Annotated in this window: 47 protein-coding genes, 1 tRNA gene and 1 pseudogene (2 of these 49 running past the window's edge); 15 read left to right on the top strand and 34 right to left on the bottom strand. The window is 56.9% G+C overall.

The window, feature by feature from the left end:
• Positions 1 to 1,097 carry the 5' portion of a TonB-dependent receptor gene (locus RBB77_RS17420; protein WP_353063006.1) on the bottom strand. It extends 2,353 nt beyond the left edge of the window, so only the first 1,097 of its 3,450 coding nucleotides appear in the window; it begins with the start codon at positions 1,095 to 1,097; the stop codon falls past the left edge of the window.
• Between the two features lie 159 nt (positions 1,098 to 1,256).
• Between RBB77_RS17420 and RBB77_RS17415 the strand changes: the two genes are divergently transcribed.
• The 4 genes from RBB77_RS17415 to RBB77_RS17400 all read left to right on the top strand — a co-directional run bounded on the left by RBB77_RS17415 (position 1,257) and on the right by RBB77_RS17400 (position 5,579).
• Entirely contained in the window at positions 1,257 to 1,868 is a 612-nt protein-coding gene (locus RBB77_RS17415; protein ID WP_353063005.1) for a TetR/AcrR family transcriptional regulator, read from the top strand.
• Positions 1,869 to 1,892: 24 nt separating this feature from the next.
• Positions 1,893 to 2,948: an alcohol dehydrogenase catalytic domain-containing protein gene (locus tag RBB77_RS17410; protein ID WP_353063004.1), complete on the top strand. Its 1,056-nt coding sequence runs from the start codon at positions 1,893 to 1,895 to the stop codon at positions 2,946 to 2,948.
• Between the two features lie 87 nt (positions 2,949 to 3,035).
• Positions 3,036 to 4,745: an acetolactate synthase catalytic subunit gene (locus RBB77_RS17405; protein ID WP_353063003.1), complete on the top strand. Its 1,710-nt coding sequence runs from the start codon at positions 3,036 to 3,038 to the stop codon at positions 4,743 to 4,745.
• Between the two features lie 66 nt (positions 4,746 to 4,811).
• Positions 4,812 to 5,579, top strand: a complete 768-nt coding sequence (locus tag RBB77_RS17400; protein WP_353063002.1) for an SDR family NAD(P)-dependent oxidoreductase — start codon at positions 4,812 to 4,814, stop codon at positions 5,577 to 5,579.
• 86 nt (positions 5,580 to 5,665) lie between these two features.
• Here RBB77_RS17400 and RBB77_RS17395 read toward each other — a convergent pair whose 3' ends face one another.
• The 3 genes from RBB77_RS17395 to RBB77_RS17385 form a co-directional block, all read right to left on the bottom strand.
• Positions 5,666 to 6,742, bottom strand: a complete 1,077-nt coding sequence (locus RBB77_RS17395; RefSeq protein ID WP_353063001.1) for an alpha/beta hydrolase — start codon at positions 6,740 to 6,742, stop codon at positions 5,666 to 5,668.
• Between the two features lie 279 nt (positions 6,743 to 7,021).
• Positions 7,022 to 8,488, bottom strand: coding sequence for an aldehyde dehydrogenase family protein (locus RBB77_RS17390; protein ID WP_353063000.1), 1,467 nt, complete (start codon positions 8,486 to 8,488; stop codon positions 7,022 to 7,024).
• Positions 8,489 to 8,658: 170 nt separating this feature from the next.
• Complete coding sequence (locus tag RBB77_RS17385) at positions 8,659 to 9,846, bottom strand: hydroxymethylglutaryl-CoA reductase (protein ID WP_353062999.1); 1,188 nt, start codon at positions 9,844 to 9,846, stop codon at positions 8,659 to 8,661.
• A 58-nt stretch (positions 9,847 to 9,904) separates the two neighbouring features.
• Here RBB77_RS17385 and RBB77_RS17380 point away from each other — a divergent pair, with 58 nt between their 5' ends.
• The 3 genes from RBB77_RS17380 to RBB77_RS17370 are packed head-to-tail and all read left to right on the top strand — an operon-like array spanning position 9,905 to position 12,536.
• Positions 9,905 to 10,336, top strand: a complete 432-nt coding sequence (locus RBB77_RS17380) for an acyl-CoA thioesterase (protein ID WP_353062998.1) — start codon at positions 9,905 to 9,907, stop codon at positions 10,334 to 10,336.
• Entirely contained in the window at positions 10,333 to 11,490 is a 1,158-nt protein-coding gene (locus RBB77_RS17375; RefSeq protein ID WP_434557070.1) for a zinc-dependent alcohol dehydrogenase family protein, read from the top strand. Before RBB77_RS17380 ends, RBB77_RS17375 begins: the two co-directional genes overlap by 4 nt.
• The gene (locus tag RBB77_RS17370; RefSeq protein ID WP_353062996.1) at positions 11,487 to 12,536 is read left to right on the top strand and encodes an enoyl-CoA hydratase/isomerase family protein; all 1,050 of its coding nucleotides are present in this window, start codon (positions 11,487 to 11,489) and stop codon (positions 12,534 to 12,536) included. Before RBB77_RS17375 ends, RBB77_RS17370 begins: the two co-directional genes overlap by 4 nt.
• Positions 12,537 to 12,607: 71 nt before the next feature.
• Here RBB77_RS17370 and RBB77_RS17365 read toward each other — a convergent pair whose 3' ends face one another.
• From RBB77_RS17365 to RBB77_RS17350, 4 genes are all read right to left on the bottom strand, one after another.
• Positions 12,608 to 13,108: a CocE/NonD family hydrolase C-terminal non-catalytic domain-containing protein gene (locus RBB77_RS17365; protein ID WP_353062995.1), complete on the bottom strand. Its 501-nt coding sequence runs from the start codon at positions 13,106 to 13,108 to the stop codon at positions 12,608 to 12,610.
• On the bottom strand, positions 13,059 to 14,015 hold the full coding sequence (locus tag RBB77_RS17360) for a CocE/NonD family hydrolase (RefSeq protein WP_353067657.1): 957 nt from the start codon (positions 14,013 to 14,015) through the stop codon (positions 13,059 to 13,061). Before RBB77_RS17360 ends, RBB77_RS17365 begins: the two co-directional genes overlap by 50 nt.
• Positions 13,912 to 14,163, bottom strand: coding sequence for a hypothetical protein (locus tag RBB77_RS17355; protein ID WP_353067656.1), 252 nt, complete (start codon positions 14,161 to 14,163; stop codon positions 13,912 to 13,914). The genes RBB77_RS17360 and RBB77_RS17355 overlap by 104 nt, the downstream gene beginning before the upstream one ends.
• A gap of 583 nt (positions 14,164 to 14,746) precedes the next feature.
• Positions 14,747 to 14,821 (bottom strand) — tRNA-Val (locus RBB77_RS17350).
• 150 nt (positions 14,822 to 14,971) lie between these two features.
• Here RBB77_RS17350 and RBB77_RS17345 point away from each other — a divergent pair.
• The 4 genes from RBB77_RS17345 (at position 14,972) to RBB77_RS17330 (ending at position 18,803) form a co-directional block, all read left to right on the top strand.
• A complete protein-coding gene (locus RBB77_RS17345) occupies positions 14,972 to 15,754 on the top strand; it encodes an RNA polymerase sigma factor (RefSeq protein ID WP_353062994.1) in 783 nt (260 codons plus the stop codon).
• A gap of 61 nt (positions 15,755 to 15,815) precedes the next feature.
• Positions 15,816 to 16,319: an anti-sigma factor family protein gene (locus RBB77_RS17340; RefSeq protein ID WP_353062993.1), complete on the top strand. Its 504-nt coding sequence runs from the start codon at positions 15,816 to 15,818 to the stop codon at positions 16,317 to 16,319.
• Positions 16,320 to 16,433: 114 nt separating this feature from the next.
• Positions 16,434 to 17,087, top strand: a complete 654-nt coding sequence (locus tag RBB77_RS17335; protein WP_353062992.1) for a DUF3106 domain-containing protein — start codon at positions 16,434 to 16,436, stop codon at positions 17,085 to 17,087.
• A gap of 468 nt (positions 17,088 to 17,555) precedes the next feature.
• Complete coding sequence (locus tag RBB77_RS17330) at positions 17,556 to 18,803, top strand: peroxiredoxin family protein (protein WP_353062991.1); 1,248 nt, start codon at positions 17,556 to 17,558, stop codon at positions 18,801 to 18,803.
• Positions 18,804 to 19,155: 352 nt separating this feature from the next.
• Here the strand turns inward: RBB77_RS17330 and RBB77_RS17325 are convergent, their stop codons facing one another.
• From RBB77_RS17325 to mtnA, 11 genes and pseudogenes are all read right to left on the bottom strand, one after another.
• Positions 19,156 to 20,091 (bottom strand): proline dehydrogenase family protein, encoded by a 936-nt coding sequence (locus tag RBB77_RS17325; RefSeq protein WP_353062990.1) that lies wholly within the window; start codon positions 20,089 to 20,091, stop codon positions 19,156 to 19,158.
• Between the two features lie 85 nt (positions 20,092 to 20,176).
• On the bottom strand, positions 20,177 to 20,719 hold the full coding sequence (locus tag RBB77_RS17320; protein WP_353062989.1) for a hypothetical protein: 543 nt from the start codon (positions 20,717 to 20,719) through the stop codon (positions 20,177 to 20,179).
• A gap of 178 nt (positions 20,720 to 20,897) precedes the next feature.
• Positions 20,898 to 24,116: a DNA polymerase III subunit alpha gene (locus RBB77_RS17315; RefSeq protein WP_353062988.1), complete on the bottom strand. Its 3,219-nt coding sequence runs from the start codon at positions 24,114 to 24,116 to the stop codon at positions 20,898 to 20,900.
• The gene (locus RBB77_RS17310; RefSeq protein ID WP_353062987.1) at positions 24,109 to 25,623 is read right to left on the bottom strand and encodes a DNA polymerase Y family protein; all 1,515 of its coding nucleotides are present in this window, start codon (positions 25,621 to 25,623) and stop codon (positions 24,109 to 24,111) included. Before RBB77_RS17310 ends, RBB77_RS17315 begins: the two co-directional genes overlap by 8 nt.
• Positions 25,620 to 26,000: a hypothetical protein gene (locus RBB77_RS17305; protein WP_353067716.1), complete on the bottom strand. Its 381-nt coding sequence runs from the start codon at positions 25,998 to 26,000 to the stop codon at positions 25,620 to 25,622. The genes RBB77_RS17310 and RBB77_RS17305 overlap by 4 nt, the downstream gene beginning before the upstream one ends.
• A 351-nt stretch (positions 26,001 to 26,351) precedes the next feature.
• Positions 26,352 to 26,663: pseudogene (locus RBB77_RS17300) on the bottom strand (ATPase domain-containing protein); the annotation flags it as partial.
• Between the two features lie 202 nt (positions 26,664 to 26,865).
• A complete protein-coding gene (gene mscL / locus RBB77_RS17295; RefSeq protein WP_353062986.1) occupies positions 26,866 to 27,264 on the bottom strand; it encodes a large conductance mechanosensitive channel protein MscL in 399 nt (132 codons plus the stop codon).
• Positions 27,265 to 27,416: 152 nt separating this feature from the next.
• Positions 27,417 to 27,722, bottom strand: a complete 306-nt coding sequence (locus RBB77_RS17290; RefSeq protein ID WP_353062985.1) for a permease — start codon at positions 27,720 to 27,722, stop codon at positions 27,417 to 27,419.
• Between the two features lie 68 nt (positions 27,723 to 27,790).
• The gene (locus RBB77_RS17285; protein WP_353062983.1) at positions 27,791 to 28,162 is read right to left on the bottom strand and encodes an ion channel; all 372 of its coding nucleotides are present in this window, start codon (positions 28,160 to 28,162) and stop codon (positions 27,791 to 27,793) included.
• A gap of 210 nt (positions 28,163 to 28,372) precedes the next feature.
• On the bottom strand, positions 28,373 to 30,319 hold the full coding sequence (locus RBB77_RS17280; protein WP_353062982.1) for a VWA domain-containing protein: 1,947 nt from the start codon (positions 30,317 to 30,319) through the stop codon (positions 28,373 to 28,375).
• 91 nt (positions 30,320 to 30,410) lie between these two features.
• Positions 30,411 to 31,478 (bottom strand): S-methyl-5-thioribose-1-phosphate isomerase, encoded by a 1,068-nt coding sequence (mtnA, locus tag RBB77_RS17275; RefSeq protein WP_353062981.1) that lies wholly within the window; start codon positions 31,476 to 31,478, stop codon positions 30,411 to 30,413.
• A 363-nt stretch (positions 31,479 to 31,841) separates the two neighbouring features.
• On the opposite strand from mtnA, the gene RBB77_RS17270 reads away from it, so the two are divergent.
• Together RBB77_RS17270 and RBB77_RS17265 are read left to right on the top strand one after the other, a co-directional pair.
• On the top strand, positions 31,842 to 32,177 hold the full coding sequence (locus tag RBB77_RS17270; protein ID WP_353062980.1) for a hypothetical protein: 336 nt from the start codon (positions 31,842 to 31,844) through the stop codon (positions 32,175 to 32,177).
• Between the two features lie 32 nt (positions 32,178 to 32,209).
• Complete coding sequence (locus RBB77_RS17265; RefSeq protein ID WP_353062979.1) at positions 32,210 to 33,670, top strand: RNB domain-containing ribonuclease; 1,461 nt, start codon at positions 32,210 to 32,212, stop codon at positions 33,668 to 33,670.
• A gap of 42 nt (positions 33,671 to 33,712) precedes the next feature.
• Here the strand turns inward: RBB77_RS17265 and RBB77_RS17260 are convergent, their stop codons facing one another.
• The 13 genes from RBB77_RS17260 to RBB77_RS17200 form a co-directional block, all read right to left on the bottom strand.
• Entirely contained in the window at positions 33,713 to 34,381 is a 669-nt protein-coding gene (locus RBB77_RS17260; RefSeq protein WP_353062978.1) for a class II aldolase/adducin family protein, read from the bottom strand.
• 61 nt (positions 34,382 to 34,442) lie between these two features.
• Entirely contained in the window at positions 34,443 to 35,468 is a 1,026-nt protein-coding gene (locus tag RBB77_RS17255; protein ID WP_353062977.1) for a radical SAM protein, read from the bottom strand.
• A 679-nt stretch (positions 35,469 to 36,147) separates the two neighbouring features.
• Positions 36,148 to 37,671 (bottom strand): GH39 family glycosyl hydrolase, encoded by a 1,524-nt coding sequence (locus RBB77_RS17250; protein WP_353062976.1) that lies wholly within the window; start codon positions 37,669 to 37,671, stop codon positions 36,148 to 36,150.
• A 133-nt stretch (positions 37,672 to 37,804) separates the two neighbouring features.
• Positions 37,805 to 39,382, bottom strand: a complete 1,578-nt coding sequence (locus RBB77_RS17245) for a GH39 family glycosyl hydrolase (protein WP_353062975.1) — start codon at positions 39,380 to 39,382, stop codon at positions 37,805 to 37,807.
• 325 nt (positions 39,383 to 39,707) lie between these two features.
• Positions 39,708 to 43,199 carry a TonB-dependent receptor gene (locus RBB77_RS17240; RefSeq protein WP_353062974.1) on the bottom strand — a complete coding sequence of 1,164 codons (3,492 nt, stop codon included), beginning with the start codon at positions 43,197 to 43,199 and terminating at the stop codon, positions 39,708 to 39,710.
• A gap of 211 nt (positions 43,200 to 43,410) precedes the next feature.
• The gene (locus RBB77_RS17235) at positions 43,411 to 43,764 is read right to left on the bottom strand and encodes an STAS domain-containing protein (RefSeq protein WP_353062973.1); all 354 of its coding nucleotides are present in this window, start codon (positions 43,762 to 43,764) and stop codon (positions 43,411 to 43,413) included.
• Positions 43,765 to 43,922: 158 nt separating this feature from the next.
• Positions 43,923 to 44,801 (bottom strand): sugar phosphate isomerase/epimerase family protein, encoded by an 879-nt coding sequence (locus RBB77_RS17230; RefSeq protein ID WP_353062972.1) that lies wholly within the window; start codon positions 44,799 to 44,801, stop codon positions 43,923 to 43,925.
• 161 nt (positions 44,802 to 44,962) lie between these two features.
• On the bottom strand, positions 44,963 to 46,285 hold the full coding sequence (locus tag RBB77_RS17225) for a Gfo/Idh/MocA family protein (protein ID WP_353062971.1): 1,323 nt from the start codon (positions 46,283 to 46,285) through the stop codon (positions 44,963 to 44,965).
• A gap of 53 nt (positions 46,286 to 46,338) precedes the next feature.
• Positions 46,339 to 47,313, bottom strand: coding sequence for a sugar phosphate isomerase/epimerase family protein (locus tag RBB77_RS17220; protein ID WP_353062970.1), 975 nt, complete (start codon positions 47,311 to 47,313; stop codon positions 46,339 to 46,341).
• A gap of 99 nt (positions 47,314 to 47,412) precedes the next feature.
• The gene (locus tag RBB77_RS17215; protein WP_353062969.1) at positions 47,413 to 50,901 is read right to left on the bottom strand and encodes a TonB-dependent receptor; all 3,489 of its coding nucleotides are present in this window, start codon (positions 50,899 to 50,901) and stop codon (positions 47,413 to 47,415) included.
• A 186-nt stretch (positions 50,902 to 51,087) separates the two neighbouring features.
• Entirely contained in the window at positions 51,088 to 51,555 is a 468-nt protein-coding gene (locus RBB77_RS17210; protein ID WP_353062968.1) for a DoxX family protein, read from the bottom strand.
• Positions 51,552 to 52,226: an orotate phosphoribosyltransferase gene (locus RBB77_RS17205; RefSeq protein ID WP_353062967.1), complete on the bottom strand. Its 675-nt coding sequence runs from the start codon at positions 52,224 to 52,226 to the stop codon at positions 51,552 to 51,554. The genes RBB77_RS17210 and RBB77_RS17205 overlap by 4 nt, the downstream gene beginning before the upstream one ends.
• Positions 52,227 to 52,564: 338 nt before the next feature.
• On the bottom strand, positions 52,565 to 53,230 hold the full coding sequence (locus tag RBB77_RS17200; protein WP_353062966.1) for a TetR/AcrR family transcriptional regulator: 666 nt from the start codon (positions 53,228 to 53,230) through the stop codon (positions 52,565 to 52,567).
• 58 nt (positions 53,231 to 53,288) lie between these two features.
• On the opposite strand from RBB77_RS17200, the gene RBB77_RS17195 reads away from it, so the two are divergent.
• The gene (locus RBB77_RS17195) at positions 53,289 to 53,855 is read left to right on the top strand and encodes an ester cyclase (RefSeq protein WP_353062964.1); all 567 of its coding nucleotides are present in this window, start codon (positions 53,289 to 53,291) and stop codon (positions 53,853 to 53,855) included.
• Positions 53,856 to 53,905: 50 nt separating this feature from the next.
• Positions 53,906 to 54,520 (top strand): NAD(P)-dependent oxidoreductase, encoded by a 615-nt coding sequence (locus RBB77_RS17190; RefSeq protein WP_353062963.1) that lies wholly within the window; start codon positions 53,906 to 53,908, stop codon positions 54,518 to 54,520.
• A 19-nt stretch (positions 54,521 to 54,539) separates the two neighbouring features.
• On the opposite strand, the gene RBB77_RS17185 is transcribed toward RBB77_RS17190, so the two are convergent.
• Positions 54,540 to 55,577 (bottom strand): CPBP family intramembrane glutamic endopeptidase, encoded by a 1,038-nt coding sequence (locus RBB77_RS17185; protein WP_353062962.1) that lies wholly within the window; start codon positions 55,575 to 55,577, stop codon positions 54,540 to 54,542.
• Positions 55,574 to 57,671: the 3' portion of an excinuclease ABC subunit UvrA gene (gene uvrA / locus RBB77_RS17180; RefSeq protein WP_353062961.1), read on the bottom strand. The gene runs 1,013 nt beyond the window's last position; the window shows 2,098 of its 3,111 coding nt (coding positions 1,014-3,111); the start codon falls outside the window, past its right edge; its stop codon occupies positions 55,574 to 55,576. The genes RBB77_RS17185 and uvrA overlap by 4 nt, the downstream gene beginning before the upstream one ends.

Below are 57,671 nucleotides of genomic sequence, written 5' to 3'. Positions count from 1 at the left end.
AAACCGTTTGTCTGTCCGGCGACCCCTTGCGCAGCGGCGGTATCTACCAGGTTGACAGTCACATTGCTGTCAAGCTTCTGCCGCTCGTAGGATGTAAAGAAAAATAGTTTATCTCTCTTGATCGGCCCCCCGAACGACCCTCCGTAGATGACGCTTTGCTCAAACGGTTTCGTGCCAGCCGACGGACCGAAACTGTTGAAGTAATTTGCCGCATCCGTATTCTCGTCGTGAATGTAGCCGAAAGCGTTGCCATGAAATTTGTTGGTGCCGCTTTTGGTGATCACGTTGATGGCCGATCCCACCGTGTATCCGAACTCCGCGCCAAAGGAGTTGCGGTTCACTTGAAACTCCTGAACCGAATCCTGTGGCACATGGGCTACCCGGGGTGCGCCGGAGCCGTAGTCATTCTGGCCGCCATCGATGGTGAAGAGATTGGAGCGTCCATTGCTGCCGCCGATTGAAAAGCCAGATGTCTGATAGCCTGTGCCGATGTTAGGGTCTTGAATCGATGGTGCTGTCGAATCGACTATTCCAGGTAGGGTGTAGATGGTTTGAGCGAAGTTGCGAGAAATGTTAGGAAGGTTGACCTCCTGACGATCATTGATTGTGTTTGCCTGCTGGGTCTGAGCCGTATCAATCAGCGGTGCTGAGTTGCCCGTCACTTCAACGGTTGCGTTGGCCGTTCCGATGCTCAGGTGGGCGTCGATAACCACGGTTTGCCCGACCGTGACCACGACCTGATCGGCAATCTCTTTCTTGAATCCTGGCGCATGAACCTCAACGGCGTACGTCCCCGGATTCAGCGACAAGACTTGATAGGTTCCGTCCGGCGAAGTCACGGTGCCCCTCGTTGTACCAGTCTCTGGGTTTTTCACCATTACTGTTGCGTTTGGAACTACGGCGCCCTGCGCGTCGAAGACGATTCCCCGCACAGTTCCAGTGGCATAGCCGGACTGTCCCCAGGCCGGAGGAACTGACCACAAACCTATCGCGAACAACGCTAGAAATAATCGGCAAAAAATGCTGCAAATTTGACCGCTCGCCACTTGCTTTTTGTCGTTCTTGTCGAACTTCACCGCAGACCTGACTAAGCTCATACTTGGTATCTCCGCGTGTCAATTCCTAACTTCCCCAACACGGCGGACAATCTAGTCCAAACTTGATACTCTAGTCAACATTAGTTTTTCTAATGTTCACTAAATGTGGCAGAATGCATGGTGCGCCTAGGTAATTAAGGACGGCGCTATACAAACTCTATGGTTATTTCGAAAACGAAGACCCCAAAGACCCTATCGAACAGCCGCAAGTCGGATAAGAAGCGCGAAGAGATCATTCGCGTAGCGATTGAGATCATCAATGCCAAGAGCTATGCGCAAGCCACGATGGTCGATATCGCGGCTGCGCTGGATCTGAGGGACGCTACGCTCTATCACTACTTCCACGACAAACGGACGCTTGCCTACGCCTGCCATCGCTCTTCCCTTGAGCGAGCCCAAAAACTGCTTGAGACCTCCGACGAGACGGGTGGCACAGGTGCAGAGAAGCTGCGGCACTTCATCCGCAACCTACTCGTCGAATCTAAACAAAATGGCTCCCTGCTCTATCTCGGTGATTACTCCTACCTCGACAGTGCTCAACGCAAGACAGTCAAACAGTGGGCCGACCGACTCCAGGCCGTCCTGGTGAGATTTCTGAATGAAGGCATGTCAGACGGCTCCATTGTTGAGTGCGAGCCGGAACTGGTAGTTCAACTGCTGTTGGGAATGCTGATCTGGCTCGGGAAATGGGCACGTTCGATCAACGGCTTGACGATCGACCGGCTCATGAACGCGATCGAAATATTCAGCTTTCGAGGACTTGAACGCTAATCGACGGTTCTTATCAACGTTACTTTGAGACTGGCTATCAGAAGTGTCGAGGAATTTATTATGAAAGTATTGCAGTTTGCCAAAGTCGGTCAGCCCTTACAACTTGCAGACGTTCCAAGACCCAGTGCCTTTCCAGGTGGGTTGGTGTTCAAGGTCAAAGCCTGCGGTATCTGTGGGTCTGACTTGCATGCGGTTGAAGTATCCGGCTTGTTGCAGTCAGGCAACGTCCTCGGGCATGAATACTCGGGCGAAGTCGTTGAGGTCGGCCCTGGAAGCAATGGCTGGAAGATCGGTGATCGCCTCGTCGCGCTTCCCGCGAGACCGTGCGGAACATGTCCCCAGTGCCAGTCTGGCCGCTATGCGGAATGCAGTCAGATCATCATGCAGGGATTCGATACACGGATGCCTGGCGCCTACGCCGAATACTCCACTTGTATGGCAGGATTAGCGATCAAGATCTCTGATGTGCTCAGCGACAACGACGCAGCCATGATCGAGCCTCTTGCGGTCGGCTTGAACGCCTGGAGAACCGCCAATGTCGAAGCGGGCGCAAGCATATTGATCGTCGGTGCCGGTGTTATAGGGATCGCAATTGCCAAGTGGGCTAGATTTTTCGGTGCAGGTGACATCGGCATCAGTGAGATGGTGCCCGCCCGTTTGGCGCGGGCACACAATCTAGGATTCGATCTTGTCATCGATGCAGCGCAACATGTCAATCCTGTCGCAGAGTACGAGCGTCAGACCGGCCGTAAACCATCGGTAATCTTCGAGTGCGTCGGCCGTCCGATGATCGCCAAATTGATCGAGATGGCACCGACAAATACGCATCTGGTACTCGTAGGCACTGGCATGCAACCGGAAAACTTTACGGTAGTCTCTGCGGCTTTGAAGCGCCTGCGCATGACATTTCCGGTTGCATATGTGTCGAGCGATTTTCACTTCGTTCAACGCATGCTTACCGCGCGCCGAGTGACTGTCGATGGTCTTGTAACGGCTACAGTCAACCTTCACGAGGCATCCGCAATGTTCGAGAAGCTCGGCAAACCAAACGACCATTGCAAGGTGCTAATTGTGCCCTGAGTTCGTTATAGCGGTGAGATGGCTGTCGGCGTCTGTGATGCGCTGAAGTCGGCATAAGACAGTCAATACGAGAAAAGTTGAGGGATCATGAGTGACAAGCCATTGCTGCTGCGGCCACCGCAACGATTCGCCAACGCGCTGAAGCGACATGGGGTCGAGTATCTGTTTGGGCAAAGCAATCCACCCGCACTGACAATGGCTGCAGACGATTTGGGCATTCGGCAGATAGGCTATCGGCAGGAAAATTCGGGCACCTACATGGCCGATGGCTACGCACGGGCCACAGGTAAGGTTCCGGTCGTCACGGCCCAGAATGGCCCAGCGGCAACCCTGTTGGTGCCCGGGCTGGCGGAGTGCCTTTCCGCATCTACTCCCATCATCGCCCTGGTACAGGATGTCGGCCCTAGCACTCAGGATCGCAATGCGTTTCAGGAATTGGACCAGCTGGAATTGTTTAAGGGAGTGTCGAAGTGGATTCGACGAGTGACGACTGCTGACCGTATTGAAGACTACGTGGATATGGCCTTCACCGCTGCTGCCAGTGGACGCCCTGGTCCTGCAGTTCTGCTGGTATCCATGGAGTTACTGGCCGAGAGGGAAGAAAGACCCGTCGCAACACGAAAGGCGCATCTGGGCCGCTATCCGATGGACCGTAGTCAACCTGAGCAAGCACAAATTGCGCTCGCAGCAGAGCTGTTGGCCAATGCAAACGCGCCAATCGTCTATGCGGGAGGCGGTGTAATCGGCTCAGGAGCGCAAGAAGAATTACGTGAGTTGCAGGAGATCGCCCACCTGCCTGTTGCAACCAGCACCATGGGCAAGGGCGCTGTAGACGAAACACACCCACTATCGATGGGTGTCATTGGCTACTTCATGGCGACGCGGGGTATGGCCAAATTTGTTAAACCAATGGTGACCGACGCGGATGTTGTCCTGTTGATTGGCAATCGAACCAACCAAAATGGTACTGACTCCTGGAAGCTGCTTCCCCGGGAAGCTACGTACATTCACATCGATATTGACTCTATGGAGATCGGTCGAAACTATGAGGCATTGAGGCTGAATGGCGACGCTAAGCTGACTCTGAGCGCGTTGAATTCGGCCATGGCCGCGCAAGACCTGAGCAAACGACAGTCAGCGCGTGATGCGATCGTAAGCACTATCGCAACGGCGAGGCTTCGCCATAAGGAAGAGATCGCTGGTGTGGCGCAATCAGAGGCAGCGCCGATTCGGCCTGAACGCTTTATGGCCGAGCTCGAAAAGCAACTCGCAGAAGATCACATCGTGGTGGCAGATGCTAGCTTCTCGTCAATATGGATTGCCAACTTCCTTACCGCCAAATTCAATCGCCGCTTCATCACACCGCGAGGGCAGGCCGGTCTAGGATGGGGATTCCCACTGGCGATGGGGGCCAAGATAGGAAATCCGGATAAGCCTGTCTTCTGCATAGTCGGCGACGGTGGCTTTGGCCATGTCTGGTCGGAGTTGGAAACGGCGTGTCGCCACGGAATCAAGGTCGTGGTTGCGGTCATGAACAATGGCGTTCTTGGCTACCAAAAGCACGCTGAAGATGCTGGTCTCGGACGTCATACCAATGTTTGCGATTTCACACCCGTTGACCATGCAGCCATCGCTGAAGCGTGTGGGGTAAGGGGAATTCGACTTGAGCGCGCTCAGGATATAGCAGCGACAATCAGAGAAGCGCTGGCGGCTGACACAACCGTATTGATCGACATTCTGGCTGATCCGAACGCTATGCCACCCGTTACCGCCTTCGCCAGTTTGCCTAATTATTAGCAAGGATGCACCAGCGAAACAATTTGCTCAAACCCAAGCGTGCAGGCCTCGACATAGGAGAAAATCGTGAACACCTCAGCCCCCTTCAGCCTTCATGGCAAGTCGATCTTCATCACCGGTGGTTCGTCAGGTATAGGTCTCGGAACGTCCTACCGGTGCGTGCAGGAGGGTGCGCGCGTAATCATCGCCGACATTCAGGCGCCTCCGCAATCTGTGTTGGATGCGGGCGGAATTTTCATTGAGGTGGACGTGACCGATCGCGACAAGGTGATCGACGCCTTCCGGCAAGCGGAGACATCTATTGGCAAGCTCGACGTCATCATTCACAATGCCGGAAAACCCGGGAACGGCAAGCACCTGACCGACTCTGACGAAGAGGTGCTTGACAGCGTGGTAAATCTAAATCTCTACGGAACGTATTACATTTTGAAGTATGGACCTGCGCACATGCGCGACGGCGGTTCGATCATCAATACCGCCTCGGTCGCCGGTCTGCAGCAAAATGAGGGCTTCTTTGACTACAGCGCGACGAAGGCGGCAATCATTAGCATGACCAAGACCGCTGCGGTGGAGTTAGGTGCCCGCGGCATCCGTTGCAACGCGGTCGCACCAGGTCCTGTTAAAACGCCCATGTTGCCTCCGGGACACATCTTGAACGCGCTCGCAAAAAATCTTTCGGCTCTCGGGCGAATCGCCGAAATTGATGATCTGGTCGGTGTGTATCACTTCCTCGCCAGCGATCAAAGCAGGTACATCACTGGCCACACCCTGGTCGTTGATGGCGGACGCTTGGCCGGCTTTCGCACCGAAGTGTTGGGTCGTTTGGCCGGCTAAGGTTTGCCCGGCGCTCAATATGGAGTCCAAATATCGGTGCCGAGGGATTCGCCTCCTGATTGCTATCGCTCTTACGACAGCAGACCTTACACTTTCGAGAAGGCTCGCTTGAGAGCTGATTTCCAGCCTTCCGCAAATCGTTTCGACACCGCCGCTTCTGGCGCAAGTAAGTCGAAACCATGGTACCCCCCTTGGAAGACCGCCAGTTCCGTAGGTACCCCAGCACCAATAAGCCGACGGGCAAATGTAATATCTTCATCGGCAAACAGGTCGATCGAACCCGTCCCGATCCACGCCGGAGGCAGCCCGGATAGATCGTCCACCCGTGCGGGAACTGAACCAGGCGTTAGATCTGGCGATCCGGCGGGTACCCCAAGAAATGCCGTCCACGCAAACCGGTTTGAAGCTTCTGTCCAAATATGGCGCCCCACGCAGTCGGGAACAGCCTGTGTGCTTCCAGTTCGATCGTCGAGCATGGGGTAAATCAGGAGCTGAAACATGACGGGAATCTGTTTGCGATCTCTCGCCCGCAATGCGAGCGCAACTGCATGACCGCCGCCCGCGCTTTCACCTCCGACTGCTATGCGTCTGCGGTCAATCCCGAGCATCTCTGCGTTGTCATACACCCACTGTAAGGCTGCGTAGTTGTCGTCGAGCGATCCAGGGTAGGGTGTCTCCGGGGCCAAACGGTAATCGACCGATACGACAACACAATGACAGTCGTGTGCAATGGTTTGGATGAGCGGATATATCATCGTATTTTCCGTGACATAACCGCCGCCATGAGTATGGACAAAGACTGGACGGCCCACTGCACCTGGATTCGGATCTACGATGATGACGCGGACGTCAGGTGCGCCCGGCGTTCCGGGTACGTGGCGGATCACCGGTTGGGGGAATGGTGTTGGCAGCGGTGCCACGAGAGGACGTTTTCGGGCCTCCATCAGTAACTCTGTCGAAAATTCCTGTTGTGGCCGCGTCTGGAGAACGGAGATGAGCTCTGGATCTACGAGGTAGTAGATGTCCTTTTCCAATCCGTCAGCTGGCGAAGAAAGCCCGCTCGAAGGCACGTGACTCTGCGTCCCAAACGTCTCTGACGAATTGCTATTCCCAGGACTGTGGGTCGTATCCATCTGATTAGCAGTTAGTAATTTCTTCATCATCCGGTGCTGATTTCTTCATTTTTACCAACTGCTACATTGATACAAAACAGGAGAGGGCCAGTGCTGCTTGTTCTGCCTGATTATTTGCGGTGAGCGATGAGATGCTCTTTTCGTCACGATTCAGCTCTGACGATAGAGAGGCCAAGCGAGAGAATTTAGAGCCAAGACGTTGAATTGTCTGGCCAGCCGCTGTGTTCCGATCCGGGCATCGGGAGAAGGCCAGAGTTCAGAAATGAGCACCGTGCCCTCGCCACAAGCGGTCTTCGCACCATCACGAGTTCAGCTTCGCTTAGCCGCCGGAAACTTTTCTGCCGAATTCTGAGAAGGCGAGACGAATGCGTCGAAGAGTGGGCCTTCGCCACGAACAACAATTCCACGCTGGTTTGAGAACTCGCGAAATCCTTCTTCGCCGTGGTGGCGACCCATCCCGCTCATACCCACACCGCCGAAGGCCAAAGCCTTAAGACCCGCCTGGATGGCGCATGCATTGACAGCACCTCCGCCCGACGATGTTTCGTTGAGAATGTGGTCGATGGTGGCAACATCATCGCCGTAGACATAGACCCCAAGCGGACTGTCGCTCGCGTTTATGCGTTCGATGACCTGCTCAACCTCGTCATAGGGAATCACGGGCATGATCGGTCCGAAGATCTCCTCCTGCATCATGCGCAGGTCGGGCGCGGGATCCATCACGAGTGAGAGCGGCATCCGTCGAGTTTCACGATCTACCAGCCCATCCTGCTCGAGCATCACAATGCGAGTTCCACGGTTCTCGGCCTCCGCCAGGAGGTCCGTCATTCGGTCTAAGTGGCGCTGCGAGATGATGCCGGTACACGCGGCCGAGCGGGAATAATCGGGCGCGGCTTTCGCCATAAACTGCGTCGCAATCCGGGCAAACGTGTCCAGGTCCGATCTTGGCACAAAGCAATGATCGACCGTGACGCACATCTGCCCGTTCTTGATCATCTTGACGCCGATCACGCTACCGACCGACTCAGGCGTAACGCTACCGGGCAACAGCACAGCAGGACATTTGCCTCCAAGTTCAAGCGTTACGGGCGTGAGGTTTTGCGCTGCAGCCGCCATTACCTGACGGCCGACGTTGGAGCTGCCGGTATAAAGCAGGTGATCGAACGGCAGAGCAGTAAAAGCGCGCGCGAGATCCAGACCACCCACCGCAACGTAGACAAGGTCGGGAGCAAAGGTTGCAGATACCATCTCCCGCATCAGCGTGGCAGAGGCGGGGGTAAGCTCCGAAGGCTTCAGCATCACACGATTGCCAGCCGCGAGCATGTCGACTATAGGACCGAGACCGATCTCAAAGGGGAAGTTCCACGGGGCAATGTTGCCGACCACTCCCTTTGGCTGGCTCTTAACCACGGCTCCCAAAACCCCTTTGTAAGCGGGGTCTACTTCACGTGGCATCGGCTGCATCCATTCTTCGAGATGCGCGAGCGCATACTCGGCCCGCGCAGTCACCGCGAGCACTTCAAGCACTTCGGCCATCGGAGCCGGGTGCACGCCGAAGTCCGCGCTCAGAGCTTCATAAATCCGCTCACGGTTCGTCAACATCATGGAGATGATCTGTTCCAGGCGTTTCCGCCGCTCGCCCAGGCTCGGCTGCCGGTCCAAGGCAAAGGCGCGGCGCTGGGCTTCGAACGCCGCGCGCAACTCCCCGATGGCCGCCGAATCTTCAGTCTCGGTAGCAACTGCGTGTGTTGTCTCTTCCGTTTGCAGCAATGACATGGGCTCTCCCTTAGCAGCCGCATCAATCTAGTCCACACTTGATACTCTAGTCAATACTAGTTTTTTACGATTCTTACAGGGTCTGGATTCTGGTTCGCAAAAGGCCGTGAACCAGCCGATCAAACTGTCCAATTCGGAGAAGCTGCGGCACTTCGTTCCAAGATCCTCGTCTATGGACGGTTTCTTCCGAGGCGGTCGTGGCTTGATACCCAGTCCCCGCGTACGATCGCGCTGCTAAGCGAGATCTCACCGGCGAGCACTGTCGCCGCGCATATCTCGGCGAACTTGTTTATGTGTCCTGCTCCGTAACAGCCGACCAGATCGAGGCACTCTCGTTGCGTGGGGAGAGCAGTACCACCACCATAGGTTGCGACGACCAATGAAGGGATCGTGATCGACCAGTAGTAATCACCATTGGTGAGAAGCTGAGCATAGACAATAGCGGCTTGAGACTCCGCTACGTTGGCGACGTCCTGCCCCGTCGCAATGAAGAGAGCAGTCAAGCCGTTCGCTGAGTGCGCTCCGTTATTCGAAGAACCCGCCATGAAGGCGCCTGCCTGGGAGATCTGACGCACATGAAATAGCGTCTCCGCGTCTACGCCCATGATGCGCTTAAGGACATCGCCGGAGATGGTTGCTTCCGCGATCACGCGCTTCCCGCGTGTCTCGATCGTGTTCATCTGCGAGTGTTTCTTATCGGTATCGATGTTTCCCGATAAGACAAAGTGGGGGCGATGCGGATGATTGGTCTGAATCCAAATGCAGGCAGCCAAGGTAGCTTTGCCAACCATGTTCTGACCGGCTGCATCGCCGGTGGTGTAGTTGAAACGCAGATAAAGCAGCGGCCCAATGATGTAGTTTCTAATCTCGACGAGCTTTCCGGCGGAGGTTGTAGCCTCGGCCGCCTCTCTGATTTTGTTAAAGTGAGAGTCAATCCACTCGCCTAGTGTGCGAGCTTCCAGGGCATTATTCAACTCAAACACGGGAGATCGCTGCATACTGTGCTTGACGACCGTTGTCCTAACACCGCCGCACTCCGTGAGCAACCGCATGCCGCGGTTGTAGCTTGCAACTAAGGTGCCTTCGGTCGTCGCCATGGGGATGTAGAAGTCGCCTCGCGCATGCTCCCCGGCAATTCGGAGAGGACCTGCAAGCCCGAGAGGAACCTGTGCCACGCCAGTGAAATTTTCAACGTTTCCAGGGAGCAGCGAAGGATCGAAGGAGTATTGACCAACGTGCTCGAGAACGGTGCCAGTCCGTTCTTCTGCGAACGCCCGCCGCAAAGCAGCAGCGTCACGAGTGTAGTCATCGTTCTTGTCGCGCGGTATAGGTATGCGTTCGAGGTCTTTCGTCGTCATGGTTTGCTAGGCTACCATGGCAGGCGTCCAAACTTTCCGTCCAGCGTGGGAATCGTTAATGGCAGAACGCAACGAATACCGGCATTTCTTATCCATCGGAACGCGATGGAGAGACAACGATATCTATGGTCACGTAAATAACATTGAGTACTACAGCTACTTTGACACGGCCATCAACACATACCTGATCACTTTTGGAGAGCTCGATATTTATTCAGGGACGTTGATAGGTGTGTGTGCGGAGTCGCACTGCAAGTTTGTGGCAGAACTATCGTTTCCAGAGATCGTTGAGGCTGGTTTACGCGTGGAACACCTGGGTACAAGCAGTGTTAGGTACGGTATCGGGCTATTTCGCAAAGGAGACGTCGCAGCGGCTGCGGAGGGTTGGTTTGTGCACGTCTTTGTCGATCGCTCCAACCGCCGGCCTTCCCCGCTGACGCCGGCCTTACGCGCGGCGCTGGAAGCTCTACAAGTGACGGTGCGGTCATGAAGGTTAGAGCGGCAGTGTTGCGCAGCAGCGGAAGGCCACACCCGTACGCAGAATCGCGACCACTTGGGATCGAAGAAGTGGAACTAGGGCCCCCAGGCCGAGGAGAGGTGCTTGTGCGCACCCTTGCCGCAGGCCTTTGCCATTCCGACCTCTCGGTGATTGATGGATCGCGTCCGCGTCCCCTCCCGATGGTGTTGGGGCATGAAGCTGTCGGTGAGATCGTGGAACTCGGAGAGGGCGTCGCGGGCTTTGCGATCGGGGACCGCGTTGTGTTTTCGTTTGTGCCGATATGCGGCCACTGCGAACCGTGTGCAACGGGGAGACCAGCCCTATGTGAACCCGGGGCTTCCGCAAATGCAGCGGGAGAGCTAATGGAAGGAGGTAGCCGCTGGAAGGATGCGTCTGGCCAGCCTCTGCAACATCATTTAGGCGTATCCGCGTTTGCAGAGTTCGTTGTGGCATCCTCAAGATCTGTGGTGAAGGTGGATAATGACCTCCCGCCAGAGATTGCGGCGCTGTTTGGCTGCGCCGTTCTTACAGGGGTGGGCGCAGTTGTAAATACTGCGAAGGTTTCACCGGGAGAGAGTATCGCCATCTTTGGGCTGGGAGGAGTTGGCCTCGCTTCCTTGCTGGGGTCTCGCTGCTCCGGAGCCTACCCCGTGATTGCCGTGGACGTAAACCAGGAAAAGCTTGCGCTTGCGCTTGAGCTGGGAGCACACTACGCCTTCGATGCAAGATCTGAAAGCCTCGTAAAAGATTTACGCCAGATCACACAAGACGGAGTGCAATACGCAATCGAATCGGTTGGGAACGAAGCTGTCCTTGCGCAAGCGTACTCGGCAACCCGTCGCGGCGGCACTACCGTGAGTGTTGGACTGCCCGCCCCCGATAAACGGCTAAACATTCCATCGGTTAGTTTGGTCGCCGAAGAGCGCACCATTAGAGGTTCGTATATGGGTTCGTCTGTGCCCTCGCGGGATCTGCCTCGCTTCATTGCCCTGTATCGCGCCGGTTTGCTTCCGGTTGATCGTCTGCTCACACATCGTCTGAGTTTTGAAGACCTCAACGATGGCTTCGACCGATTGGCGCGAGGAGAGGCAATTCGACAAGTTGTAATATTCGATTCTCCTTCCGCCGCGAGGTCTACTCGATGAGTGATGTATTGGTGCGAGTCTCAGGGTCTTGCGGCAGAATCACCCTGAACCGGCCGCGAGCGTTGAATGCCTTGACGCTCGAGATGGTCAACATCATGCACACCGCGCTGATGACATGGGCCAACGACGTATCAATTCAATTTGTTTTAGTCGATGGCGCCGGGGAGCGAGGGCTTTGTGCAGGCGGGGATATACGTGCTATGTACAACGCCGTCATCGCCGACAGGCGAGAGCTAGCGACTGATTTTTTTCGAAACGAGTATCGACTCAACTACCTCATCTCTCGCTATACGAAACCCTATGTGGTCCTGATGGATGGCATCGTTATGGGAGGAGGCATCGGTATCTCAGCACATGCGTCGCATCGTATCGTTACAGAACGTTCAGAACTTGCAATGCCTGAGACCGCAATAGGCTTCGTGCCCGACGTAGGTGGGACCCACCTTCTGGGGACCGCGCCGGACGAGCTCGGCACCTATCTTGCGCTAACCGGCAGTCGGATCGGAGCGGCAGACGCAATTTTTTGCCGTTTGGCCGACACTGTGGTTCTTAGCGGAGATTTATTGATCCTGACGAGTCATCTAGAGAAGTGCGAAAACCTGATCGCAGTAGATGAGGCCATACGCGCATACACTACCCAGCTTCCCCGAGGGATGACAGTAGAGCAGCGAGCTTGGATCAGCAAATGCTTTGCGGCTGATACCGTCGAAGAGATCCTCCTTGCACTAGCCCAGGGTGCGAATCCTGAAGCAAAAGATGCACTTCGGGAGCTCGAGAAGAAGTCGCCGACCGCGCTCAAGGTCACCCTCGCGGCTTTGAGGAACGCACGTAGTTTCAATGATCTCGCCTCATGCCTTCAGCAAGAATATCGCCTTGCGCAAGCCTGTCTGAGGGAGCACGATTTTCTGGAAGGCGTTCGGTCTGCAATCATTGATAGGGATCGCAGACCTAGGTGGCGTCCAGACCGGGTTGACGGAGTTACCGAGGAAGCTGTTCAGCGATACTTTGCGGAATCAGGAATGGGGGACCTGGATCTGACTTTTTAGATTCAGTTCAACCCAACGAAGAAGTTGATGGCGACAATTTTAAGTTCGCCAGAGTGCCATGGCGAAGCCTGCTAACGCTCCTGAATTGGAAGCTGCAAGTAAGACGGGTGTGCGCCGCCCGTGTGGATGACGTGCTGCCCGCTGTTGGCGCCAACGTACTCTTCGATCGCAGGCATTAGCGTCCCCAAAAGGTTTCTTGAGCTGATTACAAAACGGAGTTGCTCGCCAGGGTGAAACACAAGACCGATCGGGAGCAGCTCGATTTCGATTTCGGCGATCTCGCCCGGCGATAGCTTCTCGACGCGGTCGAAGCTATGAGCGGGCACTTCATCGGTCGACAGCGCTTCATCGAGGCGGCGGGCGGATACGCGCAACCGGCCATCTGAGCCCTTGTAGCGGAGGATGGTCGCCGCATGATCAGTGAGGTCGTGATTCACGGTACTCTGGTTGGGCACCGTGAACTGCTGGAGAGGCGTCCCGTAGGCATCAAGTTTCTGCACGAGAACAAACAAATCCATGTCATCAGCGTCGCGTGCTTCGACCCAGAGCCGAGCCTTTGGGTAGCCGACCATCACCGTCTTCTGGTCGAATCGCTTGACGAAGGACACCGCGTTTGGATTGGATTTTACGACGTAGGACGCTGCGACCCTCGTCTGACGCCGCTTCAGTAGTCAGGGTTCGCGCACGACCGTCGAGGTACAACTTCGTCAAAGCGACACCGCTTGGGGGAAAGTGATCCGCAGCGATGTTGACCATGTCGCCGCCTTCAAGATCGAGCAGAGAGTACCGAACGCGAGGAGTCTGTTCCCACCCGTTATTTTCGTCCTTCAGGTAGCGGTCGAAGAAACGACGCAAGTCCTCGCGATTCTGCTCGTCGTAATAGTCGGGCCATTCCTGGCTATTGTGGATGCGCAGCCACTTCTTGTCCGAAGCGATCCGGCGCCATGCCCGGAAAGTACCAGCGGTGTGCAATGTGTTCGAGTAACTCGCTACAACATACGCCGGCACGGTGATCTTGTCGAAGTCCGGAATCTTGTTCTCCCACAGGTCGTTCATGAGCGGGTAGCGCTCAGCCTCCGACAGGATGTCCTCCTTCTGGTTTTTGCCGAAGAAGCTGCCGTCCTGGAGTTGGCGGGCAAATCCCATGTCAGGCATACCGCCACGCATCACAAGATCGCGGTAGACGTCACTCACACCCTCCCACGTACTGATGGCGGTGAGGTGCGGAGGCTGTTCGGCAGCGGTGAACCACTGCGAGACCGCGAGATAGGAGGTTCCACTCATCGCGACCTTTCCGGTGCACCACTCCTGCTCGGTGAGCCACTCGATGAGGTCGTGGCAATCGCGGCCATCCTGGCGGTCCCACAGCACGCTGTCACCTTCGGAATCCACCACACCACGGATATCCGGATTGCAGATCGCGTAGCCCTGAGCGCACCAGTAGGCGGGGTCTGGGCCCCTCGAACTTTTCCAAACCAGAGACGATCCAGTTGGACAGGCCCACCAGGCCGAACACACCCATCACGCTCAGCGAGGTTCCTTGGCCTTTGCCGTACGGACTCCACGCCACGATGACGGGCACCTTCTCGGCTCCCGCTGGACGTAACACGTCGACGTAGATCGTCACTCCGTCACGCAACTTGACGGCGACATCCTTCTCGAAAACGATGTCGACCGGCAGCGATAGAAACTGAGGGGCAATCTTGAAGCCCGCCTCCAGCGTTCGGGCGCCTGGACCGAACGCTGTTAGCGCTCCAGACCTGGGACCTGGCAGCGGGTGCGATGGCGTGTAGATCCTTTGTCGTCGTTCACAGGAAGCTCCTTCCGTCTTTTGATCCGCAGACCGATTCTCGTGTCACCGCGAGCGTGCGTTCCTCCAGACTGAGTATGGGCGACATGGCAAGGTTTGTCAGTTGATCTGAAACAGGTTTTCAGCCCATTTCCTCGAAACAAGCTAGCACGGCTATCCATAGCACTCGGCCTAGTCGTTAAAACGCATTGTCGTTCTGGCCGTCCGTCATTGCGTGACGCTCGAATAACTTCATCTCCGACGAACGATCAGAAGAGAGACTGTAGGAAAAAGAAAATTGTGGGGAGGCACGCTCGGCCAGATACCACCGCGAACGGAGAGGACAAAAAACCACGACTCGTGGATTTGCCACAAATGCCACAAACTTGTCGCAGCCTGTGGTTGTAAGTTGTTGATTTTATGGTGGGCACAGCAGGATTCGAACCTACGACTTCCACCGTGTGAAGGTGGCACTCTACCGCTGAGTTATGCGCCCGGAATGGCTTGGATAACCGTACGCCATTTGCCTAAGCTTTTGTAGAGGATATCATTCCTCTCTCTTCAAGACCAGACTCCCGTCAAGCTATCCAGCAGTGTCCAAATACTTGGGAACACGCTTACGAGGGCGATACAATCGAGCAGCAGAATGTCCGCGCCAACTCCACAATTTCGCCATCGAGATCCCCAGGATCCCCTCTCGCAAGAGGCCCCGGAGGCGATTCCGCTGAAATTTGATGAAAAAGCGCAACCCAGGGCAGAAGACGGGGTTGAGGATGATATGGCTACGCTCGCGATCAACCCGAGACTCCTTGAAAACCTTCAAGCTGCCGAGACCCATCATTCGGCCAGTGACTTCGGCCAGATGGACGACGCTGCCATCATGTTGGAGTTGCGCACTGGCAACATGGCCGGGTTCGACTTTCTCATCCAGAAGTACCGGAAGCCCATTATTCACTTCATGTATCGCATGGTTCACAATCAGGCGGTCGCAGAAGAGCTCGCCCAGGAGGTCTTCCTCCGGGTCTACCGTTCTCGCGAGACCTATCGTGCCGAAGCTCGGTTTAGCACCTGGCTTTACAGGATCGCTACCAATTTGGGAGTCAACTATGCGCGCGACAACCGTCACGAACGCACTGCCTCTACCGTCTATCTCGATGAGGCCGATTCTGAGACTGGGACAACGCCGGATGTTGCGGACTCTACCCCGGATGTCGAAGCCAAGCTGTTGAGGCAGGAACGTCTCAATGCGATTCGCGAGCATGTGCTTGCGCTTCCGGAACGGCAACGCATGGCCGTACTCATGCACAAGTATGAAGGCATGGATTACAAGCAAATAGGGGACGTTCTCAAATTGAGTGAGTCTGCCACGAAATCGCTGCTCTTCCGCGCATACCAGACACTGCGCGAAAAGTTGAAGGCTTTTGTCTAAGTTCGTTGAAGTTTACGCGCGCATCTTTATGCGCCCTGGTAAGGAAATTGGAAGGGTCAAAATGATCTGCAAAGACTGCCAACCCGCTATCCTCGATCTGCTTCTGGATCCGGCTGCGCCCGCCAACGCGGACGTTCGAGCCCATATTGAATCGTGCCCCGCCTGCGCCGAGGAGTTCAAATCCATGCAGGCAACGTTCGCCCTCCTCGACACATGGCAGGCTCCCGATCCGTCGCCCTACTTCGATCAAAAGCTCGCTGTGCGACTTCGAGAAGAACAGACGCTGGCACCCGCGGGCTGGTTTGAGCAGCTGAAGTCCCGCCTCGTTTTCAACACGGGACGTCAGTTTCGCCCAGCACTCGCCGGAGGCCTTGCACTGATTCTTTTGGTGGGCGGTGGAACTTATGCTAATCTCACCGGCTTTCCCCATTCGGCGCCTGAGACTTCGGCGGCGGTTCAAGATCTGCAGATTCTCGATAAGAACGATCAAGCTCTTCAGACGATGGATCAACTCTTGCAGGACGACGCTCCAGCCGATGATTCCACAACACAACCCAGTAGCTAGTTTCCTGAGAGGAAGTCCGACTTCAAGAAAATTGATTGAAGGGAGATGGAACACGATAAGCTGCTCTAAACAAAAAGTTTTTATGGAACTGCAGTTCTTCTACACGCTGAAAACATGCCATCTTCCTTTCAGTTACGGCGTTTTGCTCGACTAGCTTTTGCCGGGATGCTTTTGGCATCCGCGGCGACGATTGTCTTGGCCCAGTCTGCGTATGCGCATAGAGGTGGGTCGGCTTTACGTGCACCCGTCTCCCAGGTGAGACCGGCACCTGGTCCGGGGCCCAGTCCAGCAGCACCGAAAAATAATCAGGAACACCTGGCGCAGTGGATGGACCGTCATAGCAACCTTCCTCCTGCCGAACAACAGCGCGCTCTGGAGAATGAGCCTGGCTTTCGCGATCTCCCCCCAACGACTCAGCAGAGAATGCGCGACCGCCTGACGCAGCTGAACAACATGTCGCCCGAGCAGCGTCGCCGCATTCTTGACCGTACCGAAGCCATGGAACGTCTTACGCCACCGCAACGACAGCAGGTTCGCGGTGCCATGCAGCAGCTTGGGGGGCTCCCGGAAGACCGCCGTCGCCTTGTTGCCCGAGCCTTCCGTGATCTTCGCGAGATGCCGCAACCGCAACGGCAGGCTATCCTCAACTCTGATCGTTTTCGCGGCCAGTTTTCAGATCAGGAGCGAAACACACTCTCCAGTCTTCTTGCTGTCGAACCGTATCTTCCGGTTCAACGGCCAAATGACGGGCCCTCCTACGGGAAATAAACCGCGAAAGCTCCATGCGAAGAATAGCCGCCCGAAGGCGGCTATTTTTTTATTGCGGAAAGGGGATAGGACTATGGGTGAGGAACACCGTCTGCTTTATGGCCCAGCGTCTAGAGAACATTTCTGGAAGCATACGATCAAGCCAATCAGGATTTCGGCGAGGTGATCGCTAAGTAGAGACAGATCCGAAATGTTTCCGGAACGGTCTTCCTCCCCATAGTGGATACAGTCTGCGCCCGTGCAGGTTTGCTATCCATACAACTTTGGAAGAGGGGATATGGTTCCTTTGCGCGAGGCGACGGAGCCCTTGACCTGGCTACCCCACTGGCCTAACCTAACATCATGCACCTGCAACACAATTACTGTTGTTGTCGCCGCTCTCTGCTGGCCTAACGCGCGTGCCCGGGTCTGCTGATCAAGGCGGATTCCGAATTTAGACTCCACATCACATAAGAATCGAGATCTTCGATGAAGCTCTTCGCCAGCCTCTTCTTGGTTGCCCTCTCTGCCGCTGCCCAGGGATCCAAACAAAATAAGATTGTCGGCCCTTGGACCGGCGATGCCACGGTACATGGACAGCAGGTTCCTGTTCACCTCGAGATTAACGGTAGCGGCAGTTCACTTCAGGCAGCTTTGCTCAACGGTCCCGAGAGAAGCCCAGCCTCGAGTGTGAGCTTTGCAGGCAATCACCTCGTGATTACTTTTAACTACTTCGCCAGAACAATCGATGCGACGGTCGCCGACGGCCATTTGACTGGAACCTTCGGTACGGCGAAGACGCGCTATCCCGTCAACTTGAATCTCCGTGGATCGGCTGCCACTGGCTCGGAAGCAGCGGCTCCTCAGGACATCAGCGGCGATTGGGAGGTCGCAGTCAAGTCGGCCAAGGGAGAGTCAGCGTGGCAGCTTCGCGTAGAACCCGCGAAGCATTCGAGCGAAGTCAAGGCGGTGATTCAGCGCATTGATGGCGATACTGGCTCGCTCTACGGGAGATGGACCGGGAATGAATATCTGATCGGTCATTTCACTGCCGCCGGGCCGGCCCTTTACAGCGTCAAGCCGCAGACGGATGGGACGTTGCTGGTTTCTAATCTGCTGCGCGCGGATGTGAACGAACAACAGAACCTCGTTGCGCGCAGGCCTGCACAGGCGCGGGCGGCCTCTCTCCCTGGCATGGCGGATCCGACGCAACAGACCACTGTGAAAGATCCTTCTGCACGGTTTGCCTTCAGCTTCCCGGACCTGAATGGAAAGGTGGTCTCCAATACCGATCCGCAGTTCGATGGAAAAGTTGTGATCGTAGCGATTGGAGGGTCTTGGTGCCCCAACTGCCACGACGAAGCCCCTCTGCTCGAGAGTCTCTACAAACAGTTTCATGGTCAGGGACTGGAGGTTGTGAACCTCTCCTTTGAAGAGGCGGATCAACTGAAAGATCCCACGAGATTGCACGCTTTTATTGAAAAATATGGGCTAACTTACACGGTTCTGGTAGCGGGAGAGACCGAGCAGCTGAATGAAAAGATCCCGCAGGGGGTGAACTTGAACTGCTGGCCTACTTCGTTCTTTCTGGGGCGCGATGGGCGGGTGAGGGAAGTCCATGCTGGCTTTGCCGGGCCCGCGAATCCGCCCGCACACGAGGCTCTGGTGAAGGAGACTACGGAGCTGGTGGAGAAGCTGCTTGCGGAACCGGTTCCCACCCAGACCGCATCGCGCTGAGCCAAAAATAAAGTTCAAAAACGTGGCGTGTTTTTCGTCGTTGAAAAACGACCTTCAACGCGCCACGTTTCACCACCAATCCACCACATTCTCACCACCCAAAAACCACCGCCAGCCACCCACTTTTTCCAAAACACCCCTCAAAAATCCCGCAAAACAACAAAATCCCAAGCCCGAACCACGCACTATTTTTTTCTAACCAAAAAACGTTTCTCAAAGTTAAAGCATCGCCATTTTCGGCATAGCGACCCTCGGCAGACGGGTCTTGCCGGACGGGCTCCCTGCGCGGGAGGCGGTCACTTCGTGACTCGTATACCCTGTCCGGGCCCTCCCGTTGGTCGGGACGAAGAAGTTAGTTCTTGAAGAAGTTCTTGGCCAAAAAGATGACGTTCGCAGGACGCTCGGCAAGACGGCGCATGAAGTAGGGGTACCACTCAGGCCCAAAAGGAAGATAGACGCGGACACCGAAGCCCTCGGCAGCCAGGCGGCGCTGGAGGTCGCGACGGACGCCGTAGAGCATCTGAAACTCGAAGGCCGACTTGTCCACGTTATGCTCGCGAACGAAGGTGCGCATCTGCTCAACGATCACCTCATCGTGAGTGGCGATGCCGCAGAAGACGCCTTTGCCAGTTGCTTGATTGACGAAGGTGACTACACGCTTCATGAGTTTGACGTAGTTGGCGTCGACGTCAGACTTCGCCGGGAAGGCGATGGCGGGGCCTTCCTTGTAGGCTCCTTTGCAGAGACGAATGCGGATGTTTTCGTTGAGGAGCCGCTCGGTGTCGGCTTCAGTACGGAAGAGATAGGCTTGAAGGACGGTGCCGACGGCGCCGGGAAACTTTTGGGCGAGGCGCTCTGTCATAGCGATAGTGGCTTCCGTATAGGGAGAGCCTTCCATGTCGATGCGGACGAAGGACTGGACGTGGGCGGCGTGCTCGACCATCTCGCCTACGATGCGTTCGGCGAGGGCTGGATCGAAGTCCATGCCGACCTGGGAGAGCTTGACGCTGACGTTGGCGTTGAGGCCACGGGTGTGGATGGCGTCGAGAAGCTCGTGATAGATGTCGGCCGATTTCCGGCTTGCGGCTTCGGTGGTGACAGATTCGCCGAGGGAGTCGAGGGTGACAGCGATGCCTTCTTTGTTGACGCGCTGGCAGGCGGCTAACGCCTCTTCTACAGACATGCCGGCGACGAAGCGTCCGGACATCTTCTTGCCCATTGCGGATCGCTCTGAAAAGGAGCGCAGAGACTTGTTTTGAGAGAGAGCAATAAAGGCAGATCGCAGCAAACTTGATTCCCCTGATTCGCCAAAAAGGCGCGAGTTCCATTGTTTCACGGGAAGAGCGTAAGGGCGAGGCAGCGCCTGCGAAGACTCAGTTGTCCGTTCTTATAAGGTATCTGCTGTCCTGCAGATGTTGATGGAGGTTGGCCAGGTGGAGGAGGTATTGACTGAAGCCATCTGCCATCAGCTGCATCATCCTTGCTCTTTTGCCTACTGCGGCCATTAGGTAGCACTCCTGGCCCATGGCGGAGTAGAACGCGATGTTGTGACGGTGCTTGTTCTGGGCTTGAAAAAATCCGGCGTAGAGGAGGATATGGGCGCCGGCTGATTCCATCCATAGAGGGTTCTTGGCGCTGGTGAGCTGGCGCATCATCATCTCGGCGATCTGCGTGAGGTCTGCAAACTGCCGGAACTCCTGATCGTCCGGGTGGTAGTCGGGGGAGAGAACCTCATTTCGATCTATGGATTGCAGGCAGAAGTGGCCCAGGACGCTTGCCAGGTAGACACCAGTTGAGTCGCAGATCTTGGACCAAAACTGGCTTCCCATTGCTTCATGAAGATTTGAGGCCCAGAAGTTGAGAGCTTGCTCTTCCGTGACACCGTACAGCTCATCGAAGTAGTTCGCAGATGGCATATCGCACCTCGACCCTTGATTTCCGACCGATAGGGCATTGTTATCCATCTATCGGCCGAGCCGAAAATAGTTTTAGTGAGATGCGTAACTAACTGAGTACCCCTGGTGATGTTGTTTTTATTTTTATGCTGCGGCCTTCTCGATGGGGGTGTTGACGGCAGTAGGGGTGGAGAAAATTTTAGTGGAAGTCGTGGGATCGAAGTTCGAGAGCACTGTCAGAAAGAGCCATGAGACGCAGGGCTTTTACGTGAATGACTCCGTCTTGATTCTGTAGCGGCCCTTCGGCCATGAGGAATTTACTGCGCGTGACTAAAAGGCGCTCGCGCTCGTAGAGGTCTGGAGTGATGATGACGTTGGCTATTCCGGTCTCGTCTTCCATGGAGAGGAAGATGAATCCCTTGGCTGTACCGGGACGTTGGCGGGCTATGATGCAACCGGCAGTGCGGACGTGTTCGCCGTCGTTGCGGGACTTTAGTTCGGCGGCGGAGAGGATGTGTTGATGGCGTAGCTCGTCGCGGCGGTAGTGCATTGGATGTCTGCCTATGGTGAGACCTGTGCCGGCGTAGTCAGCGATCAGGCGGTCTTCTGTGTTCATTTGTTGCAAGGGGAGAGTCTCAGAGTCTTCCTGCAGCGATGCGCGGTCTTGTCGAAGGAGGGGACCCTCGAGCTTGCCGGCACGCTCTACCTGCCAGAGGGCGTCGCGGCGATGATTGATTCCGTCGAGTTTGTTGAGTGCTCCGATGCGGGCGAGGATGGTTAGCTCTTTTCGGTTGAGCGTTGGAATGCGCAGGGCGAGATCTTCGGCGGAGAGGAATGGACCGTCCTGGGCTCGGGCTGACGCGATGGCTTCGCCTGCTTGCTTTCGCAGGCCTCTTGCGTAGCCCAGACCCATTCGTAGAGTGAGTATGCCATCGGATTCGTGTTCGATGGTGCAGGGCCAGTTTGATATTTGTACGTCGATCGGCTTTATGCGCAGGCCGTGGCGTTGTGCGTCCTTTACTAAGACTGCTGGCATGTAGAAGCCCATTGGTTGATTGTTGAGGATGGCGCAGGTGAAGGCGGCGAGGTATTTCACTTTGAAGTAGGCCGAGGCGTAGACGATGAGGGCGAAGCTGGCTGCGTGCGACTCGGGAAAGCCGTAGAGCGCGAACGAGCTGATGTTTTCGATGATAGTGGTTTGGGTCTTTACGTCGATGTTGTTGGCAGTCATCCCTGCGCGTAGGTTGGCTTCGAGTTTATTCATGCGCTCCCAGGAGCGACGCATGCCTACGGCGCGGCGGAGTTCTTCTGCTTCAGCGCCGGTGAAGTTGGCGACTGTCATGGCCATGCGGAGGAGCTGCTCCTGAAAGAGGGGAACGCCTAAGGTTCGCTTCAGGACTTCTTCTAGCGACGGATGTGGATAGGTGACTGGCTCTTTTTTTTGGCGGCGGCGCATGTAGGGATGCATCATTTTGCCGACGATGGGGCCGGGGCGGATGATGGCTACCTGTACGACGACGTCGTAAAATTTGTCGGGTTTGTTTCTAGGGAGTGAGGCCATCTGGGCGCGGCTTTCGACTTGAAACATGCCGACGGTGTCTGCTTGCTGGAGGATCTTGTAGACGTCTTCGTCTTCGGGGAGTTGGGCGAGGTCTACTTTGTCTCCGTAGTGTTGTGGGATGAGTTCGAGGCAGTCTTTGATGACGGCCATCATGCCGAGTCCGAGTAGATCGACTTTGATGATGTGGAGGTCGGCGCAGTCTTCTTTGTCCCACTGAACGACGGTTCGGCCGGGCATGGAGGCGCGTTCGAGTGGGACAACGCGGTTGAGCTGGCCCTGGCAGATAACCATGCCACCTGAGTGCTGGCCTAGATGGCGAGGCAGGTTTTGAATGCGCATGGAGAGCTCGAGATATTTGGCGATGCGCGGGTGCTTGAGATCGAAGCCGGCGTGATGGAAGGAGTGGGCCATGGTGTCGGTTTTGCCGCGCCACTCCCACTGACTGACGAGGCTGGTGAGGCGACTAAGTGAGTCCTGATCGAAGCCCATGGCTTTGCCGACTTCGCGGGCTGCGGATTTCCCTCGGTAAGTGATGACGTTGGCGGTCATGGCGGCGCCTAGTTCGCCGTAGCGTTGATAGACGTATTGGATTGCCTGTTCGCGCTTATCTTCCGAGGGAAGGTCTAGATCGATGTCGGGCCACTCGCCGCGGTTTTCGCTGAGGAAGCGCTCAAAGAGGAGCTCCATTCCGACGGGGTCGATGGCTGTGATTTCGAGGGCGTAGCAGACGGCTGAGTTTGCGGCGCTGCCTCGTCCCTGGATGAGGATGCCATTGCGTTTGCAGAAATTTACTATGTCCCAGACGATGAGGAAGTATCCGGCGAAGCCTAACTTTGCGATGAGAGCCAGTTCGTGTTCGACTTGTTTTTTTGCTCGCTCGAGCAGGTCGGGATTATTTTTGGGGTTGTAACGGCGGAAGACTCCTTCTGCGACACGCTTCTTTAGGAAGCTGTCCATGGTGTCGCCTTCGGGGACTGAGTATTCGGGGAATTTGTAACCTAGATCGTCCAGCTCGAAGTTGAGGCGGGAGGAGAGCTCTGCTGTGTTGTCGGTTGCATGGGGAATGTCGCGGAAGAGTGCGGTCATCTCGCGGGCGGTGTGGAGATGGCGTTGGCTGTTGAGCGAGAGAAGACGGCCTGCGTGGTCGAGGTCGGTGTGATGGCGGACGGCGGTGAAGAGGTCCAGAATCTCCCGGTCGCAGGCTGTGGCGTAGCGGACGCCGTTGGTTGCCAGCACGGGCAGGCTGAGAGAGTTTGCGATGCGTACTGCGGCTTGATTGCGCCACTCGGCTTCGCGCTCGTGGTGGCGTTGCAGTTCGACGTAGACGTTTTTTTTGCCGAAGACCCTTGCGAGTTTCTCTACGATTATGCGACCGGCCTCTTCGCCTCCTGTGGCGAGGGCTGCGGCGAGCGGACCTTCGTCTCCACCGGTGAGGCAGATGAGGCCGGAGGCGTATTGTTGGAGGTCTTGATCTGTGGCTGCACCTTCGCACTTGGTGCTCTCCCGCATTTTGAAGTGCGTGATGAGCTGACAGAGGTTCTGGTACCCGGTGCGAGATTCGCACAGCAGAGGCAAGCGTGAGGGCTCTGCGAGGTGCTGGTGCGGGAGCCATACGGGAGGTGTGAGGCGGGAGGGGAAGCCTGAGACGGCGATCTCTGCGCCGATGTGGGCCTGAACTCCGTTTCGTTTTGCGCTGGTGTGGAAGCGGGCGGAGCCGTAGACTCCATTGCGATCGAGGAGCGCCATTGCGGGCATCTCGAGTTCGACGGCACGCTTGATGAGTTGTTCGGGATCGGAGGCGCCTTCGAGGAAGCTGAAAGCGCTGGCTGCATGCAGCTCAATGTAGCGGTCAGTCATAGAGCGCCGCTATCTGCCATAAGTTTTGAGTGAGGTCGCGCAGGAGGCAGCATCCTAGTAGTTCGCCATCGCGGGAACGTGCGATGAGATCCCATTGTTCGTGGCCCCAGAGCGTGGGTGCCCACCAGTCGCCGCTGGTAAGCCAGGGACCGTATGCTCGTTCTACCGTGTACTGCTTTTCGCGAAAGAAGAATGCTTTGGGTTGGTGGCCGATCAAAGTGAGGGAGATGTTCTCTGGGGGGCGAAGCTGGCGGATGGCAACGCGTGGCTGGGTGGAGATGACTTCTGCGCTTGATTCTGAAGGGATCGTGAAGGGCTCGATGGTGAATCCGTCTCGCTGATGTGTGTCTTTGAGCACGGCGCGGCCTACGCAATCTTCTCCGACGATGGCCCGAATGCGAGCCAGGGTTACATCGAGACGCATTGGTTCAGGGAGTTGTGGCGAGAAGAGGCCGCGCTGGACTTTGCTTGTGCTGCCGGGTTCGGCAGTGAGTGTGAGCGCGAGGATTGCGGCTTGTGGAGGATGCGCTTCGAGGTCGAGATGAAGGAGTTTGATCCAGAGCTGGCGGTTGTTTGTAGGTAGAGCTGGCCTGACGGTGCGGGTATGCGGGGTGGCGCCTTCGAGTGAGAGGGTGATGGTGACAGAGGCGAGGGCTAGTACGCGTGTGGTTGCTCTCAGGATCAGTTGCTCCAGTAAAACGCCTACGACAAAGAGAAGGGAATCGAGTAGTTCTACGGGCGTATCAAGTTCCATATGCTCTTCGAGTGTGAAGTCAGCTTCGAGTGGAACGAAGAGGTGTTTGAGCTCTCCACGTGCCAGGAGGCGAAGGCGTCGGCCTTCCTGTCCCATTCGTGAAACGAGTGCTTTTTCTGGCAACGCCGCGAGCATCCCGAGGGTGTGAATGCCCCAGAGGGAAAGTGTTTCGGCATATTTTTCAGGAAGATCCAGGACCGTGAGGGACAGTCGGGCGAGGGCCACGCTCTCTTGTCCAGATGCAGCAATGGCTACCTGGTTTGACGGTGACATGCCGCGTGCGAGGCAGATGGCAACATGAAAGTTACCGGCTATCGCGAGGCACGCAGTGATGCCTAATGATTTCACCTGGTGCAGAAGAGTCTTTCCCATCTTCGAGGGAGAGCCCAGAAGTCTCTCGGTTCCGGTGATGTCGATCACGAGGAGAAGAGAGGTGTCATCGCTGCAATCTTCGAGGCGAGGCGAAAATGTGCCTGCGCATTCGATCAAAGCTGACTTTGCTGCTTTTTCTTCGGCCTGCGAGTGGGGCAGCACTGTGACTGATGGGAATGTATCGATCTCGACGTTTGTCATGCCGTGAGCTACGCCGAGAGTGCGTGCCTTCGTGTTGAGAGAACAGACTTGCTGCAGTGGCGCTTCGCCTTGCATCACCACGAATGGCCTTTCACGTAGTTGGGGACGCAGACGCACCATGGCCTGGGCAGGAAACTCTTTTGCGTAGAGACACGCGTATAGTTCCGCTGGTCTGGTCATCGTTGACCTGCCCATGTGGTTCTGCTGTGCCAAGAGGCGCTTCTGTCGTTTTGCGGCTGCTTTCGCATGGGAACGACGTTGGTTGGGGCGAAGCGTTCTCGTACTACTTCGACACAATGCTCGATGCCGGTGAAGACGGTGGGTTCGTTGTGTCGGGCAATGGCAGGTTGCAGGCGGAGGACGAGGCCAGCACTGCTCTTCGCGCACGCATGCTGGGTGAGGAGAAGGATGCTTGCCTGGCTTCGCTCTGCAGCGGCGCGGTAACGGAACCATGTTGCTAGGGGGATGCGCGAGGCGAACTCCGGAGCAACGCTGCCGAGATCCAGTATGATCGCGCTGAATCCGCCAGCTTGAAGGAGCAGGTCGGTTACGCGCAATGCCTGATCGATCCTTGACCAGGGTTTGAACCATGGCTTTCGTGGAGTGAGTGTTTTTTGTATGCTCCTAATCGACTGTGATGGATTCGGTTCGAAGATTTCCTTTTCGACCTTTATTTTGCATTGTGGCTCGGCACATCTTGGCGCAATTGCTTCTGGCCGCAAGAGACGACTGACAGCGGTGGAGAGTCCTTTGACTTCGGCGCGTGGGTGAGGGCCAAAACCTCCGCCGTGGAGACCTTTCTTCCCTGGTGGAGCGATCAGATATTTCGGGGGGAGGGAAAAGCATATTTGCGAAGATGGTGGGGTGATTGGATTTGTAACTCCACAACGCACCCATAGGAGTCTTTTCAAATCGATTCCTATGGCGGATGCGGATTCGGGAAATAGTGCGTTTGAGACATCGATCCAGGCGCAAACTTTGTCTGCCTGTGTGATTTGAGCTGCAAAGGAGAACGCGAAAGATGTGCGGCCTGAACACTCGGAGCCGACGATCTCTGTGATGGCACCGACAGGTAGGCCACCTTGCAAGAGCTCGTCGATAGTGCAGATACCGGTAGGCACAAGAGGGCGAATGGTCCGAGGTGCCGGCAATAGCGAGGAAGGAATTCGGTGGGCCAGTGCGGTTTCGATTTGGAGTCGTAAGGCGGCAGCGGTCTGCATGTCTTCGCTTTATATTCGCCTAAGAGCTACATGAGATGTCAACTGCGGCCTGCACTGGTTTTGGTTCAAGGAGGTGTTTGATCCTTGTTTATCGTTGATTCACTGAGGTTTATAAGCCCATCTATTTTTTTATATGGGCATGGTTATGCTTAGCGAGCCACGTTGAAGTAGCGTTCGACGACGGCGCCCATGGTTTCGAGAGCTATACGGGTTGGGTGCAGAACTTGCAGCGGGTTGCAGCTACGGGGATGTCGCCGAGGCACTGCGGGCACGGTTTGGTGGCCGGTGGGGTGGCAACTGCGGGGTGGAATTTCTTTAGCAGGTATTGGGTCGGGATAACGAGGAAAAAGTAGACGACTGCGGCGATGAGGATGAAGTTGACGATGGCGGTGAGGAAGTCGCCGTAGCGGATCTCTCCGCCGTTGATGTGACCGATGAGATAGCCGAAGTTTGGCTTACCGATGACGGCTCCGAGGAGCGGATTGATGATCTTTTCAGTGAGTGAGGTGACGATGGCCGTAAATGCGGCTCCGATAATGACGGCGACGGCAAGATCGATGACGTTGCCACGCAGTATGAAATCGCGGAATCCTTTGAACATGTGGTCAGTCTCCTAGGTCAATCGTGCCGGTAGTCACGGCTTCCGGTGCGGCGAGTATATCGCAGAGGGTTTTAGGAGATGGGGCGGTTGGTTGATGAGGTGAACAGAGCGGTTGCGATTCTTTGGGGGCTGGTTATTGGGAAAACGCGGGCTTATTGGGAGGATGCGATCCAGCGTGCGTAGGGGTAGAGGAGGAAGAAGAGAATCATGCAGAGGGCCATGAGGTCCATGTAGATGCAAAGGATGACGCCGGCGTGATAGAAGCTCCAGCGGCGTTGCATGCAGCGGACGGTGTCGGCTGTGCCTACGACAGCGAAGAGAGCGGGGAAGATCAGGAGGGGGGTGGCGTGATTGTGGGGGAAGTCGGAGAGGAGGAGAGCGACGGCGAGACTAGAGAGAACCAGGAGATTGCCGCGCAGAAGAGAGTGGGTACGCGGATTGAGGAGGGGATGTTTCACGCGGGTACTACTTCAAGGATAAGTGCGCAACTGGTTTGGTGCCAGTTTGGAGGAGGACGGGGCATCGCTCAATCTTTGAGATCCACAAACCTGGCAAGAATTAACCGTGTGGCGACAGCAAAGATCATCGCAGTGGAAACACCGAACATAAGTGCTCCATCGGCTGCTTCCAACGGCCCGAGCAACTTCCATGCTGGGCTCATAATCAGATCGCCGTAACCCAGGGTTGTGTAGTTGACCGCTGAGTGGTAGTAAGCCATTCCAAAATCTTGAAATTCACCGCAGCGTAGGAGCAAGACTGCCCAGAAGGCGATCTCAATCAGGTGTGCAGTGAACGCGATTGAAATCGTCAGCACCATGATTGCAAGATCGACGCGGAACGCCAGGCCCGCGCGACCGAGTCTTCTTTCACGGCGAAAGAAGGTTACCGTCGCGCCCATAGCCAACGAGTGGATTAAGATCGTACATAAGACGGCGCCAGTGCCAACTGCCAACGGAATCAGTATCACGACTCGATGGGCTTGCATCATCCTTCTGTGACTGCATCTTATCAGCCGCAGTCAGGGGTGCGTAGCCACTCCGTTCGCACGGCTGCCCGTTTGGGCTGCCTGAGTCCATTGATTGCGGCAAAGCGATTTGTGAAAGGTGAGCTATTTCTGGATGGGGTGCGGTGTGGCCGATTCCGTGAGTGCGGAGGCAGTGATGGGGGATAGCTTTTTTACGGAGTCGACGGGGACTTCGACGGCTCCGATGTGGTTGGTAGCGAGGTCGTGAAGACCTATGCGGAGGAAGTAGGCGCCTTTGAGGGGAACACTGATCTCCTCGTGGTAGGGGATACCTGTGTGGAGGATTTGACGATAGACAGTGGGTGAGTAGGTGGCGCGGACTGGGTTGCTTACAACGTTGATGAGGTTGTCGTTCTGATCGTAGACGTAGGTGAGGAACTGGAGAAGGGCGTGGTAGTTGCCGTCGGGGGCGCGCTGGATGTTGATAGAGGAGGGGTCAGCGGCGATGTCGATGGCATAGCGGCGGTACGGGCCCTTTGTGTCGGAGGAGGGATTGAGGGTGTTGTCTTTGGCTAACTCAGTTTCTGGTTCGGTGCCGGCGGGAAGGACTCGGGCTTTAAGGGTGATCTCGGTGGGATTGGGAGCGCCATGCATCATGGCGACGCGCATGGGGTCGGTGCGGGGAGCTGCCGTGGCGGAGTCTTTTCTGGTTTTGTTGGTGAGGTGTGTGACTATGGGCACGTTGGGGTCGTTAGCGTAGTAGCCTCGGCGGTAGGCGAGGGTGACGCCTGATTGCTGGAGTTTGACCTGGATTTTGCGGAAGTTGCCGTTCCAGTTTGTGTCGGTGGGGGAGTAGGTGAGGGTGTAGTAGTGCGAGCCGGCAGCGACGGCTTTGCTGACCGCGCCGACTAGATCGTTGTTGTTGATGAATGCGTAGCCTCCGCTGTCTTCGGCCATGCGAATCATAGTGAGATTTTCGCTGCCGTTCTCCAGATGAAATTTGATCTGGTCGGAGGCGAAACGTTTGTCGGCACCGATTTGTAGGACGTCATCCTGATAGATCGCTGTGGACTGAGAGACGTCCATGTTTGGAGAGGTCATGGCTCCGCGCACGTCGATGGGATAGACGGCGACTTGTGCTCGCGTGAGGAGATTGGTCGTTTCGCGATACTCGTCCTCGGAGCTTGCAACTGCCATGAACGGATCGTCGACGGTGCTGTCAGGCAGGATGTCGAGTGGGAAAGAACCTGAGAACCAGATGAGATTTTTTCTGCCGGGGATTCCTTCAAGGTAGCGGGCGAGCTGATTGATGGCGTCGAGGGTGTATTTGGCGCGTAGCTGTAGCTGAAAGGAGTTTTGTTGAGACTCAAATTGTTGTATGTCCTGAATGATCCGTTGCTGGAAGCCACCAGGGGTGCCAAGGGGAGCGTCACTTGAAGCGTTGGCTCCCTGGATAATGGCTGCGAAGCCGACCGCCTGATCGGAGAGCAGTGTGGAGTTGCCGCCTGAGACCCGGTCGATGAGCGGTGAGTTTTTGATGTTCTTGTTGTTGATGGCGGCCTTCAGGAGCTCTGGATCTGAGGTGAAGCTTTGCAGCAGCAGGAGCTTGGTGGTGAGTCCGAAGATGGCCATGGGGGCGCCGGGTTTTGCAGTCTTCAGGTACTTGTGGAATTGGTCGTGAAGATAAATCTGGTCGAGGACCGGCGTGTTGAGAGTGTCTACAAGCAAAACGTTGACTGCGCCACCCGTGGGAACCGGGGTGTAGTTGGAGAAGATGCCGGGAGGAAATGCCGGTATGGGTGGAAGGCCCGGTTTGGCGGTGGGGGCTGTGTGCTCTTCGAAGGATTTGATCTGCTGCTGCTTGCCGCCCTCAAGGAGAGCGAAGGCGCTGGCCTTTAGATTGAGAATCGGGTTCTGGCTTTTGTCAGTGACGACCACGTCTACAACGACGAGCTGAGTACCTGCGCGAAGGGTCGTTACTTCGGACTTTGCGGGTTGAGGAGTTTGTGCTGGCTGAGGGGCTTGTGCGAAGGATGGCGGGAGGAGAGTTGCCAGGAAGAAGAAAAACAACAGGGAAGTATTGCTCAGCATGGGGCCCTCCGGTTGTGCCAACTTAGTTGAACACAACCGGATGAGACTTGCCAGAAAAGATCTGTCGGCTAAGTTGAAGGAGGAAAGGCGGCTAGACCGTTGTGAGCTCGGACTCGGTCTGGGTGGCCATGGCCTTGATGGATTGGTTGTAGGGAGCGGTGAGGACGCCACGCTCGGTGATGATGGCGGTGACGTACTTGGCCGGGGTGACGTCGAAGGCGGGGTTTTCTATGGCTACTCCGTGCGGGGTCATCTGCTTGCCGTTGGAGTGAGTGACCTCAGTAGCTGCGCGCTGTTCGATGGGGATGAGATCGCCGTGTGCAGTGGCGAGGTCGAGGGTGGACCAGGGGGCGGCGACGTAGAAGGGGATGTTGTGTTCTTTGGCGAGGATGGCTACGCCGTAGGTGCCGATCTTGTTGGCGACGTCGCCGTTGGCGGCGATGCGGTCGGCTCCGACGATGACGGCCTGGATGCGGCCCTGTCGCATGAGGGAGGCGGCCATGTTGTCGCAGAGTACGGTGGTGGGGATATTGTCCTTCATGAGCTCCCAGGCGGTGAGGCGGGCACCCTGGAGGAAGGGACGGGTTTCGTCGGCGAAGACGTCGATCTTGTGGCCGCGCTCGATGGCGGCACGAATGACGCCGAGGGCTGAGCCATAGCCGCACGTGGCGAGGGCGCCGGCGTTGCAATGGGTGAGGACGGTGCCTTCTTTGGGGAGGAGCGATGCGCCGTGGGCGCCCATCTGCTTGCAGGCGGCGATGTCTTCGTCGTACATGCGGCGTGCCTTGGCGACGACGGAGGCTTTGATCTCTGGGATGGTGGTATCTTTGGCGACGAGCTCGACGTAGAGACTGCGGATCTCTTCGATGCCCCAGAAGAGGTTGACGGCGGTGGGGCGGGTCTCAGCGAGGGTCTTTGCGATGAGGGCGACCTCTTCGGTGAGGACAGGGAGGGTGGTCGCGGTGCTGCGGTCGATGCCGATGGCCATGCCCATGGCGGCCGAGACGCCGATGGCGGGGGCTCCGCGGACGATCATGTCGCGGATGACGGTTGCGACCTGTTTGTAGTCGGTGGCGAGGACGTAGGTCTCCTCGAGGGGGAGTTTGGTCTGGTCGAGGAAGTTAACGCCGGTAGGGAGCCATTCGAGTGTGGGAATCATGTCCCTTCTAGTTTAGACGACTTGGGTCTGCAATGGGGCGGATGTGTGGGCCGTGGGCAGCTCGTGGGGCATAGAAGCGCTGGCAGCAGCAAGTGCAGCGAACGGGGCGCAGGGCGAGGAGATTGAAGAACCGATCCCTAATGCCGCGACGGTGTGAGCGGTGGAGGGATTCCGTGTTGCAGTGGGGGCAGGATCTTCCGTCGGCGAACATCGGTTTTGAGAACATGAGGGCTCTATCGGCGACGTCGTCTCGATTATTAGGCGCGTGAAATTGTTTCTCGCAATTTGAGGCTTTTTGCGCCGGTTCTCGTCCAGAATGGGAATAGGGATTCGATCGGATTTGTGATTGTTGCGGAGGTATTTGTGAAGAAAGATGCGCTGACCAATGCTCTTCTGGGCGTGATTGCGATAGCGTTGATTGTGATTGCTGCGAGACCGTATGTGTCGCCTGCACCCGTTGCGGCTGACTCGTCCCCGGCTCATGCGTTCTACATTGAGCCGGGGGTGCAGAATCTGCGGTATCCGGATGGTACGGGGCAGGTCTACGGGAAGGTCGTCGTCGATCTGCGGAGTGGGAAGATCTGGGGCTTTCCGACTGGGACTGTGGATCCTTATCCGTCGTATCCGCTGGATAGCAAGCCGTCGGTTTCGAAGCCTTTTGCGCTCGGGCGTTATGCGTTTGAAGACACGGAGAAATAAGAGTTATTAGTCGCGTGGTAGGCTTCCCTTGCATGTCTACCCTTACTTTTGACCTGGTTGCTGCCGCCGCTGCTGAGATGGTTCGCGAAGGCTTTCATACGGAGTTTCCTGACGGCAGCGAGGCGCAGGTGGCGGCGATTCGCGCGGCTGAGGGAGCGAAGCCTGATGCGGAGGTACGTGATCTGCGCGGGTTGCTGTGGTCTTCGATCGATAACGATACATCGCGGGATCTGGATCAGATCGAAGTGGCTGAGAGTGTGGGCGATGGCGTACGCGTGAGGGTGGGAGTCGCGGATGTGTCGGGATCGGTGGGGAAGGATACTCCGCTCGATCGGCATGCTGCGGACCAGACGCAGACGGTGTACACAGCAGTGAGAAACTTTTCGATGCTGCCGACGGAGCTTTCGACGGATTTGACTTCGTTGAATGAAGAGGAAGACCGGGCGGCGATGGTGGTTGAGTTTGTGGTTGATGTTGAGGGAAAGGTGCAGGCAACGAGCATCTACAAGGCAGAGGTGCGGAACAGGGCACAGCTTGCGTACAGCCATGTGGGGCCATGGCTGGAAGGGAAGGCGGGGCCGGATGCGAAGGTGGCTGCTTCTACGGAGTTGCAGGGGCAGCTGCGACTGCAGGATGAGGCGGCGGTGAAGCTGCGGGCGCAGCGGGTGAAGATGGGGGCGCTGGAGTTCAACCGTGTGGAGGCTGATCCGGTGGTGGTGGATGGGAAGGTGCAGTCGATCGGTACGGCGTTTCATAACCGGGCGAGCGATTTGATTGAAGAGTTGATGATTGCTGCGAATGAGACAATGGCCCGGACGCTGCGGGCGGCGAAGCGGTCGTCAATTCGCAGGGTGGTGAAGTCGCCGGAGCGATGGGCACGGATTGTGGAGTTGGTCGGGCGGTATGGGACTGTGCTGCCGGCTCAGCCTGACTCTGGTGCGCTGAATGCGTTTTTGCAGGCGCAGCGTCAGGTGGATGCGGTGCATTATCCGGACCTGTCGCTGGCCATTATTAAGCTGATGGGGCCGGGCGAGTATGTGCTGGCTCGGGGCGATGAGGAAGAGCAGCAGGGACACTTCGGACTGGCGGCGCAGGATTATTCGCACTCGACGGCGCCGAACCGGCGGTTTGTTGATTTAGTGACGCAACGGGTGGTGAAGGCGATGTTGAGTGGGGAGGCTGCTCCCTATAGTGACGAGGAGCTTGAGACGATTGCGAAGCATTGCAACGAACGAGAATCTGCTGCGCGCAAGGTGGAGCGGGCGATGTTGAAGCGAGTGGCCGCGGTGGCGCTGGCGGGGAGCGTGGGGAAGAGCTTCCATGGCGTGATCACCGGGGCGAATGATAAGGGGACCTATGTGCGGGTGTTCGATCCGCCGGTGGAGGGGAAGGTGGTGCGGGGAGAGCAGGGGCTAGATGTGGGGGATACGGTCGAGGTGACGCTGCTGCATACCGACCCGCAACATGCGTTTATCGACTTTGCGCATGGGTGAGTCTGGACCGAAAGTTGCTTTCGCCTTGATGGGATTTGGTTGCTAGGTTGCGTTGCGAATGTACTTTTGTTTTGCTCGAAAGAGATCTTCGAGTTGGGTATCGTTGAGGGTTTGCGAGGAGCCCAGTTGGTGAGCGACGAGGCGTATGTGGGCGAGGTGTTCGACGGTCTCCATCTTGAGGAAGGCGTCGAGAAGGGTGGGACCATAGGCTACTGCGCCGTGATTGGCCATGAGGATGGCGGTGTGATGGGGGATGAAGGGCCTTAGGCTGGCTGCGACCTCGTCGGTTCCGGTGGTGGCGTACTGGGCCAGGGGGACCGAGCCGAGGGTCATGACGGCTTCCTGGCATAGCATCTCGTCGAGGGCGCGGCCGGCACAGGCGAAGGCGGTCGCGATAGGAGGATGGGAGTGGACGACGGCCTCCACGTCGGCTCTCATCTGGTAGACGGCGAGGTGCATGCTGAGTTCGCTGGTGACCTTTCTTGAACCTGCGAGCTGCCTCCCCTCAAGGTCAACGATGACCATGTCGGCCGCGCGCATGAGGTACTTGCTCATGCCGGTGGGCGTGACCAGCAGGCGCTCCTGATCGAGCCGGACAGAGAGGTTTCCCGAGGTCCCGGGCATAAAGCCGAGTCGAGAGAGCCATCTTCCGAACTGGACGAGTTCACGCCTTAGTTCAACTTCTGGTCGGCCGATACATTCTTCGATCATCGTTCCTCTTTCGTTGCCATGAAGTGTAATCCCATTACGGTTTTCAAAGTGCATGTTTTCCTCACAGGATTTCGAATGGAGATGGTTTTATTTGGATGATCGGAATGGAAGGCGCGGGAGTCTGCAGATTTTTCCAGGCTCTGCCGATTTTGGCGGAGGCCAGGAAGATGTGACCGGCGGTGAGCGAGCCAATAACGCGGTGGTGGCCGACCGCAGCCAGTCCCATGGAGGCGATGCAGCCACACTGTTCGCAGTCTGGGTTGCCGCCAAACTGGCAGGGTGTGATCTTGGTTGAGAGATCCGCAGAGACGGTCATAGTTGTTCGAGCGAAGATACACTCTTCAGGGCTCTTTGGTGGAGAGGAGATTTCATTTATTACAATTTCCGGCATATCGAGGACCGGATACTTCTTTCGAAGCTTGTGCAATTCGACGATGGTTGCGGCTCGTTGTGCTGGGCTGAGAATTTCGGGATCGGTGGCACCCCGCTGCGGAGTGAATAAGCTAAACCAGACCTTCACCACGGCGGGCTGGCTGCTCCAAAACTGGAGGAACTGGTCGAGGTATCCGTGGCGATCGGCGATCTGCGCGGTGACGGTGCAGTGGACGGTGATTCTGGTGTCCTGGATATTTTTGAGGATGCGCTCGTAGGTGGCGGGTTTGCGGCGTTCGTCGTGCTCTGGTTGAAGACCATCGATGGATACGACGATGTTGAGCTTTCGGAATCGCTTCCATTCGGGAGGGATGACGCGGAAGGCGCTGGTGACGATCTGGGTGTGGATGCCTCGGGCTTCGATCTGCGGCAGGAGGAGTTCGAGCTCTCGATAGCGGACCAGCGGGTCGCCGCCGACGAGCGAGACGTGCAAGGGCTTTTCTTTGTCCAGGAGATCAAGTACACGCTGGACGAGCTGGTCTCCCTTAAAGTCAGAGAGGTCGCGTAGCCGGGTACCTCCGTTGAGGTGCGCGGCGTCGAAAGCGTAACAACCGGGGCAGCGCAAAGGGCATTCTTTGGTAATTTCTATGGACAATGACGGGGCCCGACCGACGAGAATTCTGGCCCATGCTTGGATGACTTCCGATTTCTTCATTGCTTCTCCATGATCGACTGAACGGGGAGTAGGTCAGTTTCGATAAGAGCCGTAGTGACTCAAAAAAGAGACGAGCGCACGAAGACTTATCAGATTTGGAGGGGGAGGTTGGCGATGAGAAGAGAGGTTTCAGGAAGCAGACAGGATCGCATCGCCGCGATCAAATGGGACACTAATGTCGAGGCTGGCTCGACTGGTTTAAAGAGGGAAGACAGCGCGTGTCGAAGCGAGAGCAGAAGGCTAAGAACTTCTCTGCGCTGATGTGAGAGCAGGAGGATGAGACAGAAGATCGCGGCAAGAGCCAGAAGGCCGAACTCGCAGTCCTGTCCCCCGCGGAGAAACTTGTCAAAGCTCCAGAGGTACTCCGTTATAGGCATAACGGCAACAAGAATTGCAGTGAGAAATATGAGGACTCGACCTAGCAGAACGCAGGTTTGAGACGCAGGGGAGTATGTTCTTTCAACGGGCCCGTTCGTGATGGGTGTTAGTTTCAAGAACCCTCTCGTCTGCTGCGATTCTACCTTGATCCTTTGAAATAGGGTTAGCAGTAGAGAAGCGATTCTGCCATAACCTGACTACTTCTTTGCTGTTCTGCTTTATGATGCATAAATTTGGGTTGATTCTTCTGTCATCAGAAACTTTTTACTTCTTATCGACAAATTCCAAACCTCTCAGCTTTTCAATGCTTTGAGTTTTCGATCTGGATCAGGACCAGGGCATTCTGAGTGAGATTAATGTGGAGTGTTCCGTTGCGAAGCGCGGTCTGGTCTGGAGCGGGGAGTGCAGTCTCCCGATTTAGTTGCTCGGCCTGTGCGGGAGTCGGGTTTTTGGGCTTGCCCATGGAGGCCCATTGTGGCAGTACATTTCCGTGGGTGTCGTCGACTCGTTGAATCTCTACCTTCGCGTCTTGTGGGACACCGGTCAGGTGAAGGTCTAGTTCATGAGATGCTCCGTGCTTATCGGGATCTACCAGATTCCAGGCGGCGATAGCGAGGTTTGCGTTGGCCATTCTGGTGACGAGGACATTGTTGGAGGAGTTGGCAAGGCGTTGATCGCCAAGTTGGTGTAGTAGGCCGTAGGCGTAGTAGCTGGGTTTGTTGATGCCATCGAAGGCGCGGAGACCGAAGTCTCCGCGGAAAGGAGTGCTGGTGGGACCGCCTTCTTCGAAGACGTCGGAGAAGGTCCAGAAGGAGAGCATGTTTACGTTGCCGTCGCACTCACGTACGGTATTGGCCAGCGCCGGGCCGACGTAGATGGTGTCGCGTGCTTCCATCATGCCGGGAACGTTCCACTCGGTCCAGAAGAGTGGGAGATGACGCATGGGGGAGTGGTTGATTTCGTCGCGGACTTTTGCGACTGCTCGGCCTACGCGGTCGTCCATGGCGATGTCTTCGTTAGTGCCGAACATGTTGTGGACTGTGTCGTCGGCGTAGCCATGGGTTGAGACGAAGTCGACCGGGACGTGGTTTTCGGCGGTGTGCTGGAGGAACTCCGGGACCCACTGGGCGGCGGCTGTTGATGGGCCGCCGACTCTGAGTCGAGGGCTGACGGATTTGAGCGCGCGTGCGGTGTGATCGTAGAGATCGAAGTAGGACTCCTGTCGAGGGATGCCATTCCAGAAGTCGATGTTGGGTTCATTCCATACTTCGAAGTACCACTGGGCGACTTCGTCGATGCCGTAGCGGTCAACCAGGTGTTGAGCGAAGTGTTGGATGAGGTCGTCCCATCGCTCCATGCTCTTTGGTGGCGAGACGTTCTGTTTGTACCAGAATGGGTGAAGCGCGTCGGGGTTGAAGGCCAGCTTCTTGGGCATGAAGCTGATTTCGACGAAGGGGCGGACGCCGTTTTTGAGCAGGCCGTCGTAGATGGAATCGACGTAGGCGAAGTTGTAGACGGGGTTGCCGTGCTCATCCTCGTTGTAGACGCCGACCTCGTCGTGCAGGATTGCGTGGAAACGAACGTAGCGGAAGTCGGCTACTTTTTTTACGGCGCGCAGGTCTTCACGATAGGCTTCGCGCAGCGTGAGGATGGCGCGTCCGGAGCCGAACATCTGCTCCCAGAAGTGCGGGAACGGAGTTGTGGCTGCGTGGGCGTCGATGGTGACGACTTCGCTGGTGGCTGGCTGAGATTGAGAGAAGGATGGGCAGGTAATACAGAAGAGAATCAGAGATAGCAAAAGAAATCGGCTTCGGCGGCTAGTCATTGTGACCTCGTTCTGAACAGCGGGGAGGGCCAGGGTGAATTTTGTATCGAAAGGCTTGGGTTGAGGAAGGATGGCCGGCACGGGTTCACTGAAATGGTTAGCGCCTTGTCGGCCTTCGTTTGGAGGCGGCGTTTTATTTGACTACGAGAAGAGCGAGGCCGTGTGCTGGCACGGTGATTTGCAGATGGCCGTCGGAAAGCCGGAGTTTTTCTGCAGGTGCCATAGCACCGGCGGCTCTTAATGTTTTTATCTGATCCTGTGTGAGGCTTTCACGTGGTCGGCCCATAGCATCAAATGCTTTTACGGAGTTTCCGTGGTCGTCATCTACTCGGAAGACTTCGACGGTTGCTTTTGACGGAACGCCTGTGAAGGTTACCTGGAAGGTTTTGTCCGGTCCCTTGTTTGCGGGGGGTGGGGTGTAGGCGGCACCGATGCCGAATGGTGGCGCGTAGTTCCAGAGTGCAACTTCCACTGCACCGTCGCTGGATTTAGTGGCGAGGGCGTCGTCGTTATCGAGCTTGATCCTGCGGTCTCCGAGGCGATGTAGCATTGCAAATGCGTTGAGTGACGGCTTTGGAATACTGTCTGCCGCGAGTAGGCCAAAGCCGCCGTAGAATGGCGTCCGCACGACTCCTTGTTCTTCAAAGACGTCGGAGAATGTCCAGTAGCTCATCGACTCTGTGAGGCCGTCGCATTGGCGGATGTTGTTGGCCAGCCATGGTCCCATGAAGGTCGTGTCCGTTACGTCGGGCTCGTTCGAATAGCTGGCGTTGTACTCACTGAAGATTAGCGGCATTTTGGGATAAGGCGACGCGGCGATCTCGTCGTGAACTTTTTTTACGGCGCGATAGACCATGGCGTCACGTGGGATTTGTTCGTCGGTGTGAAAGACGTCTTTGGCTGTGTCGTTCGCATAGACGTGGGTGGAGGCGAAGTCGACCGGGATGGTGTGTTCTTTGCAGTGCTGGAGGAAGTCTGCGACGTAGCCGGCCTGAGCTGTCGATGGGCCACCGACGCGAATTCGCTGGTTTACTTTTTTGAGCGCGAGTGCCGTGTGATCGTAGAGTTCGTAGTAGGTGGGCATGTTGGGACGGCCACCCCAGAAGTCGAGGTTCGGCTCGTTCCATACTTCAAAGTTCCAGGTTGCGACTTCATCGATGCCGTAGCGGTCTATAAGGTGCTGGGCGAAGGCTACGATCATTGCATCCCAAAGAGCGTAGTCCTTGGGTGGCGATACGACCGGTTTGTAGAAGAACGACTGTGTCTGGTTCGGATCGGCTGCCATCTTGCGAGGCATGAAGCTGAGTTCGACGAAGGGACGAACACCGTTCGCGAGAAGTCCATCGTAGATCTGGTCGATGTAGGAGAAGTTGTAGATGCCGGCGCCTTGGACTTTTTCGGGAGGGAGGCCGGGGTTTTGTGTGGTTGCGTCTGGGTCGTAGAGGCCGACTTCGTCGAGAAAGATTCCGTGGAAGCGGACGGCGCGGAGGTCGGTTACATTCTTGACGGTGCGGAGATCATCGCGGTAGCTCTGGCGCAGAGAGAGGATGGCGCGGCCAGAACCGAAGGTCTGTTCCCAGAAGTGGGGGAAGGGAGTTGTTTCGGCATGGGCGTCGATGCGAACCTGCGCTGTTGTTTGGGCGTGGAGAGGTGTGCTGCTGAAAAGGCTGAGGCTAAGTGCCGCCAGGAGGAGTGCGCGGGTTCGAATCATGGAAAACCCCTTAGGTGTTGCAGCTTGTGGTGATTTGGTGGTTACACCATGGTTTTCTGGTGGTGAAACGTGGTGAATTGACATCGCTTCTTGTGGTGCGGAGGCAGTACTGGCGCGGGTTTTCGAGTTTTGGGCGGTAAAAAAATATGGCCGTAAAATGTGCACCATAAATGAGGCAGCGGCTTTTTTCTGAAGGGCAGAAGCGCACCGGTCTTCGATCTGGATGGTGCAAGATTGGTTTGCGTGCGACGTAGTCATTGACAGCGTATACGAGAGAGGATGCTTCCGGAGAAGCATCCTCTTTCGAGTGAGAGCAGGCAGCGAGTTAGAAGCTGAAACGCGCCTGCATATTGACGATGCGACCGGAGAGGCCGTTCTGAGCCTGCCCGAAGTTTGGAAGTTGGAAGTTGGTGACCAGGGAGCTGGGGGTCAGGTTGATGTTGTTGAAGAGATTGAAGGTGTCGATTCGAAACTCGATGTTGGCGTCTTCTCCGATGATGCGTGCTTTTGGAAGACCGAAGGACTTGGCGAGGGTCGCATCGACATCCTTATATCCGGGGCCGGTGAAGGAGTTGCGGGCGACGTAGGGAAGCTGGGGCAGGGCATAGGTAGTTCCTGTGGTTGGAATGCCCGTGGTGGGTAGCGCGAAGTAAGGCTGGGTCGGGCCCGCGTTGGGGAAGTTCAAGTTCGGCTTGCCGTTCTCGAAGGCGTCGTTGCCGGTGTTGTTTCCGGCGCCTCCGTTATAGAAGGCGGGACGGAGTGTGGAATATCCGCTGGCGGCGTAGTAGAGATTGCCGCCAGGGACGTTATAGGTTGGGGTGAAGGGGAAGCCCGTGTGCAGGTTGAATATGCCGCTGAGTGACCAGCCGTCGACGACCTTCGAGAGAAAACTGTTTCCGTGAAAGAACTTCGGCTGCCAGAGTCCGTAGATTTTGAGGGCTTTGCCGTAGTTGAAGTCGGAACGGCCGTAGGCGAGGTAAGGCAGGTAGGGGTAGGGGTCCATGTAGAAGGGACTGGAGCCTGTATCCATGGTCTTTGCGTAGTTGAATTCCGCATCGAACATGAATTGATGGGACATCTGATGTTTGAAACCCACTAAGAGGGAGTTATTGTTCGAACTGCCGGTGTTGCCGTACCGGTCAACGTTTTGCACGAGGGGATTTTGCGGCTGACCGAGTGCGAATGCGTTGACATAAAGGAATGTCTGAAGGATGAGATGACGTGTCGTGCTCCCCTGGTATCCGGCCGTCACGACGAACTGGTGGCCCAGGTCTATCTGGGTATCGAGCGAGTAGTGCTGGGTGTAGATGGTGGGTTGGTCGGCCTGGAAGTCATAGAGAAAGGCTCCGCCTGCGATAGGAAGGTTTACAGAGTTGAATCCTCCAACGGCATTTGGATTCGGAGGGTATCCGAAGAGCGAGTGCGGATCGCTTGCGATGTTGTATAGGATTCGCGGGTTAATGGCGGTAGGACTGGCGCTGTTGTACTGGGCCCCGAGAATATAGGGTGGATTGTTCCCCGAGTTGCCAGAGATGGCTATCTCGGACTGGTTATAGTTCAGACCGTATCCTCCGCGAACAACAGCTTTGCCGTGGAACATGTCGGGACTAAAGGCGAAACCGAACTGCGGACCGAAGTTACCCTTCTGGGCGTTGGTAAGGTTGCCTCCCTGACGAACCGTGAGGCCTGAGTAGGTGCTGGCCCCGGTGCCAAGGACAACCACCCCGATGTTGTTCTGCTTTGATGAAAATGGTCCGAAGTAGGAGTAACGAAGTCCGAAGTTTAAGGTGAGATTGGGTTTCACCTTCCAGTCGTCCTGAATGAAGAAGCCATAGAGGTCTTCGCGAGTATCCTGACGGTTGGTGGTGGGAATGCCTGTGGCGGGGTCGAAGTTGCCAGCTTCGCTGTGGGGAGCGTCGTTGAGAAAGTCCCAGATGTTGTAGAAGTTATAGAGCGGACGAGCGGAGTAGGTGGGATTGTTGAGGTAATAGAGCCGTGTTATCTCGCCCCCGAACTTGACGGTGTGATTGCCGAGGATCTTTGTGGCTATGTCTTTGTAGGTATATGTGTGTTGATTGAGGTCGGAGGGCCCGCCTGCTCCGAAGGTGCCGAGGCTGATGCTACCGAGATTGTCGATGATCCCGGTGGGCAAGCCGAAGGGCGCCTGTGGGTTTGAACTTACCTCATTAAATCGATAGCCCGCGTCGTTGGCTCGCGCTTCGTTAAGGAATGTCGGCGAGAAGATGTGATTCCAGACGAGAGAATATGCTTCATTGATCTGGTCGTGGTTGAAGAGGTTATAGGTGCGAACGGATCCATTGAGATTGGTCATCGACAGGGGGACCCAGTAGATTGCAAACGCGATGTGATCTTTCTTCGTGACGTTTGCATCGAGGCGGCCGTTGTATTGGCTTGCGGTGCGTATTGTCGGATTGATGGTGTTGAAGAATGCGATGTCGGCTACGTCGCTGAGACCGCCACCGAAGCCGGGATTTGTTGTGCTCTGCCAGGTGAGGTCCTGGGTGCCAAGTGGTTGGTTGAGCGGTGAGCCGATATTGAGTCCTTGTCCGGGGATGGTGCGGCAGTTCATACCCTCGGTGAGGCCAGCGTCGGTGCATGTCTGATTGATCATCGACGACGCAACTACGGAAGAACCCGGGAAGGTAAGGTATGTCTTGGCGATGCTGTTTGCGGGAGCGAGGGCTTGAAAGGCAGAGGTTTCATACCAGCCTGTGCCCGGCTGAGAGGTGTTGTCGCGTTGCGTTTCGTAAGCGAAAAAAGCGAAGAGCTTGTCTTTCAGAATAGGGCCTCCGATGCTACCGCCGATCTGGTTCGCGCGCTCGCTATCTCGCAGGAGACCACGCTCGGAGGGGGTGCCGGGGTTGAATGTGCCCGAACCGTTGTAGCGTTGATAGGCGTTGAGGCCGGGACGGCTGGCTCGGAAGAAGAAGCTGCCATGAAACTGGTTGCTGCCGGTCTTTGAGGTGAGTTGAATCTGCGCGCCGCTGAAGCGGCCGTCCTCCGCGTCGTATCCGTTCGAGATGACTTTAAGGCTGCCCACGGAGTCTTCGGTTGGAGTGATGACTGATGTTCCGCCCCAGACCGCGCTGACTGTGCTGATGCCATCGATGTTGATGCCGTTGGTCGAGGTCTGACCGCCGTTGGCGTTGGCCTGTGGACCGTTCTCGGTTTGGAAGATACCGGCAGCGCGGCTGGCTCCTCCAGGACCTGCGGTGCCGGGAAGCTGGTTACCGTTGCTTGAGTTGGAGGACTGCGATCCGTCCCCGAAGACCCCGGGCGCGAGTTGTACGAGTTGGAAGACGTCGCGACCAGAGGAGGGCAGGTGCTGGATTTGATTGCTGCTGACGGTACCGTTGATGGAGGCAGTCTCGGTGTCGAGCGCGGGAAGGGCGTCGCCGGAGACGGTGACGCTGGTGGTCGCCTCGCCGAGTTCTAAGGTTACGTTGACTGAGTTGGGCTGCTCAGGAATGATGTGGAGGTCCTGGATGACCTGTTGCTTGAAGCCCTTTGCGGTTACGGTGAGGTTGTAGTGGTCGGGTGGGAGCGCGTTGAAGTTATAGACGCCGCTGTCGTTGGAGACTGCGGTGATGGGGTGGTTGGTGTCGGTGTCGGTGAGGGTGAGCGTAGCGCCGGGGATGACGGCGCCGGAAGAGTCGGCGACGGTTCCCTGGATTGACGCGCGGAATTGTGCGTGAGCGGAGACTGCGCACAGGCTGAAGATGATGGCGACGAATGCCGGGCCCAGGACGTAGCGCAGGGACCTCGTGATGTTGCTGACGCGAAAGTGTTGCATCATGCCTCCTGATTGGGGAAACGTTTGGGAGATGCTCCACCGTCGAGGTGCTTGCCTGAGACACGGGGAGGATTAGGCAAACGTTTGACCGTCAGAACTATGCGCGGGTCTGCAAATGGCTGTCAAGGTTGGACTTTGCCGGTTGTAGGCACATCAAAAGATGTGGAACCTGTGCCTGGATGAATCGGCCGTAGGTTGCCGGGGCAGGATTTGTTCAGGACTTTGTGAAGGAGGAGATCGCCTGTTGCTCTTCGGAAAATACTTCAAAGAGGGGCAAGAGGTTGCACATCTTCAGAGTCTGCGTCACCTGCTTCGATGGATTTACAAGCTTTAAGGCTCCGCCAGCGTCTTTGGTCGAACTCATGATCATCACCAGAAGGCCGATGCCGCTTGAGTCCATACGGTTGACCCCGGTGAGGTTGAAGACGAACTGGTTTGCTCCGTGAGCAGTCAGGTTATCTATCTTCTGTCGCAGGTTATTGACCGGAATGCCGAGGACTAGTGGGCCGCTCAACTCGACCGCCTCGATTTCTCCGTATTTCGTGACTTTGATCTCAAGCGTGTTCAAATACGGCCCCCTCTTCTTGACCGCGCAAACTCAATCGCGCCAGACTGCGGCAGGATAACACTCTCGTGCGAATGCCGACATTGAAAGACGAAGGCTCGCCGGTTGAGGGGGATGATCAAAGGGCGAGCTCTCCGCTCGGTTTGGGGCGGGAGGTGTGATCAGCTGTGGGTTAGATAGCCCATTCCGGCCAGGACGCCGCGCATGTAAGCGAAGCTGGCTATGACTCCGGGCATCGGGTCGTCAGCGTGTATTTCGTATTCGAGATCGACGAAGCCCTTGTATTTGGTTTTGATGAGGGCCTCGAAGATTCCTCTCACCGGCATGATGCCCTCGCCTACGGCGACCTGGCTCTCTTTGCTCTGGAAGTTGGTGAGGTCCTTCATGTGGACGTTGAACAATCGCGGACCGACCTCGTGGATGGCCTGGACCACGTCTGTGCCGGCACGGACAGTGTGCCCGACATCGATGCAGCAGCCGATTCGCGGGTCAAGATTTTTGACGGACTTGAGGATGTCGAGAGGGGAGTGCCATAGCTTGTCTTCGGGGCCATGGTTGTGGATCGCGATGCGGATGTCGTACTCCTTCACGAATTTCTCTACGCGGGGAAGGGTTGCAGGATCGGGATCGCCGGCGACGATGACCGAGATGCCTGCGCGTTTGCAGTACTCGAACTTGCTGCGGATGTCGGCATCGTCGTCCTTGGTGAAGTAGATGGCTCCGGCGGCGTGGAGTTTGATGCCGGCGGCGGTGTAGTCTGCGAGTGCCTTGGCCTCCTCGGTTGGATCCATGGGCAGATGATCTTTGGTGTCTTTTACGTTCAGGTCGGAGACGTTGAGCTGCTTCATGAAGCCAATCATCTGTGCGCGCGTGAAGTTGCGGAAGGTGTAGCTGGCCAGCCCGAGCTGAATTGGCGAGGGCGCTCCGGTGGCGGGCGACGGTTGCATGGCGGATGAAGGGAGGGTACTCGAAGCGACAGTTGCTGCGGCCAGGAAAGCGCCGGATTGAACGAAACTGCGACGTGAGGGCTTATTTGTCATGAGAGATCTTGACTCGCGCTTTCTGAAGGATTCGTTGCTATTGTGATCGTCGCGGATCGGCGATTGAAGGCTTCCTGTCGATGTATCCGTCGCGATGGATGTCGAGCGGGATGAGGTGCGGACCGCTGTTCGGTTGCGGTCCGCAGATCGCGTTGTGAGAACTAGACGTGTGGTGCCCAGCCTTTTTCGTAGTCGCGGCCCCATCCCTTCATGGCTTCCGTGTCATGAAGTACCTTGCCGTCAGTCGCGTCGAGTTGTAGCTCGCGATTGACCTCCCAGGCGATGTTGGAGAGCTGCAGCATGGTGACGGCGACGTTGCCAACCGAGACGGGAGCGTTGAGTTTTTCTCCCTTGCGGATTCCGGCGATGAAGTTCGCGAAGTGGGCGTCGGTCATGGAGTCGCGTCCGGTGAGGTCGGTGGACGAGGTTTGATCCTTGTTTGCCTTCAACTCGCTGGTTTTGTTTCCTTTGAGGTCGTAGATCTCGTAGCCGTCGCGGTCGACTAGTACGGTGCCGGTGGTTCCCATGATGGTGGATCCACGGTCGCGACCGTAGTATTTCATCCCCTGACAGCTCTTGCCCTCCCAGGTGATCACTTTGTCGTCGTATTTGAAGCTGGTGACAAGGGTGTCGTAGAACTGCCAATCGTCCTGGAACTGGTAGCGTCCGCCGGAGGAAGCTACGCTCTTGGGCAGGTCAACACCGAGGGCCCAACGGCAGACGTCGATCTCATGTGTTCCATTGTTGAGGGTCTCGCCGGTGCCGTAGATTTTGAACCAGTGCCAGTTGTAGGGTTGCAGGTTGTCCTTATAGGGCTGGCGCGGCGCCGGGCCCTGCCAGAGGTCCCAGTCGAGCTGAGCAGGAACGGGTGCTTCCTTGCCGGTACCGATGGATTTTCTGACGTTGCTGTACCAGGCTTTCGCGAAGTAGGCGCGCCCGATGGCGCCGTTGTGAATCTTGTCGACAATCTCGATGGTGTGCGGGGAGGAGCGCTGCTGGGTACCCATCTGCACGAGCTTTCCGTACTTCTGCTGAGCCTGTACTAGCATGATGCCCTCGGCGGGGTTATGGCTGCAGGGCTTTTCGACATAGACATGTTTGCCGGCCTGCAGCCCTGCGATGGCCATGGGGGTGTGCCAGTGGTCGGGCGCGGCGATGGTGATAGCATCGACATCCTTCTTCTGGAGGATGTGGCGAAAGTCCTGATCGGTTGCGGGAGCTTCGCCCATCTCCTTTTCGGTGTCGGTAGCGAACTTCTTCATGGTGTTCGTGTCTACGTCACAGACGTAAGCGATGCGCGCATCTTTCTTGTTCGCCTTGAGCGCGGAGAGGTGTGCATAGGCGCGGCTGCGAACGCCGATGACGGCAAAGTTGACGCGGTCGTTTGCGCCGAGGATCTGAGCGTAGCTTTTGGCGGTTGATCCGACTGCAAGGCCCGCTGCTCCTACGGCTAGTGTGTCGAGAAACTCACGTCTGGTGATCATATTTTTCTCCCTTGATTGAAGCGCACAGATGTTCCGAAAGGATCAGCTGGTGGTTAGAAGGTGCCTGAGTTGACCAGGCACTGCTTCATGCCGGCCCAGCTGATTCGTGTTGAAGCTTCCGGCGTGCCTGCTCCGCGCCAATGTGTTTCGAGGCAGACGGCGTCGCGATAGCCGACCTGCTTGAGTGCGCGGAACTGTGCGGTCCAGTCGATGTAGCCCTTGTCGACAGGGGACCAGACGATCTTGCCGGTGTCGTCTTTGACTGCATTTTTGCAGTGACAGTGATGGATGCGATTTTTTGGCAGCGCGTCCCAGCCAGCTGGGAAGGCGTCGAGCTCGCCGCGCATAACGGCATTGCCTGCGTCCCAGTTGAGAGCGAAGTGCGGGGACTGGATGGCATTGAGAGTCTTCGCGGCCTCGCGGCCAGTTGCGGTGTTGCAGGCGAATTCGTTTTCGATGACGAGGAGGAGACCTTGCTGGCCGACGATCTCGGCGGTGGCGCGAAGTTTTTCGTTGATGGCCGCGCGGTAGGGAGTGACGTCATCGAGGCGCCAGAAGTCAAAACACCGAATCTTGTCAGTCTTGAATTGTTTGGCCAGGGAGATGGAGCGCGCGAGGACTTCGTCCTGCTGCTTGTAGGCGGTTTCGGCGGCTCCGTGCATGTCACCCTTGGAGCCGTATTGCGATTTGGGTGCGCCGGGCCAGTCGACTTTGAAGAGAGGGCTAGCGATATCGGTGACCTGCAGGTTGTACTTTGCGAGGATCTTGAGGGCTTCGGCGATCTCGGCGTCGGATACGGCCTGGAGGTTCTTGCCCCACATCTCGCGTAGCTCGACGTAGTGCAGGCCGAAGTCGTTCGCGATGACGGAGCAGGCGTGATCGAAGTCCTGAGAGATTTCGTCGGAGATGACTGCGATTTTGAAGGGGGACTGCGCTGCGGTGGGAAGACCGAAGAGAGGTTGGGCTGCGCAGGTTGCTGCAGTGATTCCTGCTCCTACGAGAAAATTTCGTCTTGAGACGCCTGCCATGATGCTCCTATGAATAAGTAACTCCAGTGGAACTGAAGTATTTTTGATGCCGGTCTCTGTTAGACGCAGAGACCGGCAAGTGAGTCTCGCCTAGCAAGGCTAGAAGAGGAAATGCACTGAAGCTTGCAACGATCGGCCTCCTCCAACTCCGTTTACGCTGCCCTGGCCGCTGCCGAGAGTGTTCGTGACTTGTCCGAAGCTAGCGGCTGTGCAGCAGTTATTTGTGTTGCCGAAGTTTGAGGCGAGAACGAATTGTGGCGTGTTACTCAATTGAAAGGCTTCGATTCGCGTTTCCATTGTGGCTTCTCGCCAGATGTTGAAGCTCTTGAATAGTGAGAAGTTGTCCTGGAGGTAACCTGGTCCGCGGAACTGGTTTCTTCCGGTATTACCCTCATTCACGCCGCTAGGAATAGAGAATGCTGTCGGGTCGAACCAGTGAGCGTTCGCACCAACTTTGTGAGTGACATGGTAAGTGCCCGTCAGATTTGCCGTTTGAGCTGTACCAGGAGTGTTGAGGCCTGCGCCGTTGGTCAGGACGGAGAAGGGAAGACCAGTGAGAACGGAGATGATTCCCGAGATCTTCCATCCCCCGAGCGCGACATTGGCAACGCCTGAGTTGAACATGTTATGGCCGCGGCCGAAGGGCAGCTCGTAGGTGAAGCTCTGCTCGTAGTTCAGCGTCCTGTCGAAGTCGAGTACCGCGTAGTTTTTGTGCGGGTTCGCGTAGAACAGGAGACCGCCATCATCCGGGCTGTTTGCGGGAGAGACATTATTTGAAATGTAGCCCATGGCTTTACCCCATGTGAATGCAGAGGTGAATGCCAGACTGTTTGAGAAACGCTTTGTGAGTTGTGCCTGCAGCGATTGGTAGTTCGAGGAGAACGGCAGGAAGTATTGATTGGTAGCCGCTGTGCGTCCGAAGGCGATGTTCTCCGGTTGAGAGGCCGACCCACCACCGAAGGTAGTGGGATTGTTGATGTTCTGAGCGCCGGAGATGTCGGTGCCGTGATTTGCAACGTATGCGAGTTGGAGGGAAAGATTTCCGCGGAAACCCTGTTGTATGGCGACGTTCCACGATTGGGCGTAGGCATTCTTGAAGGTTTTTGGAATGTAAAAATACGCCTGATTTTTGAGGAAGGGGGTGTTCGCCGGGATAATCCCGCTGTCTGGAATCTGGATGTTAACTGGTGCGGGGAAGCCAGCCTGGAAGGTAGCTGGTGTGGCTCCATCGGGACCAACCGCAGGAGTAAAAGGGGACGAACCAGCGGGTTGGTAGCTATTATTTGCGCGGATCGGGTAGTTGTAAGCGTAAACGTTGTCGGGGAAGGGCATATAGCTGATGCCATAGCCTCCGCGGATGACGGTGTCATCGGTAGCACGGTAGGAGAATCCTGTGCGGGGTGCCCAGTATTTGTATCGAGTCTCCATGCCAAGGTTGTCGGGATTGCCGCCCATGCCTGCTATCACGATGTTGTTGGTGGTGGGATCGTAGTTAGAGAAACCGCCAGAGTGCCTCGGTGTTGCAGGGGGATAGAACTCCCAGCGGACGCCGAGGTCTACGGTTAGCTTTGAGCTTGCTTGCCACTTATCACTGGCGAAGGCAAAGAACCACCACTGCCGATAGGCCGGGAAGAAGGTGTTAAGATCACGACCCACAAGACTGGGCAGGTCGAAGAGGAAACTGGAGATGTCATTGGAGATATTTGTCTTTGCTGCAACGCAACTGGTTGGCCCGGTCGGACAGACGTTGCTTGATGTCTGAACATCGGAGAAGGTGAATGCGCCTCGCGGGCTGAAGGTCTGATCCTGCAGCAAGTCGTCGCGGACGCGCCGAAGGTCTCCACCAAATTTGAAGGTGTGATTGCGTACGACCTTGGTCCAGTTGTTGACGAAGTCGATGTTCGATTCGCCGCGAATCCATGGGACGGAAGCGGAGTATCCGATGAGAGTTCCCGAGAAGCCGCCGTTGATGGTGAGACCGACCTGTCCGGAGGTGAAGGGTTGTCCGCCGATGTTTACGCCTGGAACGCCAAGGGTGTCTGCGTCGTTGGATCCGTAGTCGCTGGGTTGCGAGTTGTTGCGCAGGTGAGCGACGCCAAATCGCACTTCGGTGAAGAGGGTTGGAGAGAAGATGTGGTCGTAGTTTCCACCGGTGCTGTAGGCGGTCTGAACGCCCGTACCTTCAAATCCGCCGCCAGCCGGACCACCTAAGAATGAACCAAATGCGGGTGCCTGGAATGTGTTGACGCGCTGCCAACTATAGCGACCACTGAGATGGTTCTTCTCGTTGATATTCCAATCGACTTTGGTGTCGAAGCTGTTCGTGCCTTTCGTAAAGGGAAGATTGGTGGTGTAGTTGTTGGCTGGATTGATCAGAGGTGCATTGGGATTTAGTTTGCCATTGGTGGCGGCAGCGGCATTGACCATCTGCAAAATCTTAAGAGAGACCGGATTTACTGCGCTGAACGGTATCTGATTGTTTGCAAAAGGTGTGCGCGGAGTTGTCTTGCCATCTCCCGTGGTGGGATCAAAAACCTGGCCAATCTTCGTCTTGCTGGTCGGATCGACAGCTCCGAGGGCCGCACTCAGATCGATGTTCCCCTGGGCGTTCGGGGTGAAATAGCGCGCATCTGGGATCGTAAGTGTATTGCTTACTTGTTCATGGTCTGAGGTGCCGAGATAGTCGGCGAAGAAGAAGAGTTTGTCTTTGATGATGGGACCGCCGAAGCTGCCGCCATAGTAGTTGTATGACAGATGACCAAGGGGGCCACCGAAGTAGGAGCGAGCGTTGACGGCGTTGTTTTGAATAAATTCGAAGGCCGAACCGTGGAAGGCGTTCGATCCGGATTTGAGGATGACGTTGGTTACTGCGCCAGTGGCGCGGCCCAGTTCTGCTTCAAAGTTGTTCGTGGAGATGTCGACGGTTTGGATTGACTCGGCTGGGGGGATGATGATCTGCAGGAGGCCTGTGCGCTCATCGTCATCGATGCCTTCGATCTGGTAAAGATTGCCCATGCGCGGTAGACCGTTTGCTTCTGTCTGCAGAGTGCTTGCCGCATTGAAGAACTGAGAGTGCTGGAACGTTGCGGGGGCCATACCGGGAACCAGGTTGAGGAGCGTCTGGAAGTTGCGGTTGGTGCCGAGGGGCAGGTCGGCAACCTGTCTCGCTTCAATTTTTACGCTGATGTCGGCGCGGTCGGTTTGGAGGAGAGCGGGAGCGGTCGTCACTAAGACAGTCTCAGAGACGCTACCGGTGACCATTGCGATGTCGATACGGGTCGAGGAGTTGGTGAGGAGATCGACATTCTGATGGGTGTCCTTCTTGAATCCAGGCGACTCGGCAACAACCGAATAAGTGCCTGGGGGAAGGTCTGGGATCGTGTAGTTACCGCTTTCGTTGGTGACAGTCTGGTGAGCAGACCCTGTCGCAACTTCCACTACGGTGACCTTTACACCAGGAACGGTCGCGCCGCTTGGGTCGGTGATGGTGCCAAGAAGGGTTGCGTTGACTGCCTGACCGAAAAGCGATGGCGATAGAGCGAGGATGAAGAGGGGAATGATGAGTCTTAGTTTCTTGAGCGTGATCACGTGAAACCTCCGGAATGTACTACAACTTTTCAGGCCCGAAATGGTTATTGTTTGAAGAGCGAACGAACCCTAACAGTGGCGACACGCGACAGTCAAGAAAATAAACCGGGCGACAGGTGAAATCCCGCCGTTTCAACGTGGAACGGCTAGTGTGCGGGGTTAGTCAGAAGAGGCTTGGGATGGGGTCTATTGTTTGGAGCGGAGGAGAGCCCAACGATGATTGGAGGGAGCGATCAGCAGAGCGATGAAACAGAGGGCGAGAATGGAGTGCTCCAGGGAGGCACCGAAGTACTCCCAGAAAGGCGCCTGAGGGCCGGGATAGTTCGAAGAGAAGAGTAACACCAGCATCATGGTCAGACCACCGAGACTGGCCCAAGGGACGAGGACTCCAGTGATAAGGCTGAGAGCGATAAGGAGTTCGGAGATGCTGACGATTGCGCCGAAGAAGATGGTGTGGGGGAGGATGATGTTTCTGAGAAATGGACGAATAAAGGGGTAGGAGCCTTCGTTGAGGAACTGATTGATGTACTGGGCCATTCCGGTTCGGATGAACCTTGTGCTGGTGAGTTTGTACTCGGCGAAGATAAGGAAGATGATGCCGATGGAGATGCGCAGGAAGGCAAGCGCTTTGGATTGTTGTTCGACCGCGCTCATTTCGATTTTTGTTGGGCGATATGGGCGGCGCGGACGTCGGCGGCGGTGAAGACGGAGTGGAAGGGGACGCCCGGGATTGCGGCTTCGATGTTGGCGCGACCGCCCTGTTCGCGGTCTACCAGGCAGAGAACGCCAGCGACGTGCATGCCGGCTTCACGCGTGGCCTCGATGGCGGTGATGGTGGAGCCGCCGGTGGTGCAGACGTCGTCGACGATGATGACGTGGGCTCCGGGCTTGAGGAAGCCTTCGATGCGGCGGCCTGTGCCGTGAGTTTTTTCTGCCTTGCGGACGAGGAAGCCATGGATGAGAGTGGGTGCGGGGCCTTCGTCACTGCGTTCGTCGGGATCGAGTTCGAGGGCTTCGGAGAGTTGGGCGATCTCGTTGTAGTCGGCGAGCGCCCAGGCGCTGGCGCTGGCAGTGTTGGAGACGAGGGGGTCGGCGCCCATGGTGAGGCCGCCTACGGCTTCGATCTTTTCCGGGTTGGGGAGAATATCGCGGATGAGGTCGTGTAGGACGAGGCCGGAGAGGCGGCCGCCTTCGGCGTGGAGGGTGGTGATGCGGCAGTCGATGTAGTAGTCCGACTTCTGGCCGCTGGCGAGGGTGAAGTCACCTAGCTTGAAGGAGTGGGTGGCGATGAGATTGAGGAGGGTGGTGCGGCTGTCGGTTGGCATATCAGGGTCGATTGTAGAGCAGGTTGTGATAAGGCAAGCCCCGGGAGGGTGGCCCCCCCGGGTTACCCGTGGATAAGTCCATTATTTGCAGCGATATGCGACTTGTTCCTGCTTCTAAAATAGTCTATCTAAAGGGGTCACAGCTAAATTCTTCTCCTGATTGGAGTTAGGGCGGTTTAGGGGGGAAAAGCCCCGGTTCTTTCCGGGGCTGTTTTTTTATCTGAATCAATATAGCGGGTTGGTTGAAACTAATGCGCCACGTGGAAGTTGTCTGTTTGCAACTAGTTGAGCGGTTTAGGGGCTTGACATGAAAATTGACTAGGAACGGGGCGGCGAAGCTACGTGGTTTTCACCAGTTCGCGGCGGAGGGCCTCGTTGAGCCAGGTTTCGTATTGCTGGGGCGTCCAGTTTCTGTCTCGAATGAGCATGCGGTAGAGGTCGCGGCTGGTGAGGCACCAGAGGATGTCGCGCGCGGTGTCGCGGGTAAGGCCGGGGCGAAAGAGTCTTGCTTTGTGGAGTGAGTCGATGACGAGGAGCTGGCGGTCGTAGCGCTGGCAGTCGCGCTCTTCTTCGACGGACGCCAGCTCTGGCGCGAGCATGCCTGCTCCGCGGAGGAGGTCTTCGATGGGAACTTCGGACTCGTAGATGCGTCGGGCGATGCGGGAGACGAAGGTGAGGCGTTCGAGGGGTGCGGTGACCTGCTGAACCTCGTTGACGAGAGCGTGGTAGTCGTCGCCGAAGCGGGCCTGATCGAGCAACTCAGAGACGATTCCTTTTTTCGAGCCGAAGATGGCGTAGACGGTGGGGACGGCTACGCCGGCGGCTGCTGCTACGGCGGGGATGGTCATGCCGGCGTAGCCGTTGCGCGTGAGGAGCAGGCGTGCGGCGGTGGCGATGCGGCTGCGGGTTTCGTCGGCCTGACGCTGGCGGGCGGGGGACTCGTAGGTGCGCTTCTGCCGGGGCTTCTTTTTTGCGGTTGAGCGGGGGGTGGACTTTTTCTTCACATTCGCAGTATAGTCAATTATTCGATATATGCATGTATATCGAATATGAGGTGCTGTTATGAAAATCGATGCGTTTCGTTTGAAGTTCCTTCCGATTGCGTTTTCGGTGGCGATCGGCGCGATGGCTCTCAACTGCGCGGCGCAGCAGGCTGCGGCTCGTTCCATGCAAGGAGGAGGACAGATGTCGAACGTCGATGTTCATGCTGTTACGATCCATCGTTTTTATGAGGAGTGCCTGAATCAGGGGCGGACGGATTTGTTGCCCGAGCTGGTGGCGGCGAATGTCGTGAACCATACGGGGTCGAATGAACAGAGGGGGCTGGCTGTGTTTGAGCAAGGTGTGCAGCAGGTTCGTGCGATGTATCCTGACCGTCACTTCACTGTGGATGATGTTTTGACCAATGGGGACAAGGGCGCGGCGCGATGGACGATGGTCGCGACGAATACGGTGCCTATTCTTGGTGTGGCTCCGACGGGAAGACAGCTGACCAATCACGGCGTGGTGTTCTATCGGTTTGAAGGCGCGAAGATTGCCGAGGTCTGGATTCAGGTAGATCAGCTTGGTGTGCTGCGTCAGATTGGGGTGCAGATTCCCGGTCTTCCGGCGCAGGCTACGGGACGCTAAACCAGGCTGCGCTGAGCGGCCCAACAAGTGATGACGAGAGGAGATTTGCGATGCGATTGATGATTCTTGGAGCGACGGGCGGGATCGGGCGGTTACTTGTTTCTGGTGCGCTGGAAGAGGGACATGAGGTGACGGCGTTTGTGCGCTCGCCGGAGAAGGTAAGCCAGAAGAGCCCACGGCTGCGTTTGGTTGGCGGGGATCTCTTTGATGTGCAGCAGATGGCTGCGGCTGTGCGCGACAGCGATGCGGTGATCTCCGGGTTTGGTCCCTCGACGTTGCGGACGACGACGTTGCGGCGTGACTTTGGCCATGCCGTAGTGCAGGCGATGCGCGTGACTGGAGTGAGGCGTTTGATTCACGTCACGTCGGCGTTTTTGTTTCAGGACGGAGGGGCGCTGATCGCATTGTTTGGCGGTACGCTGTTTCGCAATGTGGTGAAGGACCATGTGAGGTCGGAGGCTGAGATGATGCAGCCGGATTTGGAGTGGACGATGGTGCGGCCTCCGCGGCTGGTGGATCAGGCCGCAAAGGGTCGCATACGGGAGGTGGCAGGGCATCTGCCGAAGGGCGGCACGGTAATCTCGAGAGCCGACGTGGCGAACTTCATGCTGAAGGAGGCAGTTGCGCCACACTACGTGAGGCAGGTAGTCGGGATCAGCGACTGAGTGAGCCGAGAACTCTTTACTAGCGGTTCATGCGGTCGAGGTGGCGGTAGCCGCCGGTGGCGATGAAGGCGGTGAGGAAGATGGTGAAGTTGTAGCTCGCGTGGATGAGGGTTGAGGCGAGCACAGAGCGGAGACGGATGCGGACTGCGCTCAGGATGAGCGAGACGCAGAAGAGCAACAGGATGACGGGCCAGGTGAAGGCAGTCTGCTGCCCGTGGAGCAAGGCGAAGAGGATGCTGGTGAAGACGGCGGAGAAGACGAAGGCGGGTGTGGAGATTTTGTTGTTGGAGTTCCAGAAGTCGCGGGCGGCGGGGGTGCGGGGGAGTGAGAGCCAGTCGTAGGCGATGGCGACCGCGGGGAGGAGGAAGCCGCGGAAGAGGATCTCTTCAAAGAGCGGTGCGATGAGGACTCCGAAGAGGGTTACGAGCCAGACATCGGACGGAGTGCGGAAGAAGTCGTCCATGGGGATGTCTTTGGGGATGGCGATGACGGAGGAGATCGCCTGGACCGCGAAGGAGAGGGTTAGGCCGAGAGGGATGAGGCGAAGGGCGTTGCGACGGGCGGCGTCGGGGTTGGCGTCGATGCCGGTGGTGAAGGGGCGTTTCCAGAGGAGCGGGAAGATGAACCAGGAGATGGCGAGGGTGAGGATGTAAGTGAGGGCCTCGGTGCCGATGAGGAGTTTGGGCGGGATGGAAGAGATCGCCGATGCCTTGTTGCCGATTGCGGAGGGGTGGGCGAAGCCGAGGATGAGAAGTTGGGTGAGAAAGAGGAAGAGGCCCGTGATAGCGAGGAAGAGGAGTGCGTGGCCGAGGTTGGGGATACGGTGAGGGGCATCTACGGGCGCGTCGTTGGGGGTGTTGTCCATGGGAGGCTGGAGGATGGCCTCGCCTTCGGGGAGTAAGGGGCGGACGACGGGAGCATCGGACTGGCTTCGAGTGTCGGGCGATGCGGGTGGGAGGAAGAACGAGGTTGTGTTCCGCAGGTTGTCCGCGTCGCAGGGTTGGGACGGATGGTTTTCGTGGGTTGAGACGGCGGGGGTCGGGGTGAGATCGCTCATGCTTTTTTCGTGCGTGGGACCGGTTTTGCGGATGGTACTTTTTTCTTTCCGGATTCTGCCGTTGAAGATGCTTTGCTTATTGTGGACTTCTTTGCGGGTTTTGGCTTGATGCTTTTGGGGGATCTTTCGGCGGGTTTCGCGGCACTGGCTTTGGCCAGGCCGGTTTTCTTTTCGTGGGCGATAAATTTGCCCTTTGGTTGTTTGATCGCGTCTGCGCGGGCGGCGATGGTGGCGGGCTGGGGGCCGGCGTGGCTGGTGCCGTTGCGGCTGGCGAAGTCGGAGTTGTGCGAGGTGTAGTAACGGGCAAGGAAGCTGCCGGTGTGAGAGGCGGCGACGGTGGCGATCTGCTCGGGTGTGCCGTGGGCGATGATGCGGCCGCCGCCTTCGCCGCCTTCGGGGCCCATGTCGAGGATGTAGTCGGCGTTGCGGATGATGTCGAGGTTGTGCTCGATGATGATTACGGTGTTGCCGAGGTCGGTTAACCGGTGGAGAACCTCTAGCAGTTTTCTGACGTCGTCGAAGTGGAGGCCGGTGGTGGGCTCGTCGAGGAGGTAGAGGGTGCGGCCGGTTTGGCGTTTGGAGAGCTCGCGAGCCAGCTTCATGCGCTGGGCTTCGCCGCCGGAGAGGGTGGTGGCGGATTGGCCGAGGTGGATGTAGCCGAGGCCCACGTCTACTAAGGTTTGGAGCTTGATGTTTACCGTGGGGATGTCTTTTAAGATCGGGACGGCGTCGGCGATGGGCAGGTCGAGGAGGTCGGCGATGCTGTAGCCGTTGAATTTTACGGAGAGGGTCTCCTGATTGTAACGACGCCCGTTACATACTTCGCAGAGGACGTAGACGTCGGGCAGGAAATTCATCTCGATGCGGCGCTGGCCTTCGCCCTGGCAGGCTTCGCAGCGTCCGCCTTGGACGTTGAAGGAGAAACGGCCGGGTTTGTAGCCGCGCTCGCGGGACTCGGGGAGCATGGCGAAGAGGTCGCGGATGGCGGTGAAGACGCCGGTGTAGGTGGCGGGGTTGCTGCGTGGGGTGCGGCCGATGGGGGATTGGTCGATCTGGATGACTTTGTCGAGCTGGTCGATGCCGATGACTTTGCCGTGCTGGCCGGGCTCTTCGCGGGAGCCGTAGAGTTCCTTGGCGAGGGAGCGGTAGAGGATGTCGTTGACGAGGGTGGATTTGCCAGAGCCGCTAACTCCGGTGATGACGGTCATGACGCCGAGAGGGAAGTGGGCGGTGACGTTTTGGAGGTTGTGGGAGTGGGCGTTCTCTACTGTGACCCAGTTGTTCGTCAGGGGGCGGGGTTCGGTGCGGGCTACGATTTCTATTTTGCCGGCTAGGTACTGGCCTGTGATGGACGCTGGGTTGTCCATGATTTGCTGCGGGGTGCCGTCGGCGATGAGGATGCCGCCGTTTTTTCCTGCGCCGGGGCCGAGGTCGAGGACGTAGTCGGCTTTGCGGATGGTGTCTTCGTCGTGCTCGACGACGAGGACGGTGTTGCCGAGGTCGCGGAGGTCTTCGAGGGCGTTGATGAGGCGCTGATTGTCGCGTTGGTGGAGGCCGATGGAGGGCTCGTCTAGGACGTAGAGGACGCCGCGGAGTTTGGAGCCGATCTGTGTGGCGAGGCGGATGCGCTGGCCTTCGCCGCCGGAGAGGGTGGCGGCGGAGCGATCGAGGGCGAGGTAGCCGAGGCCGACGGCGTTGAGGAACTCGAGTCGCTCGATGATCTCGCGCTGGAGGCGGTCGGCGATGATGCGGTCGCGGCCAACGAAGTTCATGTTGCGGGCGGAGGTGAGGGCGCGCTCAAGAGGGAGGGCGGTGAAGTCGGCGATGGATGCGCCGTTTACCGTTACGGCGAGGGATTCGGGGCGGAGGCGACGGCCTTTGCAGACGGGGCAGATGGTCGCGGACATGTACTGCATCATGTACTCGCGATAGCCCTCGGATTTTGTGTCTTCGAGGTTGGAGCGGAGGTATTCGAAGATGCCGTGGAAGCCGGTCCGACCGGCTTCGGAGCGCGGGGGGCCGTATAGGAAGAGGTTCTGCTGCTCGGTGGTGAGGTCTTCAAAGGGCTGATTGATGTTGATTTTGGTTTTTTCG

The sequence above is a fragment of the Tunturibacter psychrotolerans genome (genome assembly GCF_040359615.1).
Lineage (GTDB): Bacteria > Acidobacteriota > Terriglobia > Terriglobales > Acidobacteriaceae > Edaphobacter > Edaphobacter psychrotolerans.
Note: the sequence above shows the minus strand (reverse complement) of the source record. Positions and strands in the feature narration are given on the sequence as shown.

What these genes read in the sequence shown, in the direction of transcription:
- RBB77_RS17415 (WP_353063005.1), top strand. Translation starts at nt 1,257, where the DNA reads ATGGTTATTTCGAAAACGAAGACCCCAAAGACCCTATCGAACAGCCGC.
- RBB77_RS17405 (WP_353063003.1), top strand. Translation starts at nt 3,036, where the DNA reads ATGAGTGACAAGCCATTGCTGCTGCGGCCACCGCAACGATTCGCCAAC.
- RBB77_RS17395 (WP_353063001.1), bottom strand. Translation starts at nt 6,742, where the DNA reads ATGATGAAGAAATTACTAACTGCTAATCAGATGGATACGACCCACAGT.
- RBB77_RS17390 (WP_353063000.1), bottom strand. Translation starts at nt 8,488, where the DNA reads ATGTCATTGCTGCAAACGGAAGAGACAACACACGCAGTTGCTACCGAG.
- RBB77_RS17385 (WP_353062999.1), bottom strand. Translation starts at nt 9,846, where the DNA reads ATGACGACGAAAGACCTCGAACGCATACCTATACCGCGCGACAAGAAC.
- RBB77_RS17380 (WP_353062998.1), top strand. Translation starts at nt 9,905, where the DNA reads ATGGCAGAACGCAACGAATACCGGCATTTCTTATCCATCGGAACGCGA.
- RBB77_RS17375 (WP_434557070.1), top strand. Translation starts at nt 10,333, where the DNA reads ATGAAGGTTAGAGCGGCAGTGTTGCGCAGCAGCGGAAGGCCACACCCG.
- RBB77_RS17370 (WP_353062996.1), top strand. Translation starts at nt 11,487, where the DNA reads ATGAGTGATGTATTGGTGCGAGTCTCAGGGTCTTGCGGCAGAATCACC.
- RBB77_RS17365 (WP_353062995.1), bottom strand. Translation starts at nt 13,108, where the DNA reads ATGGTCGGCTACCCAAAGGCTCGGCTCTGGGTCGAAGCACGCGACGCT.
- RBB77_RS17345 (WP_353062994.1), top strand. Translation starts at nt 14,972, where the DNA reads ATGTCCGCGCCAACTCCACAATTTCGCCATCGAGATCCCCAGGATCCC.
- RBB77_RS17340 (WP_353062993.1), top strand. Translation starts at nt 15,816, where the DNA reads ATGATCTGCAAAGACTGCCAACCCGCTATCCTCGATCTGCTTCTGGAT.
- RBB77_RS17335 (WP_353062992.1), top strand. Translation starts at nt 16,434, where the DNA reads ATGCCATCTTCCTTTCAGTTACGGCGTTTTGCTCGACTAGCTTTTGCC.
- RBB77_RS17330 (WP_353062991.1), top strand. Translation starts at nt 17,556, where the DNA reads ATGAAGCTCTTCGCCAGCCTCTTCTTGGTTGCCCTCTCTGCCGCTGCC.
- RBB77_RS17320 (WP_353062989.1), bottom strand. Translation starts at nt 20,719, where the DNA reads ATGCCATCTGCGAACTACTTCGATGAGCTGTACGGTGTCACGGAAGAG.
- RBB77_RS17315 (WP_353062988.1), bottom strand. Translation starts at nt 24,116, where the DNA reads ATGACTGACCGCTACATTGAGCTGCATGCAGCCAGCGCTTTCAGCTTC.
- RBB77_RS17310 (WP_353062987.1), bottom strand. Translation starts at nt 25,623, where the DNA reads ATGACCAGACCAGCGGAACTATACGCGTGTCTCTACGCAAAAGAGTTT.
- mscL (WP_353062986.1), bottom strand. Translation starts at nt 27,264, where the DNA reads ATGTTCAAAGGATTCCGCGATTTCATACTGCGTGGCAACGTCATCGAT.
- RBB77_RS17285 (WP_353062983.1), bottom strand. Translation starts at nt 28,162, where the DNA reads ATGGGCGCGACGGTAACCTTCTTTCGCCGTGAAAGAAGACTCGGTCGC.
- RBB77_RS17280 (WP_353062982.1), bottom strand. Translation starts at nt 30,319, where the DNA reads ATGCTGAGCAATACTTCCCTGTTGTTTTTCTTCTTCCTGGCAACTCTC.
- mtnA (WP_353062981.1), bottom strand. Translation starts at nt 31,478, where the DNA reads ATGATTCCCACACTCGAATGGCTCCCTACCGGCGTTAACTTCCTCGAC.
- RBB77_RS17265 (WP_353062979.1), top strand. Translation starts at nt 32,210, where the DNA reads ATGTCTACCCTTACTTTTGACCTGGTTGCTGCCGCCGCTGCTGAGATG.
- RBB77_RS17260 (WP_353062978.1), bottom strand. Translation starts at nt 34,381, where the DNA reads ATGATCGAAGAATGTATCGGCCGACCAGAAGTTGAACTAAGGCGTGAA.
- RBB77_RS17255 (WP_353062977.1), bottom strand. Translation starts at nt 35,468, where the DNA reads ATGAAGAAATCGGAAGTCATCCAAGCATGGGCCAGAATTCTCGTCGGT.
- RBB77_RS17250 (WP_353062976.1), bottom strand. Translation starts at nt 37,671, where the DNA reads ATGACTAGCCGCCGAAGCCGATTTCTTTTGCTATCTCTGATTCTCTTC.
- RBB77_RS17245 (WP_353062975.1), bottom strand. Translation starts at nt 39,382, where the DNA reads ATGATTCGAACCCGCGCACTCCTCCTGGCGGCACTTAGCCTCAGCCTT.
- RBB77_RS17240 (WP_353062974.1), bottom strand. Translation starts at nt 43,199, where the DNA reads ATGATGCAACACTTTCGCGTCAGCAACATCACGAGGTCCCTGCGCTAC.
- RBB77_RS17230 (WP_353062972.1), bottom strand. Translation starts at nt 44,801, where the DNA reads ATGACAAATAAGCCCTCACGTCGCAGTTTCGTTCAATCCGGCGCTTTC.
- RBB77_RS17225 (WP_353062971.1), bottom strand. Translation starts at nt 46,285, where the DNA reads ATGATCACCAGACGTGAGTTTCTCGACACACTAGCCGTAGGAGCAGCG.
- RBB77_RS17220 (WP_353062970.1), bottom strand. Translation starts at nt 47,313, where the DNA reads ATGGCAGGCGTCTCAAGACGAAATTTTCTCGTAGGAGCAGGAATCACT.
- RBB77_RS17210 (WP_353062968.1), bottom strand. Translation starts at nt 51,555, where the DNA reads ATGAGCGCGGTCGAACAACAATCCAAAGCGCTTGCCTTCCTGCGCATC.
- RBB77_RS17205 (WP_353062967.1), bottom strand. Translation starts at nt 52,226, where the DNA reads ATGCCAACCGACAGCCGCACCACCCTCCTCAATCTCATCGCCACCCAC.
- RBB77_RS17195 (WP_353062964.1), top strand. Translation starts at nt 53,289, where the DNA reads ATGAAAATCGATGCGTTTCGTTTGAAGTTCCTTCCGATTGCGTTTTCG.
- RBB77_RS17190 (WP_353062963.1), top strand. Translation starts at nt 53,906, where the DNA reads ATGCGATTGATGATTCTTGGAGCGACGGGCGGGATCGGGCGGTTACTT.
- RBB77_RS17185 (WP_353062962.1), bottom strand. Translation starts at nt 55,577, where the DNA reads ATGAGCGATCTCACCCCGACCCCCGCCGTCTCAACCCACGAAAACCAT.